The 57671-nt window shown below is 54.9% G+C and carries 47 protein-coding genes (2 of these 47 cut by a window edge); 27 read left to right on the plus strand and 20 right to left on the minus strand.

The genetic code is table 11. The features are described 5' to 3' along the window. The 9 genes from Poly21_RS07630 to Poly21_RS07670 all read left to right on the plus strand — a co-directional run. Positions 1-172: the 3' end of an LptF/LptG family permease gene (locus Poly21_RS07630; RefSeq protein ID WP_146406267.1), read on the plus strand. It extends 1022 nt beyond the left edge of the window; the window shows 172 of its 1194 coding nt (coding positions 1023-1194); its start codon lies off the left edge, out of view; the stop codon is at positions 170-172. Between the two features lie 4 nt (positions 173-176). Next, the gene (locus Poly21_RS07635; RefSeq protein ID WP_302118021.1) at positions 177-1973 is read left to right on the plus strand and encodes an ArnT family glycosyltransferase; all 1797 of its coding nucleotides are present in this window, start codon (positions 177-179) and stop codon (positions 1971-1973) included. Next, on the plus strand, positions 1974-2954 hold the full coding sequence (locus Poly21_RS07640; RefSeq protein WP_146406269.1) for a DUF1207 domain-containing protein: 981 nt from the start codon (positions 1974-1976) through the stop codon (positions 2952-2954). It begins immediately after the preceding gene. 21 nt (positions 2955-2975) lie between these two features. Then, positions 2976-3455, plus strand: coding sequence for a GtrA family protein (locus Poly21_RS07645; protein WP_146406270.1), 480 nt, complete (start codon positions 2976-2978; stop codon positions 3453-3455). A 242-nt stretch (positions 3456-3697) separates the two neighbouring features. Further along, positions 3698-6562 (plus strand): DUF1553 domain-containing protein, encoded by a 2865-nt coding sequence (locus Poly21_RS07650; protein ID WP_146406271.1) that lies wholly within the window; start codon positions 3698-3700, stop codon positions 6560-6562. Positions 6563-6571: 9 nt separating this feature from the next. Beyond that, positions 6572-7996, plus strand: coding sequence for a DUF1501 domain-containing protein (locus Poly21_RS07655; RefSeq protein ID WP_146406272.1), 1425 nt, complete (start codon positions 6572-6574; stop codon positions 7994-7996). Between the two features lie 615 nt (positions 7997-8611). Continuing rightward, positions 8612-10090, plus strand: a complete 1479-nt coding sequence (locus Poly21_RS07660) for a Gfo/Idh/MocA family protein (RefSeq protein ID WP_146406273.1) — start codon at positions 8612-8614, stop codon at positions 10088-10090. A gap of 48 nt (positions 10091-10138) precedes the next feature. Next, positions 10139-10660 carry a cytochrome c nitrite reductase small subunit gene (gene nrfH / locus Poly21_RS07665; protein ID WP_146406274.1) on the plus strand — a complete coding sequence of 174 codons (522 nt, stop codon included), beginning with the start codon at positions 10139-10141 and terminating at the stop codon, positions 10658-10660. Positions 10661-10708: 48 nt separating this feature from the next. After that, on the plus strand, positions 10709-12328 hold the full coding sequence (locus Poly21_RS07670; RefSeq protein ID WP_146406275.1) for an ammonia-forming cytochrome c nitrite reductase subunit c552: 1620 nt from the start codon (positions 10709-10711) through the stop codon (positions 12326-12328). 486 nt (positions 12329-12814) lie between these two features. Here the strand turns inward: Poly21_RS07670 and Poly21_RS07675 are convergent, their stop codons facing one another. Then, complete coding sequence (locus tag Poly21_RS07675) at positions 12815-14323, minus strand: SHD1 domain-containing protein (RefSeq protein ID WP_302118025.1); 1509 nt, start codon at positions 14321-14323, stop codon at positions 12815-12817. Between the two features lie 319 nt (positions 14324-14642). On the opposite strand from Poly21_RS07675, the gene Poly21_RS07680 reads away from it, so the two are divergent. Next, positions 14643-16430, plus strand: a complete 1788-nt coding sequence (locus Poly21_RS07680) for a sensor histidine kinase (protein WP_146406277.1) — start codon at positions 14643-14645, stop codon at positions 16428-16430. A gap of 133 nt (positions 16431-16563) precedes the next feature. Further along, a complete protein-coding gene (locus Poly21_RS07685) occupies positions 16564-17307 on the plus strand; it encodes a hypothetical protein (RefSeq protein WP_146406278.1) in 744 nt (247 codons plus the stop codon). 110 nt (positions 17308-17417) lie between these two features. Here the strand turns inward: Poly21_RS07685 and greA are convergent, their stop codons facing one another. Then, complete coding sequence (gene greA, locus Poly21_RS07690; protein WP_146406950.1) at positions 17418-17897, minus strand: transcription elongation factor GreA; 480 nt, start codon at positions 17895-17897, stop codon at positions 17418-17420. A 153-nt stretch (positions 17898-18050) separates the two neighbouring features. Continuing rightward, positions 18051-18272, minus strand: a complete 222-nt coding sequence (gene yacG, locus Poly21_RS07695) for a DNA gyrase inhibitor YacG (RefSeq protein WP_146406279.1) — start codon at positions 18270-18272, stop codon at positions 18051-18053. Between the two features lie 102 nt (positions 18273-18374). Between yacG and Poly21_RS07700 the strand changes: the two genes are divergently transcribed. The 6 genes from Poly21_RS07700 (at position 18375) to Poly21_RS27235 (ending at position 24161) form a co-directional block, all read left to right on the plus strand. Further along, a complete protein-coding gene (locus Poly21_RS07700; protein ID WP_146406280.1) occupies positions 18375-19559 on the plus strand; it encodes a retropepsin-like aspartic protease family protein in 1185 nt (394 codons plus the stop codon). Next, on the plus strand, positions 19559-20506 hold the full coding sequence (locus tag Poly21_RS07705) for an Fpg/Nei family DNA glycosylase (protein WP_146406281.1): 948 nt from the start codon (positions 19559-19561) through the stop codon (positions 20504-20506). The genes Poly21_RS07700 and Poly21_RS07705 overlap by 1 nt, the downstream gene beginning before the upstream one ends. Before the next feature lie 62 nt (positions 20507-20568). Further along, positions 20569-20931 carry a phosphoribosyl-ATP diphosphatase gene (hisE, locus tag Poly21_RS07710; protein ID WP_302118033.1) on the plus strand — a complete coding sequence of 121 codons (363 nt, stop codon included), beginning with the start codon at positions 20569-20571 and terminating at the stop codon, positions 20929-20931. Beyond that, on the plus strand, positions 20928-21788 hold the full coding sequence (gene hisG / locus Poly21_RS07715; RefSeq protein WP_146406282.1) for an ATP phosphoribosyltransferase: 861 nt from the start codon (positions 20928-20930) through the stop codon (positions 21786-21788). The genes hisE and hisG overlap by 4 nt, the downstream gene beginning before the upstream one ends. A 741-nt stretch (positions 21789-22529) precedes the next feature. After that, positions 22530-23765 carry a DUF1559 domain-containing protein gene (locus Poly21_RS07720; protein WP_302118036.1) on the plus strand — a complete coding sequence of 412 codons (1236 nt, stop codon included), beginning with the start codon at positions 22530-22532 and terminating at the stop codon, positions 23763-23765. Between the two features lie 219 nt (positions 23766-23984). Then, positions 23985-24161, plus strand: a complete 177-nt coding sequence (locus tag Poly21_RS27235) for a hypothetical protein (RefSeq protein ID WP_302118037.1) — start codon at positions 23985-23987, stop codon at positions 24159-24161. Between the two features lie 355 nt (positions 24162-24516). On the opposite strand, the gene Poly21_RS07725 is transcribed toward Poly21_RS27235, so the two are convergent. From Poly21_RS07725 to Poly21_RS07735, 3 genes are all read right to left on the minus strand, one after another. Beyond that, positions 24517-25893 (minus strand): cation:proton antiporter, encoded by a 1377-nt coding sequence (locus Poly21_RS07725; protein ID WP_146406283.1) that lies wholly within the window; start codon positions 25891-25893, stop codon positions 24517-24519. 738 nt (positions 25894-26631) lie between these two features. Continuing rightward, positions 26632-27195, minus strand: a complete 564-nt coding sequence (locus Poly21_RS07730) for a peroxiredoxin (RefSeq protein WP_146406284.1) — start codon at positions 27193-27195, stop codon at positions 26632-26634. A 267-nt stretch (positions 27196-27462) separates the two neighbouring features. Beyond that, a complete protein-coding gene (locus Poly21_RS07735; RefSeq protein ID WP_302118040.1) occupies positions 27463-29676 on the minus strand; it encodes a sigma 54-interacting transcriptional regulator in 2214 nt (737 codons plus the stop codon). A gap of 448 nt (positions 29677-30124) precedes the next feature. Between Poly21_RS07735 and Poly21_RS07740 the strand changes: the two genes are divergently transcribed. The 5 genes from Poly21_RS07740 to Poly21_RS07760 all read left to right on the plus strand — a co-directional run bounded on the left by Poly21_RS07740 (position 30125) and on the right by Poly21_RS07760 (position 35378). After that, the gene (locus Poly21_RS07740) at positions 30125-30415 is read left to right on the plus strand and encodes a 4Fe-4S dicluster domain-containing protein (protein WP_146406285.1); all 291 of its coding nucleotides are present in this window, start codon (positions 30125-30127) and stop codon (positions 30413-30415) included. A 112-nt stretch (positions 30416-30527) separates the two neighbouring features. Then, a complete protein-coding gene (gene sufB, locus Poly21_RS07745) occupies positions 30528-31973 on the plus strand; it encodes a Fe-S cluster assembly protein SufB (RefSeq protein WP_146406286.1) in 1446 nt (481 codons plus the stop codon). A 131-nt stretch (positions 31974-32104) separates the two neighbouring features. After that, positions 32105-32869 (plus strand): Fe-S cluster assembly ATPase SufC, encoded by a 765-nt coding sequence (gene sufC / locus Poly21_RS07750; protein WP_146406287.1) that lies wholly within the window; start codon positions 32105-32107, stop codon positions 32867-32869. A 246-nt stretch (positions 32870-33115) separates the two neighbouring features. Further along, positions 33116-34438: a Fe-S cluster assembly protein SufD gene (gene sufD, locus Poly21_RS07755; protein ID WP_146406288.1), complete on the plus strand. Its 1323-nt coding sequence runs from the start codon at positions 33116-33118 to the stop codon at positions 34436-34438. A 310-nt stretch (positions 34439-34748) separates the two neighbouring features. After that, entirely contained in the window at positions 34749-35378 is a 630-nt protein-coding gene (locus tag Poly21_RS07760) for a 3-keto-disaccharide hydrolase (protein WP_146406289.1), read from the plus strand. 61 nt (positions 35379-35439) lie between these two features. On the opposite strand, the gene Poly21_RS07765 is transcribed toward Poly21_RS07760, so the two are convergent. After that, on the minus strand, positions 35440-35916 hold the full coding sequence (locus Poly21_RS07765; RefSeq protein ID WP_302118043.1) for a hypothetical protein: 477 nt from the start codon (positions 35914-35916) through the stop codon (positions 35440-35442). Between the two features lie 648 nt (positions 35917-36564). Then, complete coding sequence (locus Poly21_RS07770; RefSeq protein WP_146406291.1) at positions 36565-37131, minus strand: hypothetical protein; 567 nt, start codon at positions 37129-37131, stop codon at positions 36565-36567. 1377 nt (positions 37132-38508) lie between these two features. Between Poly21_RS07770 and Poly21_RS07775 the strand changes: the two genes are divergently transcribed. The 4 genes from Poly21_RS07775 to Poly21_RS07790 all read left to right on the plus strand — a co-directional run bounded on the left by Poly21_RS07775 (position 38509) and on the right by Poly21_RS07790 (position 43669). Further along, entirely contained in the window at positions 38509-39096 is a 588-nt protein-coding gene (locus tag Poly21_RS07775; protein ID WP_146406292.1) for a dockerin type I domain-containing protein, read from the plus strand. Between the two features lie 17 nt (positions 39097-39113). Continuing rightward, positions 39114-39845, plus strand: coding sequence for a hypothetical protein (locus Poly21_RS07780; RefSeq protein WP_146406293.1), 732 nt, complete (start codon positions 39114-39116; stop codon positions 39843-39845). A 59-nt stretch (positions 39846-39904) separates the two neighbouring features. Continuing rightward, a complete protein-coding gene (locus tag Poly21_RS07785) occupies positions 39905-41722 on the plus strand; it encodes a dockerin type I domain-containing protein (protein ID WP_146406294.1) in 1818 nt (605 codons plus the stop codon). A 1059-nt stretch (positions 41723-42781) separates the two neighbouring features. Beyond that, the gene (locus Poly21_RS07790; protein ID WP_302118045.1) at positions 42782-43669 is read left to right on the plus strand and encodes a hypothetical protein; all 888 of its coding nucleotides are present in this window, start codon (positions 42782-42784) and stop codon (positions 43667-43669) included. A gap of 102 nt (positions 43670-43771) precedes the next feature. Here the strand turns inward: Poly21_RS07790 and Poly21_RS07795 are convergent, their stop codons facing one another. The 11 genes from Poly21_RS07795 to Poly21_RS27240 form a co-directional block, all read right to left on the minus strand. Continuing rightward, positions 43772-45346 carry a hypothetical protein gene (locus Poly21_RS07795; RefSeq protein WP_146406296.1) on the minus strand — a complete coding sequence of 525 codons (1575 nt, stop codon included), beginning with the start codon at positions 45344-45346 and terminating at the stop codon, positions 43772-43774. Further along, positions 45343-47643, minus strand: coding sequence for a protein kinase domain-containing protein (locus Poly21_RS07800; RefSeq protein ID WP_146406297.1), 2301 nt, complete (start codon positions 47641-47643; stop codon positions 45343-45345). Before Poly21_RS07800 ends, Poly21_RS07795 begins: the two co-directional genes overlap by 4 nt. Beyond that, complete coding sequence (locus Poly21_RS07805) at positions 47640-48314, minus strand: sigma-70 family RNA polymerase sigma factor (RefSeq protein ID WP_146406298.1); 675 nt, start codon at positions 48312-48314, stop codon at positions 47640-47642. The genes Poly21_RS07800 and Poly21_RS07805 overlap by 4 nt, the downstream gene beginning before the upstream one ends. 709 nt (positions 48315-49023) lie before the next feature. After that, entirely contained in the window at positions 49024-49317 is a 294-nt protein-coding gene (locus tag Poly21_RS07810; protein WP_146406299.1) for a hypothetical protein, read from the minus strand. Further along, the gene (locus Poly21_RS07815; RefSeq protein ID WP_146406300.1) at positions 49317-50267 is read right to left on the minus strand and encodes a recombinase family protein; all 951 of its coding nucleotides are present in this window, start codon (positions 50265-50267) and stop codon (positions 49317-49319) included. The genes Poly21_RS07810 and Poly21_RS07815 overlap by 1 nt, the downstream gene beginning before the upstream one ends. Positions 50268-50467: 200 nt before the next feature. Beyond that, positions 50468-50938, minus strand: a complete 471-nt coding sequence (locus Poly21_RS07820; protein ID WP_146406301.1) for a rhodanese-like domain-containing protein — start codon at positions 50936-50938, stop codon at positions 50468-50470. Between the two features lie 360 nt (positions 50939-51298). Next, positions 51299-52387: a thiamine-phosphate kinase gene (locus tag Poly21_RS07825; protein ID WP_302118048.1), complete on the minus strand. Its 1089-nt coding sequence runs from the start codon at positions 52385-52387 to the stop codon at positions 51299-51301. Then, on the minus strand, positions 52362-53666 hold the full coding sequence (locus Poly21_RS07830) for a hypothetical protein (protein WP_146406303.1): 1305 nt from the start codon (positions 53664-53666) through the stop codon (positions 52362-52364). The genes Poly21_RS07825 and Poly21_RS07830 overlap by 26 nt, the downstream gene beginning before the upstream one ends. An 8-nt stretch (positions 53667-53674) precedes the next feature. Continuing rightward, positions 53675-54280 (minus strand): dCTP deaminase, encoded by a 606-nt coding sequence (locus Poly21_RS28475; RefSeq protein ID WP_436967478.1) that lies wholly within the window; start codon positions 54278-54280, stop codon positions 53675-53677. After that, the gene (locus tag Poly21_RS07835; RefSeq protein ID WP_146406304.1) at positions 54270-54935 is read right to left on the minus strand and encodes an HIT family protein; all 666 of its coding nucleotides are present in this window, start codon (positions 54933-54935) and stop codon (positions 54270-54272) included. The genes Poly21_RS28475 and Poly21_RS07835 overlap by 11 nt, the downstream gene beginning before the upstream one ends. Before the next feature lie 133 nt (positions 54936-55068). Beyond that, entirely contained in the window at positions 55069-55236 is a 168-nt protein-coding gene (locus Poly21_RS27240; RefSeq protein ID WP_302118051.1) for a hypothetical protein, read from the minus strand. 28 nt (positions 55237-55264) lie between these two features. Here Poly21_RS27240 and Poly21_RS07840 point away from each other — a divergent pair, with 28 nt between their 5' ends. Continuing rightward, positions 55265-56341 (plus strand): hypothetical protein, encoded by a 1077-nt coding sequence (locus Poly21_RS07840; protein WP_146406954.1) that lies wholly within the window; start codon positions 55265-55267, stop codon positions 56339-56341. Between the two features lie 441 nt (positions 56342-56782). On the opposite strand, the gene Poly21_RS07845 is transcribed toward Poly21_RS07840, so the two are convergent. Then, positions 56783-57671: the final stretch of an Ig-like domain-containing protein gene (locus Poly21_RS07845; RefSeq protein WP_302118053.1), read on the minus strand. 12704 nt of this gene lie beyond the right edge of the window; the window shows 889 of its 13593 coding nt (coding positions 12705-13593); its start codon lies off the right edge, out of view — the gene reads right to left on this strand; the stop codon is at positions 56783-56785.

Consider the following 57671-nt stretch of genomic DNA (forward strand, 5'->3'; position numbering starts at 1 on the left):
GTTCGGAGTCGTGTTTTTGCCGACCGTGCTGGTTTACTATCCGATATTCGCGCTATCGCTCGACATGGCAAAAGATGGGCGCATTCCCTCGGCGGGTGTTTGGATCGCCAATGCAATCTTCATTTTCGCCGCCTTGTTTTTACTTCGTCGACTCATCTATCGGCCGGTGTAAGTATATGATTCTTCTTACTCAGTCCCGACTGCGGAGTTGGTGGAACGATGATCTGTTTCCCGCGGCGATGCAGGTGCCCGCAGGTGACGATCATTGGTCGCGTCGGCGAGTGAGCTATGCGTGGCTCTCCTTGATGGCTGTAGCCCTGTGCGTGCTGTTGCCAAATTTGTCCTACCCGTTGATCGAGCCGGACGAGACTCGCTACGCGGAGATAGCGTTGGGCATGCTTGCCTCTCGAGATTGGGTCAATCCCATGCTCGACGGCCAGCCGTATCTCGATAAGCCACCGATGATGTATTGGTTGACGGCAATGAGTTTTCATCTATTGGGTGTCAATGAGATTGCAGCGCGACTGCCTTCGGTATTCTCGGCCCTCTCGACCATCCTAATCACGTTTGGGCTGGGCCGGCATATTGTGGGCAGTCGTGCTGCCTGGCTGGGCGGTCTGTCATTGGCTCTGTGCGGTGGGTTTATGCTGGCGGGACGTTTTCTTATTCTTGACTCGCTACTCGCCTTCTTGACGACGCTATGTTTTCTGACGGGATACATCGCCGTTCGCAATCAGCAGCATCGCTGGTCATGGTGGATAATTTCTGGAATTGCCTGTGCCTTGGGTGTCTTAACGAAGGGGCCAGTCGCCCTCGTGCTCTGTGCACCGCCACTGCTCGCCAATGGCTGGTTACGCGGAGATCAAACTCGAACACGAATACTGGAATGGACGGCATTCGTGATCCCAATGATTTTGATCTGTGTGCCTTGGTACGTCGCCGTGATGCGATTCAATCCTGCGTTCATGGATCACTTCTTTCTCGAGCACAATCTCAAGCGATTTACAGAAGGATCCAATCACCAGCAGCCGTTCTGGTTTTACGTCCCGGTCATCTTTGGCAGCATGTTCCCAGCGTCACTGTTGCTGCCTTCGGCGATCGTGTTCCTATTCAGCTCCGCAGATCGCAAGCGGAGTCTAAGGACGAAGGACTTAGGGTTGCTGGTTTGCGCTGCCGCGTGGGTACTGCTATTCTTCTCAGTCGCGAGTTGCAAGTTGCCCACGTACATCTTGCCTGCGATCCCATTTTTGGCTTTGATTATCGGCGTGATGCTGGATAAAACGGTTTTGCGCTGTCAGTCGGCAGGAGGCGTAACAACGCACTTAAAGCCGTTTCCCAAGCGAGCATCGCTCATCCTCACGCTGACGGGTGTCGTCGTGATCGGAGCAGACTGGGCAATCGGCGGCATGACATTGGTAACGATCCCTGCCCTTCTTTTACTCGTCATTGTTGCGGCTGTCGTGCTGTTGCTATGGAATTGTCCCGAGGCGTCGTCAGTGAAGGCGTGGGGGGCGACGGGAAGCTTAGCCGTCCTGGTATTGACGATCGCCTCGGCGCAACTGCTGCCAACGATCGCTACGACACGCTCGTTATATGTGAAGACGAAGTTCGCAGCGGGAAAATACCCAGAACGCCGGATCGTATTCTTCGGCGAGAAACCGCACGGAATTCGGTTGCAGATTGATCGCGGTCGAGTGACTTACTTTCCACAGGAACTGCGAGACGAGTTTGTGGCCTTCGTTGCAACTTCGGCGGACCTAATCGTGATAGCGGCAGATGAGGACATCGACAGTACGCGGGCCGCGATCGCCTCGACACACGCCCTCACTGATTCGCACGAGCACGAGCACTTGTATTTCGCCAATCGGATTTGCTTGCACTGTCAGACTACTCTGGAGCTTCCTTGCGCTCAGAAAGATGAACGCCCAATCGCGGTTTCGATCGCCCGAACCATTGACGAGGCGATTCGTTAGATGTTCATTCATCCCCAGTGTCGTACTGTGACGCTATGGATGCGATTGGTTTCGGCCATCGCATTCATGGTACCGAACTGCTGGGAGGCTGCGGGCGACGAGCCGCCCCGTTTATTCGTCGCTCATCAACAAGCTCTCGATCAGATTGAATTGGAGAGTGAGGCTGTATCGCAACGTGTGCGTCCGAATGAGGATCAATACGTGCCCGAGGCTGTCACAGACTTTGCATGGCACTTGCTGCCCGATGGCTTGCTGTGGCGTTCATACCTGGCAGGCCCCCACGAGCCTCGTATTTCTACGGTGATTTTCAAGGACAATAACGGTGGAGTGTTTTGGGACGCGACGCTCGGGGGACGCGTTGGGTTATTGCGATATGGTACCGCTGGTGCGAAACACCCCAGTGGCATCCAGTGGGATCTCGAGGGGGCGACGATCACTCGGCTGGACATCATGCATGCAGAAGACGTGGAGTCCCTCGACTACCGATTCGGCACCGAAATCACCGCCGCCGACGGGCCCTGGGCTATAAAAGTTGGTTACTTCCATATCAGCTCCCACGTGGGCGATGAGTACCTCGTTCGCAATCCGGCATTCCAACGGATCAATTATGTGACGGAATCTTGGATCATTGGTGGAAGCTACGCGCCCAGCCAAACGCTGCGTTTGTACGGTGAGTTTGCCAATGCCTTTCGAGCGTCGGGAGGAGCCAAACGGTATCAGTTTCAAACCGGCGCCGAGTATACGCCGGTCGCCAGATCGCCGCGCGTGGGGGCGCCGTTCGCCGCTGTCAACCTGAATTTTCGGGAGGCGGTTGACGGTAACGTTTCGACGACAGTCCAGGTCGGCTGGTCATTTCAAGGACCGGTGTCGGGGCGGCGGTTGCGATTTGGTGCCCAATACGGTGACGGTCCGACCAGCCAATACTCGTTTTTTCAACGTCGCGAATCGTATCTCGGTTTCGGCACGTGGTTTGACTACTAGGAATTCATAGCAAGGATAATCATGGACGTTGCAGACGATGGGGCACTCACGCCACCACTACCGTTGGTCGCTGCGATCGCTGGGTTGAAACGCCGGCAGTGGATTCGCTATGGCATTGCTGGTGGGATGTCCGCCTTGGTCGACGTCGGCTTGTTTTATCTCCTGGCGAGCTGGGCGCTGCCATGCCTGGACTCCGCCATGGGCGACGAGGTCCGGGCATGGCGATTCGTCGTCGACAAGACGGCTGCGTTTGTATTGGCCAATGGGTTTAGCTACTGGCTCAGTGCACTCTGGGTTTTCACTCCGGGACGACATTCACGCTTCACCGAGGTCGCACTTTTCTTTGCCATCTCGACAATGAGTTATCTGATCGGTGCACAGCTTGGCCGGTGGCTGATCAGTGATTTTGCGCTCGCAACCGAACTAGCCGCGGTTGTCTGCATTTGCGTCGCCACAGTGATCAACTTTACAATGAGAAAACTGATAGTTTTTCGGAATTGACTGGTGATTTGGCGACGGCAATGCGCCGCCGCGAGCGGGGCAGCGTGCGCCGTGGGGCAAGCGGTGGAATGAGGGATATGCGAATTCTTTGCGTTTCGTCGTTCGATGCAGTATGCTGTGTCGATTGCCAATGACTCCAATGCACATTGCATATCCGGTAACATCGGGTCTTGGCAAACATGAGAGCCACTACCGCTTCGTTGTAAGCGGCCCCGCCACCGCTTTCGTCACGTTGCTGAAAAATGCATGCCTGCCCTCCATCCATCATTGCGTCCTCGGTGTTCCTCGCTGGCACGATCCTCTGTAGCGGAAATGGATTCTGTCAGACAAAGGACTTTTCGGCATCCGCTGCAGGTGCCGCGAAGTTGGAATTTTTCGAGACGCGTATCCGTCCGGTCCTGATCGAACATTGCGCGGAGTGCCACGCGGCCGATACCGAGGCAAGTGGCGGACTATTGCTGGACTCACGCGAAGGCTGGCAAACCGGTGGCGATTCGGGAATGGCCATCGACGTGGGCCACCCCGACCGCAGTTTGCTGGTACAGGCAATTAGCTTCGAAGACCCCGACCTGCAAATGCCGCCCGAAGGTAAATTGCCGGCAGAAGTTATTCGCGACTTCTCAACATGGATTCGAGACGGTGCGGAGGATCCTCGAGAAGCCACTGGACCGGTGAGCGCACGTTCCACGGGACTGAAACTTGAAAATGCACAGGATCATTGGGCTTATCAGTCAATTCGGGAAATTGAAATTCCAGTGACCGATGAGGTGTCCGTCATTGATCGCTTGATCAACCGCGAGCTGAGCGCCGCTAGTCTGGCCCCAGTCCCACCGGCGAGCCGGAGTGTGTTGGAACGACGACTATACTTTGACCTAACTGGTTTACCTCCCGACGAAGCCGATCGGGTGCCCGAGGAGGGCTATGATCAACTGGTCGATCGGCTGCTCGAATCACCTCACTTCGGCGAGCATTTCGCGCGTCAATGGATGGATGTCGTTCGTTACGCGGAATCGATCACATTGCGGGGGTTCGTATTGCCTGAAGCCTGGCGATACCGTGACTATCTCGTGACCTCCTTCGCCACCGATCGGCCATTCGACCAGATGATCCGCGAGCAGATTGCGGGCGATTTACTTCAACAGAGCGACTTGAAAGAACGCCAGTTGCAGCTGATCGCGACGGGATTCCTGACGCTGGGCAATACGAACCTGGAACAACAGGACAAAGCTCAGCTGGAGATGGATTATATCGATGAGCAACTCGAAGTCATTGGTCGCGCGTTTCTTGGACAAACGATTGGTTGCGCGAGATGCCACGATCACAAGTTTGATCCCATTCCGACGCGAGACTACTACGCGCTTGCGGGAATCATGAGTTCTGCCGTTGCCCTGGAGCACTCAAATGTATCCCGCTGGGTGGAGCTGCCGCTGCCGCTCTCCGAGACCGACACCGCTCATTTTGATCAGTTGGCCACACGGCTCCAAGCGACAGAACGGAAGCTCGCGGCACTAAAGAAGAGCGTGAAAGCTGACTCCGTCGTGAAGCAGCGAAGTATCCCAGTGGCAGAGCTGCCAGGAGTTGTTGTGGACAACCGCGACGCCACGCTGGTCGGTGAGTGGACGGAATCAATGCACGCGGGGCGTTTCGTCGGCAGCAGCTACCTGCACGACGGCGCGATCGACCGCGGTAAAAAAACGGCAACGTTCGAACCGCCGCCACTACCGCCCGGAGACTATGTGGTGCGGTTGGCTTACACGGCTAGTGGGAACCGCGCCAGCAACGCGTTGATTGGTGTTTCTAGTGCTGATGGGGAAGCAAAGCTGCGAATTGACCAGCGGAAGGCCCCTCCCGAAGACGATGCATGGATCTCACTGGGGACCTATCGATTCGAGCAAGATGGGCAGGCCGTCGTACTCGTCAGCAACGACCGTGCGGATGGCCATGTAATTGCTGACGCAGTCCAATTTCTGCCCGTCGAAACTCTAGCGGCAGTAGCGTCGACGGTCGCGAAAACCAAGGTCCCGACTGAGTCGTCAAAAGAACATATCGCCACAGTTCAGGCCCAGCAAGAGATTCTGGAGCTGACACGTGAGCAGACTCAGTTAAAGGCAGACATCAATAAGCGACCTCGCTACCTGACGCTCAAGCAGACGCAGCCGCCTCGCGACATTGCAGTCCATCTTCGCGGCGATGTTCACAATTTGGGGGAGATTGTGCCACGCGGCGTGCTCAGCGCTGTGGGGAAGAGCCCCTCCATCTCTTCGCAATCAAGCGGCCGAACCGAACTTGCGCACTGGCTCAGTTCATCACAGAACCCCTTGACGGCTCGAGTCTATGCCAATCGCATTTGGAGCTGGCTGATGGGGAGAGGCATTGTCTCGACAGTCAATAATTTTGGCACCACCGGAACGACGCCGAGCCATCCAGAACTTTTAGATTGGTTGGCGTCGGAATTGATTCGCAGCGGTTGGTCGACCAAGCATTTAGTCCGCATCATTGTGCATTCGGATGCATACCAGCGTCGCTCTCGCGCTCCCGATGACATGCAAGAGCAGAGCGACCCTGCCAACAGGCTGTACTGGTGTGGGCAGACACGCCGACTTTCAGCAGAACAACTGCGCGATGCGATGCTGTTGATCAGTGGCGAACTGGACAAGGCGCAAGGCGGTTCATTGGTTCGCCCGGGCACCAATGCGGATTACAACTACCGGCACCAATCGACGCGTCGAAGTCTCTATCAACCGGTGTTTCGAAATTCATTGCCGGAGCTATTCGAAGCGTTTGATTTTGCCGACCCGAGTGTATCCGTTGGACAGCGCTCACGGAGTACTGTGGCGACGCAAGCACTCGTCCTGATGAACCATCCCTGGGTTGTCGAACGCGTCTCCGCCACTGCGGATCAATATCGCAAGCTGGACGAACAGTATGGTCACCGGACGGTAATTGAAACCCTCTATCGCGATTGTTTCAATCGGTCACCAACTTCTGATGAAGTCGCTGCATGTACTAAGTTCTGGCAGGATGGGATGGCATCCCAAGAGAATGATCGTCTGAATTCACTGATCCACGCGATGTTCGCCTCGCTCGATTTTCGATATCTCGAATAGGAATCCACCATGGACGTTCCCATCGTTGGCCGTCGACAGATGCTCCAGCATACGGCTTGCGGCTTCGGCGCACTCGCTGCTCAAGCGTTGTTCGCCGAATCATCACCAATCGGTTCGGCCCCAGCCCTAGGAATCGCCCCGGCAACCCATCAGAAGCCTCGCGCCAAGCGAATCATCTTTCTGTTCATGCAGGGTGGCGTCAGTCAGGTGGACTCGTTTGATTACAAGCCCCTGTTGGCGCAACGCAACGGCGAACGACTCACCTTCGATGATTCTCGCCAACTAGCGAAGACTGGACGCGCGACTGAGCATCGATTGATGCATTCACCGTGGACTTTCCGCCGCTACGGCGAGTCCGGCCGCTGGGCGTCAGACCTGTTCCCCAATATGTCGCGGCACATTGACGAGATGTGCATGTTGCACGCCATGCATACCGAGGGCGTCGCGCACGGTCCCGCGACGCTGTTTTTGCATTGTGGTGCGACCAATTTCATTCGCCCTTCGTTTGGATCGTGGCTGATGTACGGTCTGGGCAGCGAGAACCGGAACTTGCCCGGTTTCGTCTCGATCGCACCCTCGGTGGGCAACGGTGGAGCGAGAAACTACGGCAGTGCATTCCTCCCTCCCCAGTTTCAGGGCACTGCGTTGGGAAATGCAGGCGGAGGAACGTTGTCCATCGACAGCCTGACTCGGGCGGACATGGCGATGGGAAAGCAGCGAGAACAGTTTGAACTGTTGCGAGAACTCAACTCGCTGCAGTTGCAGCGTCGGGGCTCTCAAGACGTAGAATTGGAAGCCGCGATTGAGTCCCACGAACTCGCGTGGAGAATGCAAGGCGTGGCTCCCGAAGTTTTGGATCTCTCGACCGAGTCGAGTCAGACACACGAGATGTACGGTCTGAACGATCCTCACACCAAACGCTACGGCGAACGTTGCCTGTTGGCCCGCCGCCTGAGTGAGGCCGGAGTGCGATTTATTCAAGTCAACTATGGCGATAACTCTGCTAATCCCGCCTGGGACCAACATTCCAATTTGCCCAAACACGCCGACCATGCCCGGGCCGTCGACCAGCCGGTTGCCGCCCTGCTCCAAGATTTAAAACAACGTGGATTGTTGGATGATACCATCGTGTGGTGGGGCAGTGAATTTGGTCGCACGCCTTATGCGCAGGACAACGGCACGGGACGCGACCACAATCCACGCGGTTTCACCGTGTGGCTCGCCGGGGGTGGGTTTCAATCCGGATACTCTCACGGGGCCACCGATGAGTTCGGGTTCCAAGGCGTCGAGGGACGCGTCCACATGCACGATCTGCACGCGACACTCTTGCATCAACTTGGGCTGGATCATAAACGTCTGACATTCGAGCATGCCGGCCGCGATTTTCGATTGACTGATGTCCACGGGCGCATCGTCGATGAAATCATTGGTTAGCCATTTTCGCGATCAGGCTATTCCCTCAAGAACCAAATCTGGCCAACTGACGGTGTAACGTTCGTCAACGCCACGACCTTGCCGCACGAAGACGTCAACCTTCGATTCTAGGTGGTACGAAACAGCAAGACTTCGTTGGTATGGGGCAAATGAACGACCTGCCCACTGGCGAGTCCGATCGTTGCCAGCGAAGTGATAACTCAAAACCTACACTTAGGTTTCATCGGATGAAGTGGTGGAAGGAGTACGATTTGATTTAGCAGTGGAAACTTTTCAAGATCGATGACGCGACGTGACAGCGTTGCCAGCAGGCAATGCGATTGCCGTCAATCGATGGGTTGGAACCAGAGATAGTCGCTCACAAATTCACGGGTGCGCTGGATTCTTTCTGAATGGCCGAGCGGTGTCGAAAGATATTCGAGCGCCACGATCGCTAATTCGCTGTGGTACACTGACCGTCAGCGAACCAACGAAATGCATCAATCAAACGCTAGCGACTTTCGCCTCAGACTCGATTCCACGTCATCGCGAACGTCGCTACGGTTTGGATTCCTTGGTTGCCGCTGCCACAAAGAACCCATCCACCATTCCCACCTGACTATGGAAGATTAGCTCATGGCAATTTCTCCCCCAGCACGCTCCACCCGTCGCCAGTTCCTGAAGACAACCTCTACGGTGGGCGGGTCGCTCATCATCATGGGCACCAAGGCCACCGCAGGAATTCGAGGTGCCAACGATCGTGTGCGGATTGCCGTGGCAGGTTTAAGTGGTCGTGGACAGAGCCACATCGACGGATGGTCGAAAGCTGAGAACGTTGAGATTGCTTATGTGATCGATCCTGCCGCGAACGTCCTGCAGAGTCGGCTGCGAGGCTTGGAAAAGCGGTCCGAAGGCAAACTCGCAACCGCCGGCGTTGCTGACTTTCGCGAGGCCCTCGACGACAAGAATCTTGACGCGATCTCAGTGGCAACCCCCAATCACTGGCACTCTCTGATCACCATTAAAGCAGCGCAAGCTGGCAAGCACGTCTATGTCGAGAAACCTATGAGCCATGACGTGGCCGAGGGTCGGGTCGCCGTCGAAGCGCAGAAAAAGTACGGCGTTGTCGTACAACACGGAACTCAGCGTCGAAGCAGTGCGGGCATCGCGGGACTGCACGAAGCATTGAAATCCGGCGAGTTGCCTCGGTTGAAGATCGCCTACGGCTATTGTTGCAAACCTCGCTCGGGAATTGGTACCAAACCCGCCGGCAGGCCGCCGGCGGACTTGAACTGGGATCTTTGGAAGGGGCCAGCCGTCATTGACCAATACCACGGCAATTACCATCCCTACAATTGGCATTGGTTTTGGGAAACCGGCAATGGCGACCTTAATAATCAGGGCACCCATCAACTCGATGTCGCCCGCTGGGCGATTGACGATGACCAAACGCACCCAGTTCGTGCGATGTCCATCGGTGGCCGTTTTGCGTGGGACGACCAAGGGGAAACCCCCAATACCATGTTCTCGTTCGCCGAGTACCCCAATGGGCAGATGGTGTTCTTCAACGTTCGTAATGTGAATTACAAGGGATACCAAAACCAGGTCTTCAACGAATACTATCTCGAAGATGGCAGTGTGATTACGGGTGAGGGTAACTATCAGATTCGTCGCCCCGGTGCGAAACAAGCTGAGAAGCTGAAGTTATCGCCGGGGCATGTCACGCCCGGCGGAAATTGGAATTCATTTATCAGTGCCGTGCGGGCAGCTGACCCCAGCATGGCAAATGGCAATGTGATGGATGCTCACTACGGATGCGTATTGGGACACTTAATGAACAACTCCTACCGTCTCGGTGAGCCCACGCCCTTCAATGCCGATGCCGGTAAGCTCTTAGGTAATGCCGATGCGGAGGACCACTTCGGTAGACTGCACGCGATCATGCGTGATGGAGTTGGGATCTCCGATGGCAGCACTCAGTACCAGTTGGGCAAGCACCTGACGTTTGATCCGACAACAGAGCGATTTACCGGGGATTTTGCTGACGCGGCCAATTCATTGATAAAGGATGATGATCGTCCTGGATTTGAGATCCCTGGTCTGGAAGCGGTCTGATTCATCCCATAAAGTGCGGCAATCTTATCTCCTGTCCGGAAGCATCCCATGTCGGAAAATGAGCCCGTGGGGCAACCAGCGAAATCGAACGCTTCGCTAGTGGATGTGGCACCGCCACGTCGCGTCAGCAAGGGTGCGATTATCTTTTCCATCTGCATCGGTATCTTGACAGGATTGGGCGTTTTCACATTTGGCTACGGTCGCGGTGCCAGCTACCTGAGTAACGACCCAAAGACCTGCGTGAACTGTCACGTCATGCAGGGACATATGGATTCGTGGCAGCAAAGTTCGCATCATGCGGTCGCGGTGTGCAACGATTGCCACCTGCCGCACTACTTATTAGGTAAGTTGGTGACGAAGGCCGACAATGGATTTTTCCACTCACTCGCCTTCACGATGGGAAATTTTAAAGATCCCATCCAGATCAAACCAAGAAATAAGCGAGTGACTCAAAATGCGTGCATTTCGTGCCATAAGGACTTTGTCCATGCCCTCCTGCCAGCGGTACCCGGCGAAGACATGCAGTCGTGCGTGCACTGCCATTCCAGTGTTGGGCATGCCACTCGGTAGTGAGTCAACTCGTCAGTCTTTTCACACTTTCACCTCAGAGTTTGTTCGATGAGTACAGATCAAAAACGCGGTTTCGGGTGGCTCGCGCTACTGACCGGTCTGGTTGCTTTGGCAACCGTGGGCGTGGTGCTGCTATTGGTCAATATTTTCGAGCGTAAGCAAGAAGCACGCACTCCATTTGTGAAAGTGGTCGAGGTCAACGAAGTCAGCACCGATCCTAAACCATGGGGCCTGAATTTTCCTCAACAGTATGAGGACTATCTGAAAACGGTTGATGACGACTACACGGACTACGGTGGCAATCACGCATTACCGCCGAGTAAGCTTGAGGAGCACCCATGGCTGAAAAGACTGTTCGCCGGCTATGCGTTCAGCATCGAATATCGCGAAGCTCGTGGTCACGCACACATGCTGAGTGATCAAGAGGTCAGTCCACGAGTGACCGAAGTCCAACAGGCGGGCGCCTGTTTGCATTGTCATGCGTCCATCATTCCTACCTATCGCCGTATTGGGATGGAATCTACCGGGCAGGAGGTGACGGAGGCATCTCTCAGCGAGGAGTTCAATCAAGAAGCTGTGATGACCGGATTTGCGGCGGTGAGCCAACGCAACTACGAAGATGTCCTGTCGGAACTCGAAAAGACGCCCGATGGAGTCATTCAGTCCGCGGACGGCGATCCCCATCTCGGAAATGCACACCCGGTCGCATGCATCGATTGCCATGATCCTGACACCATGGCGATCCGAGTTACCCGCCCCGGCTTCATCCTCGGGATCGACAAACTGGCTAAGAGCGACGATCCCGTGCCCCACCTGCCCAGTATTCAGAAATGGCGGGACGATGGTGCCGCAGGGGATTACGATCCCAACGTGCACGCCACGCGGCAGGAACTACGCTCGTTCGTTTGCGGACAATGCCACGTCGAATATTACTGTGCCAACAAAATGACGCTTACCTATCCCTGGAGTAACGGCTTAAAAGTCGAAGATCTCGAGCAGGAATGGGATGAAACGACATTCCCAGAGGGCGCTGACGGTACCGAGGGCGGCAAATTCTACGATTACATCCACAAGGAAACTGGCACGAAGGTCTTCAAGGCCCAGCATCCCGAGTTTGAGCTTTGGAGCCAAGGAATCCACGCTCGATCCGGAGTGAGTTGTAGCGACTGCCACATGCCCTACGAAAAAGTGGGCGCGACCAAAGTCAGCAGTCACTGGGTCCGCAGCCCCATGGATAACATCAATAAAGCGTGTCAAACCTGTCACCATTTCCCCGAGCAAGAACTCAAGAATCGTGTCGATGTGATCCAAGATCGAACCCGTGGGTTGATCGAACGAGCTGCTGCGGCCTCCATGGAGATGTTCGATGCGATCATGGCAGCACAGGATGCAGGGGCTACCGAAGAACAACTCAAGCCAATCCGAGACTTACAGCGCAAAGCGATGTGGCGACTTGATTACATCTCCAGCGAAAACAGTAAAGGGTTCCATGCCAGCCAAGAGGCCGCGCGCGTCCTGGCCGAATCCGTTGACTATGCTCGTCAAGCCATTGGCAAGTGCTACCAGCTGACGGGAGCCCAGGGGGGGCAAGGCAACAGCGAGGCGGAAAATGCTAACGAAGCAGGGAGCGGTTCGGAGCCCGAGATAAGAAACGTGCCCGCCGAATGAGGTGTGGGTGGGCATGCATGTCAACCGCTGGTACTCTCCGACCCGCATTCAATCCTCCCGCTCATGCTCGGGGAAGGTCGAGCCATGAGCCTTCAGGGCTTATCGGTCGGACGCGTCGTCAGAACTGGAGGCTTCCTAAAAGAGGGTCCGGCACAGTGCGGAAATCTGGGTGCCCCAGTTAAACCGCCACTCAACGCCTGCCAATTCAACAGCCCGCAAATTCCCCGCCCCGCAAATCCCCGCCCCGCAAATCCCCGCCCCGCAAATCCCCGCCCCGCAAATTCACTCATCGCTCCCGCTGGGGCGACGAGCAACGTTTGTTTCCGCCACCGCGAGCGAGGTGTCGGCATCAACCCACCCGGCACGCCTGTGCGAGCGACGTGCCGCTGCGGGGTGCCTCTACGACGTGCCGCTGCGGGGTGATCGAAGACGGCTAGCGAGGGGTGGAACCCACGCTGCCGTAGAACAGTTGCCCGTCGGGGGTCATTACCGGCCTGGCGTGGCCATCACGAACAAAGCGACTCGGTGAGCAATCGACTGAACATAATCACTGTCTGCATCGCTCAGTCGGCTTTTGGGAACAGTGCAGGTCTTGCCGTTGTTCTTGAGCAGTTTGACATGATCGTCGCCGATCTTGATCAAACGACCTTCGGTACGGAAACCGCCAGTATTATCAACCCAAGTACGCGATTCGGTGTTGTCCAGTCCGATCAACGTATCGGCCGACTGAGGAACAACCGCGGTTTGTTGCGCTTCTGGTTGAGCTTCGAAAGCCTCGACGAGGTCACTCGCAGCGTTCTGCTCGCCAGCATCCGCATCGGCGTTCCACAGCGAGAACAAATCATCGAGGGCGCCTTCGCTCGAATCATCTGCTGGTGGTTCGCTGAACAAATCATCGACGCCTTCAGCGGGCGTCTCTGGCAAGGCCGGTTCGGTCATGTCAGGCTGCCCAGCGGGATCGCTGAACAAATCGTCGATACCGCCTGATGAATCTTCTGCGGGAAGGGAGTCGAATCCGGAAGGATCACCGAAAAGATCGTCACCCGTTGCTGGTAAATCCTCCGCAGGCATCGCTGGATCCGGTGCAAAGGCATCCGCATCGCCGCCGAACAGATCATCCCCGCTTTCAGCTTCCGCTGGTGCCGCGGGGCTTTCCGCAGGCGGGGCAAGCGCGTCGGCAGGAGCACCGAACAGATCATCGATAGACTCCGACTCGGTCGGTTCGGTCGCCGGTGGAAGCGCGTCGAGAGCCGGTTCGGTCATCTCGGCTTCATTCGTTCCACCAAAGAGATCGTCCACTGCAGGCTCTGCTGGCGGGCTCACCGGTTCCGGAACGGCCGGCTCAGGAATGACCGGCTCAGGATCGGCAGGCAAATTCATTTCCGAATCGCTCGCACCGCTAAACAGGTCATCGGCGGACTCGTCCGCGATTGGTTCAGGCACCACTTCAGGCTCCGGCATAGTCGCCGGTTCAGCTGGCTCGACTTCCGCAGCTGACGAACTGTCCTGATCACGCGTGTCCGCTGTGTCGCTCGCATCATCTTGTTCGATCGCGACAGGATCTGAGACGGATGTGGGATCCGGAGGGGTGTCGTCCGAATGATCCGTGTTTTCCGCGTCGTGCTCGTGCTCGTGGACCTGCTGCGTATCTGCAGCGGGCGGCGCTACAATCTCGGCATCTGATTCTTGGAGGACGGTTTCACCCCACACCGATGAATCAACAGCCGAGGACGCGTCAGTGACAATTTCGTCACCACAGCAGGGCGCGGGCTCGCAGCAGTCCACGACGGGAGGCGAATACACGGGTTCGCCACAGCAAACCGGCTCGGGCTGGGGTTCACAGCAGGTGGGGGCGGGCGCGCACACGGGCTCGGCTGGACAGCCATGCAGGTGACGATGCAGCCAGCCTGCAGCAACGGGGCCGGTACCTAGAAAGGTGGCCAAGGTTACCACGAGGCTCCATCGCAGGGAGTGGCGAATTGAACGCTTCATCATTGTCTCGGAGGGTTTTACAGAGGTCAAAGCGGGGACAGATTCAGTTATGTTGAGCCGCGTGGGCAATTTCTTCACAGTCTTCCGTGACAATACGCAGGTAATGTTAATTGTCAGCCCGCGGCGAAACAAGCATTATTTTTCAGTGCGAATGTGAGAGTGAGGAAGACCGGAGCATGTCGGCAAAAGTTCCCGGTGGTGGGAAAAGCAACTATTGGGTGGATTCGTCTCGTCACGGTGGCGAGTTTCAGTCAAACTAGGACGACTGCACCTGATAACTGCTTCGCACGTTCGGCCCATTCCCCTCGCACCAATTTTGCTGATGCTGCGGTTTTTCCAAAGCCTATTCGCGTCAATGAGCCTGGAACGCAAATGTTTGCTGTTCTTCGGCTCAGCGCTGGTCGTGTTGATGTGCGGTGCTTTTTGCGTCGTCCTGCTGCTCGCCGACCGGTTCGTGCGGATGACGACACAGCAACAGGCACGCGACGTCGCTGCGACGGAGATGATGCTATTGCATGCCGATGCGATCTACCAGAATGGAGTCCCGAGCCCACGGCTCGAGCTGGAACGGCAGCAGGTTTCGGCACTGCGATCTCAACTGCTCAGTGAGGACATTGAATTCGACATCCTCGGCCTGGAAGACCCGCATCCCTTCGACAATCTGGAACCGGCCACGCCCCCTGGTTCTCCGGCGGAGCGGCAGCTGCTCGCAGAGCTCGAGGTGATGTTTCGGACCCGCATGGCGAATCGGCTGCGGGAGGACCAACCCGGGCTCGGTAAACCCGTGAATCTCGCGGAGGATGCAGCGATGAGCCGGATCGGACCGGGGAATCGCCCCCTATTCAAAGCCATCGGGCCGATCCAAGGACGCTACATCTATTATGAGCCGGTCTTTCTCACCCAAGACTGTATCGCCTGCCATACACCCACCGGGGCTGCGATCGCGTTGTCGCCTGAAATCGACCCGGAAACTCGCGCCGCTGAATTGCCCTTTCGAGTCAAACGGGTGAGCATGCCCGACGAGAAAATACTGAATGATACCAACCAGATCCGCGCCGCCGTTGTCGCGATGGCAATGCTCATCGTTGCCGTGACGCTGTTCGTCCTACACGCGATCGTTCGCTATCTCGTGCTCCAACCGCTATTGCACCTACGCGACGTCAGTGACGCCATCACGCATGGTGATACTAACCAACGCGCGGTGATTGATACTGAAGATGAATTTCGCGAACTCGCGGACGCTTTCAATCGCATGCTCCGACACCTGACCGAAACGCAGACTCAGCTCCAAAGTGTCAACCGTGAGCTCGATGCCCGGGTGGACCAGTTTGCGCAGCTGAATCTGCAGCTCTACGAAGCGAACCGATTGAAAACGGACTTTCTCGCCAATATGAGTCACGAACTGCGTACGCCCCTGAATAGCATCATCGGGTTCTCCGAAGTGCTCCAAGGAATTGACTCGCTCGAGGACAAACAGCGGCGGTATGCGACCAATATTCAAAAAAGTGGACGCCTCCTCCTTGAAATGATCAACGATATTCTCGACTTGGCAAAAGTCGAAGCCGGAAAAATGGAAGTACGGCTCAGTGAATTCCAAATTTCGCGATTGATCAGCGCACAATGTGACATGATCCAGTCACTCTCAGAAGATAAGAATATTTCGCTCTCCATCGATGTTCCCGAAGACCTGCCGAGTGCCTATCAAGATCCCAACAAATTAGGTCAAATTATTAATAATTTGCTCAGTAACGCGATCAAATTTACACCTGAGGGCGGCATGATCACGATCCGCGTTGCCGACTTGGGCGACGGCCGCTTTCGCATGTCCGTGATCGATACGGGAGTGGGGATTGCTGAGGAAGACCAGCCGATCATCTTCGAGAAGTTTCGCCAGAGCACGAAAGTGCTCGAGGGCGATGGCTTGACCCGTGAGTTTGCCGGCACCGGACTGGGGCTCTCGATCGTCAAAGAACTCTCCATCCTGCTCGGTGGAGAAATTGATTTCGAGAGCGAACTCGGCCGCGGCAGCACGTTTTGGGTGACGCTGCCCTATCGTCTAGGAGAGCAGGACCTCGACGAATCGCCCGCCACGCTGGCGATCAGCCGCTAGCTTCTAGCCCCGCACTGCCCAAACCGGTTAAGATGATGGCAGCCCATCGCCGGAGCAATCACCCGGCTTTGTTCTTCTTTCCCCCACTGTCCTTCTCCCACTCTCCCCCTCTTCTTCCCCTTGGATCGACGACATGAGTGAGTACGGCATTTTCGGTGACGAGTACTATGTCAACATGAACTTGTCCACCGAAATGGAACTGCCTCAAGGTCGCGAGTCGGTCCTGCACTATTTTGAGCAGGTTCGCAAACGATACCCGAACATGTCCAACTTTTATTGTCGCGAAAAGGACGAGTTCGTGCTTGAGGAGGAGAAAGACAGCGGCGCGTACCGTTGGGTTTCTACGGAACCCAAGCGAATTAGTAGCGGGATGGTGAACCCAGAATCATTTGCCGATGCCTGTGAGCAGCATCACGCCGTGCTGGAGATGGTCCCCTACGAATTGTCGGTCAGTCCGCTGGATTGCGAATCGCTCAGTGTCATGTTGGGATTCGATTTCAACTGCAAGGGCAACCACAATGAAATCTTGCAAGAGGCGATTGGCATCACCCCTGGACTGGAAAAATTCACCAACTTTCCAGGGGGAAAAATACTTTCCAACGAGCCCGCGATCCAGTTCTCTTTGGATGAGGACTGCCGCACCCAGTGCCGGATCAGTTTTGAGACTCGGACGACGGCGTTCCAAGTTCGTTCGGGTGAGTTCTCGGAGGAGCCCCTGAGTGTCTACCTCATGGTTCGTCGCTACGATTCACTCGGCGTTGACGAAAACTTCGCGGCGGAATTCAAACGTCTTGCGGAATTAAGCCGCAACTTAGTCGATGACTACCTGATTGAATCGGTGCTACAGCCTTTGCAGACGGCAATCGCCATCCGCTGACTCTGCCCACAAGAAGACATGCTTTGCCGGAATGAAATCAACACCGAACCCACGTTCGCCTGAATGTGGGCTCGGTCAGTTCGCGACCGCAGTCGCCACGAGGGACTCACCTAGAGATCAAAAGAGATCTTCAAGATTTTGAATTTAATTTTGCCGGCCGGGACATCGATTTCAGCTTCCTCGCCAACCTTTTTGCCCAGCAGACCTTGCCCGAAGGGACTCGTTACCAGAATTTTTCCAGCGTCATAGTCTTCATCTCCCGCACCGACGAGCGTGAATTGCTCTTCGTCCCCATAGGCGACGTCTTCCACAGTCACCGTGCAACCAAAGACGACCTCGTCCTTGGGTAACTTTGACAAGTCGATGATCGAAGCGCGCGCAATTTTATCCTTGAGCTCGTTGATTTTAGCCATCAACATTCCCTGATTCTCACGCTGGGCGTGATACTCCGCGTTCTCCTTGAGATCACCTTCCTCACGAGCTTCCGCTATTTTCTCGGTGACGAGCGGCATTTCCACGTTTTCGAGACGGTGAATCTCCGCCTTGATTTTGTTGTATCCCTCGCGGGTCATGGGGACGGATTCAACCATGCCTGTCATCCTGAAAGTTCGCAGAAACCAAAAAAGAAACCTTTCCCACACCCAAGTGTTGGAAAAGGCTGCCGTGACGAATCAAAGATCATCCATTGTGACCAAGTCCGGACGGTGCGACAAGTGCCATCCGGAGATGCCACCGGGACAGAATCATTCCCGGTAAGGTTCGTCGGATTCTTCTCGATATTCCACCGGGGTGTCCTCGGCGTCGCCTTCGAAAGGCACTCCAATTTCTTCGTTGAACCACCTCCCCAGGTCAATCAGCTGGCATCGGGAAGTGCAAAATGGCGGCGTCGGCGACTCGTCAGAAAGGAATTTTCTTGCACAAGTTGGGCACGTCATGGGAACCGGTTTCATGCTGGAGGCATCCATGAATGAGAACTATACCTAAGAATGGGGGGCAGAGAGGACGTCGCACGTGACTCTTTAGCTTACAATAGAACGCTCTCCTTGAAATACCATGGACTGATGATCATGTCGCCCGCGTTCCCCATTTCAGCTCGTCGACGTGGCCCACGAGTCGCTCGTTGGTCCACTGTCCTGATCGTGATCGTGACGTTTTCATCATCCGCGAACGCGCAGTCGGACGACACCGCTCAACCTGGGGCGGGCTCGCAAGTTACGGAGTCGCCGAACCTCACCTATTCTGATGCTGTTGTAGAAAAAGCTGATCGCGTGCTGTTCGACGCGGGCATGCGACGCAGTGGCAATACCATTCAAAGCACACAGTCGGCAGAGCTGTCACGTCTCATCAGTAGTCTTGCTCGGGACCGTCGCGAACTCCGACTCCAGCAGAAAGCGTTCGCTGAAAACCAGGGCAAGCTCGCGGAGTTGGAACACAAAATTGATCAACTGCGACACAACGATGGTGATTTGAACCTCGAACTCGCTCGTGTCGCCGGACTCGATGTAGGCAAGAACAACCGCCTGGTTGCGTTGATCAATGCCACCCGCACCCAAATCGGACAGCTCCGTAAACAAGGCACCGAATACGAAAAGGCCATGCAGGTGGCGCGAGGGGAACTGAATACGGCCGAGCAAGAGTACGCAGAATCGGTGTTCCAAATTCGTAAACAGCTCGACGATTTGGAGCAATCAATCGAGGTGAAACTGGCAGATCGGCACGTGCAGATTGCGTTAACAGTGATGCAGGCCAATTTCAACGTTCCCGCTGACGTGGATGCCGACCAAATTATGCGCGTGGTCGAGGCTCGATTACGCGAATTTGAAAAGGAAGTGTTCCAAGAAACCATTGCGTTGGATACCACCGGCAGCGGTCCCCTATTCACGATGGTCAGCGTCAATCGGCAATCCATCCGCATGATCGTCGACAGCGGAGCCACACTGGTGACGTTGCCTGCCGAAGCTGCGGAAGAATTGCAGGTGTCGGTTCCTGACGACGCCCCCATTTTACGCATGCAACTCGCCAATGGGCAGCAAATCAGCGGCCGTCGGGTGTCTCTGGCCAGCGTCAGGGTGGGCCAGTTCGAAGCGAAAGATGTCGACGCGGTCGTGCTCGAACCCATCGACCATCGAGCCCAACCGCTTCTCGGCCTGAGCTATCTCAATCGATATAAGTTTGAGTTAGACTCCGCGGGAAAGACGCTCGGGCTGCTACGTGTTGATGAGTCCGACGCTCAAGACGCGAAGAATCGTTGATGCCGGAGTTACCGGAAGTCGAAACGATGTGCCGTGGCATTCGCCCAATCGTTGGGATGAGAGTGGCGACAGTGACGCAGCCCCCGTGCCCTTGCCGCCCGTGCGTAGTGGAACCCGCGATCGGCGAGCTCCACCGTCGTCTCGCTGGCCAAGAAGTCATCGCGATTGAACGCCGAGGGAAACGGGTAGTGATCGTGTTCGAGCATGCAGATCGACTCATCATTGAACCGCGGATGAGCGGGCTGGTGCTCCTGGCCGACCCGCCCAACGCCGACTATCTCAGGCTGCGAATCGATTTTGCCGATGGCTCACTGGCACTCCATGAGCGCGACAGTGTAGCAGAATCATGCGATGACTCTGCTGTCGCCGCACCACGGTCGACTGCGGGACCGTTGCTGGTCTGGGACCGCCGCGGGCTCGGTACGATCCGCTTACTGAGTCCGGAGGAGTATGAAATACAGGTTAATTCTCGTTTGGGCGAAGATGCATTGACGATCTCCGCGGAGGAGCTGCGACGTTGTCTCGGCGGCAGTGGGCGGGCGATCAAGGTCGCTCTCCTCGACCAAACAGCGGTCGCCGGAATTGGGAATCTGTACGCTGCAGAAATCCTGTTCGTTGCTGGCGTCGATCCAAGGGTGCGGTGTAGCAAGCTCAGCCGCCCGCAATGGTCACGTTTACACGTCGCTATCGGCGATGTACTGCGTGAAGCGATCACTCATGAAGGCAGTACGCTGAGCGATGGCACCTATCGCAATGCGCTCAATAGGTCGGGCGGCTACCAAAATATGCATCGTGTTTACGACCGGGCTGGGGAGATCTGCCCGCGTTGTCGCGAGGGGACAATCGAGCGAATCGTTCAAGCCCAGCGATCCACATTCTTTTGCCCGCGGTGTCAACGGCGGACCGGAAAGCATGTGGCGGTTGGCGAAGTCTCCTCGCGCGACTAATATCTGCGGCGTCCGAGCTTCCTTTCCATCCGTGACTCCTCCTTCGATACCACTCATTGCCCGTGCCTGAATCGCTTGCACCGCTCGATCGCCTGATGGCGACGCTCACCCGACGCGCCGCTGAACGCCCGTCGGGCTCATATACGACAAAATTGCTCGATGGTGGCGCAGCGGCAATCGGAGCGAAGATTCGGGAGGAAGCGGAGGAATTGATCGAGGCGGCGGCTGAAAGCGGCCAGGACGGGCGCAACCACACAGTTTATGAAGCCGGCGATCTGATTTACCACACACTTGTCATGCTCGCTTGGCGAGGCATTTCGCTCGACGAGGTTGCTGCGGAACTCGCTCGCCGTGAAGGCACCTCGGGGCTGGCCGAAAAGGCCGCCCGGAACTCCGACCAAGACCAATCGAGGACCCAGCCATGATTTCTGACTCACATCTGCGACTCGGTATTCCTAGCAAAGGACGCTTGAGCGAACTTGCCACAGATTTATTGTCACAGGCTGGATTGCGTTTTCGCCGGCAAAATCGCGGCCTGTTCGCCCGCGTCAGCGGCATGAGTGTCGATCTCGTGTACCTGCGCACCGATGATATCCCGACGCTCTGCGCTGAGGGCGCTATCGACATGGGAATTACCGGCGGTGATCTTGTCGAGGAATCCGGCGCAGCGGTTCAGGAACGTATGAAATTTGGAGTAGGTCGCTGTCGACTCGCGTTCTGCGTGCCTGACGACACCAAGATTGCATCGGCCTCGGAACTGGATGGAAAACGAGTTGCCACCAGCTTCCCCAACGTTACCCGTCGATATCTGGCCGATCATGGTGCGACAGCCCATCTCGTCTCGCTCGCAGGCAGCGTTGAGGCGATGATCCAGCTGGGTGTTGCCGATGCAATCGTCGACCTGGTCGAAACCGGCAGCACGCTGGCCGCCAACCGTCTCCGCATCCTCGAAGAAATTGGGCACTATGAAACCGTCCTGATCCAAAACGAAAGCCGGCGTCTCGGTGACGTTGCTGACAGCCTGGTCCAGCGACTTGAAGGCGTCGTCATCGCCCGCGACTACTCCCTGATCCAGTACAACGTGCCTCGCGCCGGATTGGCGGCTGCGGAAAAGGTTACTCCGGGATTTAATTCCCCCACTATCAACTCGCTTGAAGATCCTGACTGGTGCAGCGTGCAGGTAATGGTTCGTCGTGGCGAAGTCGTTGATGTGATGGACCAGCTCAAAGCGATCGGCGCTACAGCCGTGTTCGAAATGACTCTCAACAACTGTCGGTTGTAACCGCTCTCGCATACATCCCTACCGACGAAGCGAGTTCGTCAGTGGGCCGCGTGCAAATCCATAGAGCGACAACGCTGCGCTCAATCCGCTCCCGCTCGACCGCCGCGGCGTGAACGCCGAGAGTGTCGCTGGAGTTTCTCATTCATCCCGCTCTGCTCGCCGATCATCTGCATTGGTCATGGTGCCAATGCAGGCGGCGCGCCTCAGCGTTGCTCCATGAGCCTCGGCGCTCTCGCCGCTAGCCATCTTTCTGCGATGGCTTCATCTCAACGCATCAATATGATTTTAAAGCGTTGCCATCTCGAAATGCTCCGCCACTGCTGACCGAGAAGGCGAAGGCAGTGACAGCACGGCAACCCAACAACGCGCGGTGCATCGTGCAACCCATTCGCGGATGGCAACGCTAAAACCGCCAGCATCGACGATGCAAAAGCACAACGGTTGCCGCGTCACGCGCCCCCCACTTTTCGAGGGACTTAGGTCCGATTCCGGCTGCCGACTCACCCGGGATGGTTGAGCCCGACCTCTTTTCCCAAACGGTACGAGCAGCGACTCGGTTCACGCCAATTAGCGTGCGGGGCACTACCCGCTGGAATTGATGTTTGCCCCACGAGCATTGATAGGCTACAGTGGCGTAAAGGACGCCATCCCATGCGATCGACACGGGTCATGCGGCATGGTGCCCCACCTCTTCTATGTGAGCTTTTGTTCACTTATCTTTTTCCATTTAGGAGATTCGACGTGTCACATCAACCTCGTAGTGTCAGGGGGTTCACGTTAGTGGAACTTCTGGTCGTCATCGCCATCATCGGCGTGCTGGTTGGGCTGCTATTGCCCGCCGTGCAGGCAGCCCGGGAAGCCGCTCGGCGGATGAGTTGCAGTAACAATTTCAAGCAGATCGGACTGGCCGTCCACAATTATCATTCGGCATACAACAACTTGCCTGTGCATGCATCAGGCACTTACGCGGTAGGCGGTCGCGATCCATGGGACGTCAATCCCGGTCGCGAAATCTCATCGAATAAGCGGCTATCGTTCTTGGTAGGTCTCACTCCATTCTTGGAGCAACAGGCTCTGTGGGCTCAAATATCCAACCCGCTGGCGATCAACTCAAATGGCTCTGCGAAATCACCGCCATGGCAGGCGATGGGCCCGCACCCTGATCGTGTTCAATATCCGCCCTGGGCGACCGAAGTTAAAACGCTCCGCTGCCCCAGCGACCCCGGGACGGGCCTGCCATCCTTGGGGCGGACCAACTATGCGGCATGCATGGGTGATTCTGCGGTCTATTCGCGAGACTCTTATCTCGATGTTGATGAAGTCGCGTCCGGTGCTGTGTTGCCTTACGCTTCCGACACCGCCCACGCCAATGCCTCTGGATCTGCTCAGCGTGGGATGTTTGTGAACGGTCGAGCGATCAAGTTCCGTGATACACTCGATGGACTCTCCAATACAATCATGTGCGGCGAGATCACCACCGACCTCGGCGATAACGACAACCGAACCACAGTGCCTACCAACGTTGGCGGGCATGCGTCGCCCAATGAAAAAAATCAGTGTCGACTCGATCCGTCTTATGCGGAGCCATACATCGACCCAGAACGTCCTAGTTTCTGGATCTCAGCTGGGTTGACCAAGAACGCGACATGGGGTCGAGGGTACCGCTGGCACGATTACATGCCTCCTTACTCGCAGATGACGACTGTCTTGGGGCCCAACAAGCAACTGTGCTCGGAAGGTCGTGACCATCGCGATGTTGTGACTCCGCCCTCGAGCCGACACCAAGGCGGCGTGCACGTCCTGATGGGCGATGGTGCGGTCCGATTTGTCACCGATTCAATTGAAGCGGGCAACAAGAATGCACCACAAGTCGCCAACCGTGCAGGTTCGCCAGCGCCGGGTAGCCAGAGCCCGTTTGGGCTATGGGGATCGCTGGGTTCGCGTGCTGCACGGGAAGTCATTAGCGGTGACTTCTAAGACTTGCCCGCCTCGGTACGGAGTGGCCACGGTCACTCCGCGTTTCCCTGGGGAGATGCCGCCGCCGATCTGAACCGCCCGATGCGGAATTCTGCAGCGCGTGCTGATGCCATCCCGAAACCACAGCCCCGGGGTCATTGTCGACATCTCGCGATACCAAGTCGTTCGCGAGATGCCACCCCCTGTCAATCCAACTCACTCAATTCCAAAACATGTGAAATGAAAAAACTAACTTTTTCTATAGGTCTCCTGTGCGTCTCCATCATTCTCGGTGGCTGCGATTCGCAGGGTACATCCAACATCGTCGATGGTGCCGAAGATGCGAAAATCGCTGAGTACGAGAAAGCCTTGGCAGAAGCCGATGCGATGTCAGAAGGGTACGAGGGCGTGAAATAACCACCTCCACGACCTCGCGATCGCCGCGCCCGGTTCACGCGGGGCGCGGCGATCTGCGGGACCTTTGACGAATCGGTTAAGCATTTCCAATACCATATCGCATGCCAGCGTCACCGCTTAGAAAACGGTCACCCGTCCACCCCGTGCAGCGGTGCGATAGAGATTTTCTGGCTTGTCTCCAGTGCTCCAGTGCTCCAGAAGATGTTCGCGAAATTTGAATGGCAATCGTGAGTGGGAACTGCCAAGAGAAATAGAGCTCCGCGAAACTGAAGAATACATCACCATATTCCGGCGCTGCGTCTCAACTTACATTCATGTGCGTGCTGCTGGTTGGCCGGCGCTTACACGTTCCCCACTAGCCCTCACCCGCCGTTCGCGCGCGTCTGTCTCGAAACCGAATCACTGGTGAGGCAGACACGCCGTGAACGACGACCGACAAGGCGATCGTAAAGGCACACGCGGCCCACAACAGGTTTTCGTCCCGAAACTCTCCTTCATGCACCCCGTACGCCAAGTAGTAAAGGCATCCGATTCCGCGAATGCCAAAAAAGCTTGCGATACATCGGTCCAGACCTGACAGCCGTTTCTCGCCCGCTAGTGCGACCATTCCTGCGCCGGGACGCACCACGAATATCAGTAGCACCCCCAACAGTGCCGCTTCCCATGTTAATGACGCAAATAGGCCGCCTGCGATCGCGCCTCCCAAAGCGATCAGGATCCCCGTCATGAGCAACTGCTCCGCCTGTTCGGCAAAAATGTGCAGCGACTGGTGCGATTGTTGCGTAGGCTCTCGGTGGCGGATGGTTAAACCGCCAATAAACACAGCCAGGAAACCATAACCTCCAACGCATTCGGTCAGGCTATACAATAGCAATGTTGCGGCCAATGCTCCCACCCCGACGTTCATCTTTTCCTGCTCCGATTTAACGGGCAGACGCAACAGAACGTGCGTCAGCACCCAGCCGACGGCAACGCCTGCGGTAACACCCGCGAAAACACGGTAGAAAACGTCAATTAATAACCATTGGGTAAACCAATCGCTCGCTGAAAGTCCTCCGGTCAACATGAACAGTGACAGGTAAGTGAATGGAAAAGCCAAAGAATCGTTCAACCCTGCCTCGGACGTAAGGGTAAAACGAAGTTCGTCCTCCCGTTCCGCAGGCGCTCGGTTCGGCGATCTCCCCTCGTCGCTCGCCACCCTTTCATCATCGGGCACTTCCGGTTCAGGCTCACCAACTTGCACGTCTGAAGCCAAAACAGGGTCGGTTGGAGCGAGCGCTGCGGCCAGCAAGACGGCCGCCGCGGGTGCCAGGCCAACCATCCACCAGCCCAATAGGGCGACGCCGACCATCGTCAGCGGCATGCAGATCCCGAGCATCCTCCAAGTCGAACTCCAGGTGCGTAGGTTCGGCAATCGATCAATCTTCAACCCCACCCCAAACAATGAGATGATCACTCCAATCTCTGTCAGGTGAACGGCAATTGATCCGTGCTGTCGAGGGTCGGGCGGTGTAAGGCCCAGTGGCAGGGCAAACGCGATGTAGCCCAGGGCGAGGGCCAGAATCGGAAATGAGAATGGCAGATTCTCAAACCGATGCAATAATGCCGCTAATCCCAGCACGCCTAATCCAACGACAACCAGCGTGAGGTCGTAGGCTTCCAGCAAAATGAGCGTCTTGGATAATTCGATCAAAGGTTCCAGCTCCGTGTGATTCACACAGTTGGTCGTCATGTGGTTCGAGATTAGACAACAACACCAGCAAAATAGCTTCTCGGCGCGCCGCGTTGCACCAAGAGTTTAGATCTCAATTCAGCGGCCACATAGGACACCGCCCCCCACCTCAACGACATCCCGTCAGGGCCCCGGCCACTACTGTTCGGCACGACGTTGGGGCTGGCGGTTTTAATGCGGGTAGAAACATTTTTGCCGATCTCTCGAATCCGAAAAACACCTCGATGGATCGCCATTGTCGGAGAGGCAATGGGATCGGCTGCGTCACCGGTCCACTTGGCTGCGTCGCTTTTGAAAAAAACAATCTCAGGGCAGCGTCAACCCGATTCGGTACGCGACAAGCACAGAATCCCATGCAAAGCCGTTATCTCCATTTTTTGATATGAGCCTCCAGCTCCTCTTAGTGCGCAGCGCGATACTCGCATCCGCGTTGAAGTAAGACCTGTGCCCGTCACGCTTGAGATTCACCGGCGCGATGAGGGCCGTCGAAGAGGTCGCAGCGACGCCGCGACTCGGACCGGGGCGACGCGTCGAGCAGTGGGACGATCTACCGCAGGTAATCGGAGAAATTGGAGTAGGTGACCGTCCCGGTAGGCAAGAAAAAGAGAACTCAAGCGGCGAAAGAAAAACGACAAGCTGCTGACGCCCCCCGCAAACCGAACCGAAACCGTTGCGCCGCAGCAGCTTCGGCTTACGCCCGTGCCATTTTCCCCCGCCCGCTTCCGTCGGATGATCCGTTTATTTCAGCGTTTGGATCACTTTCTCGACGGTCGCAGGATCTTGCTGGGCCTTGACGGCGGAATCCTTATGCACAATCTTTCCATCCCGATCGATTACGAATGTCCATCGCTTGGCGGTTGCGGTTCGCAACAGCGACGTTTGCTCCCCATCGATCTGTTTGACCACCGTCTTGTCGCCCAACGTCACAGGCACCCCAAATTTCTTGGCGACTTCCCCATCGTTGTCAGCCAACAAGGTGAAGTTTAATTCGTGAGCTTTCTTGAAGATCCGGTGGTTCTCCGCCGAGTCGCCGCTGACTCCCACGACTTCCACACCCGCCTCGGTAAAGTCCTCCATCTTGTCGCGATATCCACAGGCCTGTGCCGTGCAGCCACCGGTCATGTCTGCGGGATAGAAGTACAGGACAATGACCTTCTTGCCGATGTGTTCGGATGATTTCCAAACTTCGCCGGTGTCATCCTTAGCTTCAATACTGGGGGCTTTCTCACCGACGTCTACAGCGAACGCGGAAACCGAAACGAGAGCCAGGACTGCAAAAGTGAGGAAACGGTGGAATCGCATGAGATATCTGTTATTCAATTGAAGGGAACAATTCAAGCGTCCGGAAAAGATGTCCGGGGCCTGGAGATGTCATTGGCTGGCTTCTTGTGACCGTGAGGTCGTATCGTGAATTCTAAGGCATCCATGGTCTCACGCCCATAGCGACATCCTGCTACCGATTCGCAGCTCAAGGTAGCCACTTGCTGAGAGAATCCGATCGTCAACAAATGCTTCTCCAATACAATCGACATGCCGAGCGAAAGGCGACCATACACATGTCCTTGAAACTTACTCATGCTGCCGTGTGGTCTTGATACGCTGTTTCCTCATTTTGCCATACAACGTCGTCGGTTTGAGCCCCAGTGTTTCGGCGGCCCCGCCAGGACCGTAGATTTTCCCATCGCAGCGCTGAAGTGCATCCAGAATCGCACGGCGTTCGATTTCCGCCAGCGTCGGCTGGACAGCGGAGGTCGCTTCCAGAGCCCGCTCCTGCGTGCTGCTGGGCAACGATCCGTCACCCGACAACCATGACGACTCGATCGACAGCGTGTCACCGCGACTGATGATCATCGAGCGTTCGATAATGTTCTCAAACTCACGAACGTTCCCCGGCCAATCGTACTGCATCAGAATCTCCATCGTACGGCGATCAACCCGCGTGATCGGCTTGTTCATCCGATTGGAAAATCGTGCAATGAAATGATTCAGTAGTGCGGGGATGTCTTCGCGGCGCTGACGCAGCGGAGGCACAAGGATGGGAAACACATTGAGCCGATAGTAGAGATCGTCTCGGAATTCACCTGCCTCCGCCGCGGCCTTGAGATCACGGTTGCTCGCCGCGATCACGCGTGTGTCGATCTCGATCGGTTCGCTTCCCCCAACCCGTTCGATCTCGCGTTCCTGCAACACCCGCAGCAACATCACCTGCGTCTCGGCAGGGACTTCCGAAATCTCATCCAGAAAGATGCTGCCGTGATGCGACAACTCAAAACGACCGCGCCGACGCTCGGTCGCACCCGTAAACGCTCCGGACTCGTGACCGAACAACTCACTCGCGATCAAACCAGGCGCCAACGACGCGCAGTTGACCTTCACCAACAAATTCTTGCTGCGGGAACTGCTCTCATGAATCGCCCTTGCGATCAGTTCTTTACCGGTACCGGTCTCGCCGAGGATCAACACCGTCGAGTCGGTTAAGGCAACCTGTTCGACCGCAACGCGAACCTGCCGCATCGCCGGCGAGTCGCCAATGATATTGCCAAAGTCATGGTCCGTCCGAATTTCATCTCGAAGATAGACGTTCTGTTGCTCGAGTTCTCGCTTGAGCCGTTCGATCTCGCTGTAGGCTGACGCATTGTCAAGCGCGATCGAAAGCTGACTGCAAATTTCTCGCAGCAACTCGAGGTCCCAGTGATCCGGTTGTTGTTCGCGGCGCGAGACTATCCCCAACACTCCGACGCTCAGATCACGTGAGAGTAAAGGTAGATAAACTTTCGATCCATAACCCGTCTCAAATAACCGTTGATCTTCGGGAAACGAATGATCTTGCCGCAGCGAACGAACCACCTGTGGCACGCGGTGCTGCATCACCCAGTCAAATGCCGACCCTGGCAGTGCTTGTGTCGGAACATCCGGCCAGTACTCGCGATCGCCTGTAAACTCCACGGCGAACCCATGCCTTGTGGGTGACTTCGACGATGTCAACAACAAACTGACGCGGTCGCACTCCAGTTGCTTGTGGATCTGAACGGCGGCGTGATGAAACACCTCGCGAATGTCGAGACTGGAGTTGACCACCCGGCCCATTTCGACGAGCAATCGATATCGGCTTTCGGAGCGACGGAGCTGTTGGGTCTGCTTGTCGACTTCACACTTCAGCGTGTCGAGAAAGTCATCCTTGGCTGAGTTTGCCAACGCCAACTCTTGATTGCTTTGCCTCAATTGTCCAATCAATCGTGTCTTCTCAACTCCGATGGCAATCGGGCTTGCTAAGCGAGCCAGCAACTCAGCGTGGCCCGCCGTGTAGGTATCCGGCTCACGCGAGGAAAAGAAGATCACACCGATGGGTTTTCCGTCTGCAAGCAACGGGAGCGTCAAACTCGACCGCATGCCCTCACGAACGATCAGTGCCGTCGAACTCGACGTGGGCTTGCGGCGTGAGTACTCCGCAAGATCAGCAATGATCCTTGGTTGACCTGTCTCGAGCAGTGGGGCCAGGGTTGAGCCTTGGACTCGCGAAGCGTACCCCGTTTTCAGATTGACTTCGCCGTCAGACCGACAGGCAACCAACCGGAGCACGTGAGCAGGCTCTTCCAGCAATGCCACTGCGATGCGGTTGTAAGGCACGACACCCGACAGCTGGTCAAACACCGATGCCAGTAACTCGTCGAGACCATGGCCCATGTTCAGCTGGCGAAGCATCCGCTCGACCAGCCGCTCGTAGGCGGGAGCGTGGAAGTCGGGAGGAAGGGACGCAGCCGATGGAAGGGGCGAGGCAGGCACAGGGATCGTCCTCGAAGCGACTTACTGATGACAGAACATGGTTAAATATGATCGAGTAACCATATTTCGTCAACTGCGTTTGCGTTGCGAGTTTCACCCCAGCCAACACACTGCCGTTGTGGCGGTGGATCGCGGTCAAAGTCCTGATTCGCGATAAGCGGTTGTAAAATCCAAAGCCATTCGAATCGTTGCTCACGGCCGCATCGGAGGCAGTTACGGCTCATGAAAACGACCAAATATGGTCACACGTCCTCGGTCGAGTGAGACTCCTTAGATTCCCTAATGTGTTGACATCAAACGGGTTACGGCTGACCAGTGGTTTTACTCCGTGAAACTGGCGCAAGATGTGCACCCAAACAATTCCCGTCACGACAGGACGCACCATCCCGTCCATCAACGCAGCTTAGAACCCTTGCACCCTCTATTCTTTTTAGAACCCTCTCACTCCATGACCCACGTCGTTGCCGAGCCGTGTTACGAATGCAAGCACACGGATTGCGTTGTGGTTTGTCCGGTCGAATGTTTCCATGAGGGCCCGAAGATGCTCTACATCCATCCCGAGCAATGCATCGATTGCGAAGCATGTGTGCCGGAGTGCCCTGAGGAAGCGATCTTTCATGAGGATCACTTGCCTGCAGATTGGGTTCCGTTTCGTGACCTAAATGCCACGATGGCTCGGCAAACTCCGCCCCTGGCGGGCACAACTGACCGCACACCTCACGGTGGTGGTTCACCATAACCGCCCCGCGGGCTAGGCTACGCGTCGGCTCGAACTTTTTCATTATCTATTCTGATAGCCCCCACTCGCCCTGCTCTGAATCGACATCCAAGGCCACCCCGGAGAAACAATCATGTCAACTGAAAACGCGATGCTGGAAGAGTACGCACAACGCGAATACGAGCACGGTTTCGTCACCGACATTGAGGCCGACGCGATTCCGGCTGGTCTCAGTGAAGATGTCGTGCGACTGATCTCGCAGAAGAAGAACGAACCCGAGTGGTTGCTCGATTGGCGACTCAAGGCGTATCGGCATTGGCTGACCCTGGAAGAGCCGACCTGGCACAATGTGCACTATCCCAAAATCGACTATCAAGCGTCGGTGTACTACTCGGCGCCGAAAAAGAAGCCGCAGCTGAGCAGCCTTGACGAGGTTGATCCGGTGCTATTGGAAACCTACGAAAAACTTGGCATCCCGCTCGAAGAGCAAAAAGTGCTCGCCAACGTGGCCGTTGACGCAGTGTTCGACAGTGTTTCGATCGTGACCACGTTTCGCGAAACGCTTGAGAAACACGGAGTCATTTTCTGCCCGTTTTCTGAGGCGGTCCATAGTCACCCCGAGTTGATTAAAAAGTATCTTGGCTCGGTAGTGCCTCACTCGGACAACTTCTTTGCTTCGTTGAACTCAGCCGTGTTTAGCGACGGCTCCTTCTGCTACATCCCTAAGGGTGTCCGCTGCCCGATGGAACTGTCGACGTACTTCCGGATCAACGCCCAAAACACTGGGCAATTCGAGCGGACGTTGATCATCGCCGAAGAGGGCAGTTACGTTAGCTATCTCGAAGGCTGCACCGCACCCAAGCGAGATGAGAATCAATTGCACGCCGCTGTCGTGGAATTGGTCGCCATGGACGATGCTCAGATCAAATACTCGACGGTGCAAAACTGGTATCCCGGCGATAGCGAAGGCAAAGGCGGGATCTATAACTTCGTAACCAAGCGAGGTGCTTGTCGCGGCACGAATTCGAAAATTTCCTGGACACAGGTCGAAACCGGCTCAGCGATCACATGGAAATACCCCAGCGTGATCTTGCAAGGCGATAACTCGGTCGGGGAATTCTACAGCGTTGCGGTCACCGCCAATCATCAGCAAGCCGACACGGGCACAAAGATGATTCATATTGGCAAAAACACTAAGAGCACGATTATCTCGAAAGGTATCTCGGCAGGCGTTGGTCAGAACAGCTACCGCGGCGAAGTCAAGATCCTCAAAGGGGCGACCAATGCCCGCAATTTCTCGCAGTGTGATTCGATGTTGATCGGTGATCGCTGTGGTGCCCACACGTTCCCCTACATCGAGGTGCGGAACACGACCGGCAAGGTCGAGCACGAAGCGTCGACATCCAAAGTGGGTGAAGATCAGATCTATTATCTGCGTCAACGTGGCCTGTCCACCGAAGACGCGGTCAACATGATCGTCAACGGATTCTGCAAGGAAGTCTACGACGTCCTGCCCATGGAATTCGCCGTCGAAGCACGCAAGCTCCTCAACGTCAGCCTCGAAGGCAGTGTCGGCTAAGGAACTCGTTTGCTCACTGGGTCAATTCGCGTCCGCTTCCGGGCATCACGCGACGCTCGGTGCCTGATGGCACACGGTTCACAACTGCAAAACACGAAACAATACTCCTCCATCGAACCTTTTTTCAAACCATGTTAGAAATCAAAAACCTACACGCTCGCAGTGAAGACACGGAGATTTTGCGAGGCATCAATCTTACCGTGGCTGCCGGCGAAGTCCATGCAATCATGGGCCCGAACGGCTCGGGCAAGAGTACCTTGGCACACGTTCTCGCCGGGCGTGAGGACTATGAAATCACCGAGGGCGAAGTGCTCTACAACGGCAAGGATCTGCTTGACATGGAGATTGAAGAGCGGGCCGCCGAAGGCGTCTTCCTCGCCTATCAGTATCCTGTCGAAATCTCCGGTGTCAGCAACAAGTACTTCCTGAAGGCAGCGATTAACTCGATCCACAAGTATCGCGAAGAGCCAATTATTAGCCGCAAGGATTTTGTGGCCATGCTCAAGGAAAAACTCGAGCTGCTCGGCATGGATAAATCGATGATGGACCGCAGTGTTAACGAGGGTTTCTCTGGTGGCGAAAAGAAGCGCAACGAGATTCTACAGATGGCGATGCTGCAGCCCAAGCTTGCTATCCTCGATGAAACGGATTCGGGACTGGACATCGACGCACTGAAAATTGTCTCCGAAGGCGTCAATGCACTCCGAGGCCCGGAGCGTGCGATTGTCGTGGTGACTCACTATCAGCGCCTGCTCGATTACATCGTGCCTGACAAAGTCCACGTACTGGCCGGCGGTAAGATCGTCCGCAGTGGCGATAAGTCGCTCGCGCTCGAACTCGAAGACAAAGGCTACAGTTTCCTGCAATCGGGTGCTGAGCCAGTCGCGGCTAGCTAATCCGCAATGGGAGGGGCAATGCCGTGTCATCGGGCAATTGCTGTCGGTAGATTGTGCAGCCGCCAGCCGAATGCTGGCGCCCACGCTTGGCCGAACGCGATGGAATCCCTCGATGATTTTGCAATCGCGGCGCCGACCGCCTACGGCGTTTTCCATGCGAGTTTGTGAACCCCGCCCTCCGCTGCCTACCATGTTCCAGCGGGCAATACGAAACACCCAACTACCCAACCACTCTCAACGTTCATCATGATTGCTACTCAATCCGACGCCTTTCAAGAATCCTTTGCGGCGTTCCTGTCCGATCAATCTGCGACTTCACCGACGTGGTTGAACAAAGTTCGCGAAGCCGCCTGGGATCGGTTTCTCTCCGAGGGTATTCCGACGCGACGTGACGAGGATTGGCGTTTCACACCTGTCGCATCTCTAGCCGGACGGCCCTACCGCAACGTGCAGTCTCTGTCATTAGCCTCCGAAGCAGTTGACGGGTTGCTCGGTCAAGCAAAGCTCGATGATGATTTTTATCGGCTGGTATTCGTCAACGGCCATTACATCGAGCGTGGCTCTTCCCCTCATGGCCTGCCCGCTGGCGTGATCGTCGAGAATTTGGCCAGCTCGATTCGGGAAGGTCGTGAACACGTTCAGCAGTTCCTAACCGAGCCTGTCGGCAAGGAGCAGTCGGCGTTCACTGATCTGAACACCGCCTTCGCCAGTGACGGAGCCGTGATCGACATCGCAGCTGCAGTGACGTTGGATCGGCCGATCCACCTCGTCTTTCTATCGGTCGAAGACGGTGCTACTGCCTGTCATCCGCGCAATCTGATCCGGCTCGGAAAGGGTAGCAGTGCGACTGTGATTGAGAGCTATGTCGGTCGCGATGGTGATGGCTACTTCACCAATGCGGTGACCCAAGTGGCGCTGGCCGAAGACGCTAGCTTAGACCATCACAAGTTGCAACACGAACAGCGAGACTCGTTGCACATCGCCAGCACTCACATTGATCAAAAAGATCGCAGTGATTTTCGTTCGCACTATTTCTCCTTTGGCGCGGCCTTGGCACGCAACGAACTAAACTGCATGCTCGACGGCGAAAATATCGTCTCGACGCTGAACGGCCTATACATGCCAACCGGCGAGCAGTTGATGGATTGCCGCACGCGAATTGATCATGCCAAGCCCAACTGCAACACCTACGAATTGTACAAAGGCATTCTGGACGACCGCGCCCGAGGTGTTTTCAATGGCAAAATCTTTGTGCACCAGGATGCTCAGAAGACAGATGCCAAGCAGAGTAACCAAGCACTGCTGCTGTCCGATGATGCGATTGTCAATACGAAGCCGCAGCTGGAGATCTATGCCGACGACGTCAAGTGCACGCACGGCGCGACCATTGGTGAATTGGATGAACAGGCGCTCTACTACCTGCGATCCCGCGGCATCCCCGCCGGACTTGCCCGGAAGATGTTGATCTTCGCATTCGCAAATGACGTGGTGCTAGGCGTGCAAGTGCCAGCGGTGGTCCAGCATCTCGAAGCCATCTTGCTATCGAGCCATGGGCTGCCAGACGTCTAGCACCTCGAGCGAGGCAGTTTGTTGTTTGTCGCGGTGAGGTGGCCCCTGAGTATGGCCCCCCAAGCATGGCAATCGAGTCAATGTGGGTGGTGGCATCTGAACGCAGTTGGGAGACAGGCAGTTTCTTCCGGTGGAAATGTTCAGGGGTGAATCGCGCGGGCAGCACGTCGCCTTGGCACGCTGCTATAATGTGGGCCTCTTCACAGGACCAATGTCGTGGTTGCTCGGTCTCAGCCGATCATCCGGGCGGGCTGGCAACGCCCAGTCCTGTGAACTTAAACTCCCCTCCCACACGTCCCACCAATTTATCATGAAGCGACTTTTCGTCACCCTGAGCATTTGCCTGTTTGCAATCACCATGAGGGCCCAAGCCGAGGATGCTACCTCGTCGGCGCCCACGGCAGCTTCGCCTGTCTTGTTCAACGGCGAGACCCTAGCGGGTTGGCATGTCTCGCCCGAAAAACTCTCTGGCCAATGGACCGTCGTCAATGGCATGATTGTCGGTGACAACTCTGACAAGAAGGGCTCGATCTTGTGGACGGACGCCGACTACGGCGATTTTGAATTGACGCTTGAGTACCGAACCGATTCACCTGACTACGATTCAGGCGTGTTCTTGCATGGTGAATCTCACCAAGTGCAAATTGGTATTTCACGATCCTTGAAGGTCGACTTGACCGCGTGCATTTACGCACCGGTTGACAAACAGGGTTCCTACCCTGCGAAATCGGACAAAGTCAAAACGGTTCATAAACTCGGCGAGTGGAATGAACTGCGAATGATCGTGACCGGTAAACGCATCCAAACATTTCTAAACGATGAGCCATTCGTGGATTACACCGCGATTAAGTTCCCTGCCGAAGGTAAGATCGGGCTGCAATTGCACCAGGGTGTCCATCAAAAGATGTTGTTCCGAAACATAGAGCTGACCGCCAAGTAGTCAGCCAGCACGGACGAGATCGATTGAACTGTCCAAGGGGCGAACTTGGTCTAGATGCTTCTCAGACCGCCTTGGGCGATTGAAAAATTCTCGAATCAGGATAGAAATTGTTTCTGTCCTGGTGAAGGGGCCTGCGGGCGGTGGTGGTGCTGGCATCGCGTATTTCGCGAGTTGGCACGGCAGCTAACAGCTCTAGAAGGTCGGCACGAGTCATACTTTCGCCGGAATCGTCCAGCGTCCCTCCAGCGATGATGTCCAAAGTATGGGCAAGTGGCTCTGCAACCTCATCAATAAGTGCACGATTGGATCTAGCAAACTCGAAGGATGTAGCAACCATTTCGTCGGGAGCCGCTTCTGCCGATTTATAGCCTAGCCAATTCGTATAGATAACCTCAACGGTCTCGCAGAATTCGAGAAGTCGCTCTTTCGCCACGGGCTGACGTTGCTGGACGATCGAAAGAAATCTGAATTTATCGTCTTCTGGACTGCCGCGTTGCGGTTCCTTCGGTCTTGGCGGATTATCGTAACCGGGAGGCATGATTGGGCACTCCCGCTCGATTAATCGGTGCAACCAGATTCTAAATCTTCTAATCATTAATTCAAGGAAGTACATTAAGAAGGGAAATGCGAAATGGTACCCCAGCTCGCAACTCATGCTCACATGCAGAGGAGTCTTCGCTGTTGTGGGGTGGCATGAATTTGACCTCGCGTGATGAAATTGAGAGGTCTCAATACGGCAGTTTTGCTTCGTTGGTATTATCGTCTTATGGGACTGCCGCTAATCACACTTCAAACGCGTAGCGGAGTATTGCGACTTATCTACTGCTAAAGCATTTTGTGTTCCAATCGGTCCATGTGCTGTCGAGGCGAAATGATTCAATCTATCAGTGCGACGTTGTTGATAACCATGAAGATGCTGCTACTATCGGTCGTTGCGGGATGCAACGCGAAACAATTCTTCGGCGGATTCACGGACGATATTCCGCAGCCCGGTAGGATCTTGCACATGTTGCTTCTGCAAGACGGTGAATCAAATTGCAGAAGCGACTCGGCATATTAATTGTGTGCAGCAAACCTCAGCATCATGAGCACCGTCCGGCACATTGCTCAATCCTTCTGATGCAAGCTGATGCAGAGTATCTCAAGGATAGCTTGCCAATCGGTGTCCGGCATCAACAGTACGTTCTCAGGTGGAACGTTTGGGCGTGAAGTCGAGATTCATAATGGCTCTCGTCGGCTTCCGAGGCTTCGTTGACGCTTGAGGACGCCGCCCTGGTCGTTGTCGCCCGCTATCTGATTGACGTTCGAGTTTACCTGGCATGCGACCGTCCACCTCGTATCGCCGAGGATCGTCAAAATCCATCACGGGCGCGCGAGATAACAAGAAAATTGCTACGATCGTCGTCGACGTAAAGAATAACGCAACGATCAGTACGGCCATCCATCCGCTGCTCGCCTCGGCGCCCTGAGTTGTCAACAAGGTGGATTCAACACCATTTGAGGCATCATCCGAGCCGACCGCCACGCCGACAGAACCTTCCGCCGGAGCATTCGTCTCCGTCGCCTCTCGCGTCGCGCTCGCGACAAACGTGGAAGCCATCAGCTCTGATCTCACGGGATTTCCCACGTCCGCTGGCGCCAACATGTGTTTACTTGGCGTTTCAGCCAGCCCCTCGCCAATGACATTCCCGTTGGCGACTGCCCCTGAGAGCGCCAGCGCCATGAGAGTGCAGCAGACCCAGTGGTTTAACATGATTGTCTCGAAAATTGATAATGGTAAGTACTGAGGGCTGGGCGTGGCCAACGATTTTGTCACTGCTGCTTTCAATGGATGCAAAATCATTTTGACGACGATATCGAGTCGAGTTGAAGCGCGCGATAGCCGAGCTTGATGTGCTCGTGCTCGAACGCGTCACTCGGCTGACATCGCTGTATCTTGGCCGTGTTTGTGCCCTCTTATCGGATTAAATGGTGTTTACTGGAGGTGGCAAGAGACGGCGCCATCTTGAAACGACGACCGTGTCCTGATTGCTTCCGTCATCGGCTTGACGTTTCATGTTGGCGACCCTTCGCATCAAACCCCAAGGGGGCTGCTGGCTGAAACACCCAAACAATCGCACGTCCAAGCCTTTCTGTGAATACAAGCTTAGCTCACCAGACACGATTTCAACTTGGCACAGCTGCCCGTGCACTTCTCCGTATTTGACGATTCCACTTGTATTCCACGTGTTTTTAAAACGTGCTTCGAGATTGACTCTCTCCTATTGAAAGACAGGCTTGCCATGGAGCTGTCACTCAGAAACAAGACGGTATTGCCTGAAAAGACCGACGTGCAAACGTAGCTGTGCTCGATTACCGTGTGCTAAGCCGACCCGCCCTGCGTCATCTCGAAGGCGTGCATCGCGATTGACTCGAGTACACAGGGGAATTTGCTGTGCAGTACCAAGGGCAGCCTCCGATCGCCAGGCAAGCGACCAGTTCGGTAGAGGGGGCGTACCAAGCAGTGCTGGGGCTGGGTGAGAGTGGTGAGGCGGATGTTACGAAGCGCTGAATAAAGCATCGAGGGGTGTGTGTAGGGGGGCGATTGTGACCACGCTGCATTTTGCAGCCAGTTGGTGAGCTCATTGCGGGCGATTCACACCGCAGGGCGGGTCCATGACCTCCAGTCATTGTGCTTGAAAGCGAAATTTGCATATTCCGCGTGACAGGCTGAGCTTGGTCCAGTCTATAAGACTAAGCCGAGCCGTTGTGGTTTCTCGCGACTCAAAACTCATGAAACGAATTGTTGTAGTGCCGCGAAAATCGCCCGCAACCAATCGCGGACGTTAACTCTGAGATTCGCAAGCACTAGAAACAAGCTCTCCATCGCGTCTTTGATCGATCGGCTGCGCACTAGATCGCTGCCTGTCGCGGCACGGCATCCCAAAAGTTACCCCACTTGAAGAGCTGTTAGGTGCTTTAGGAATCTCCGTAACCGGGTTTGCTTCCATGGAGGCGTTAGAGGCGACGCCACGTGGGCTGGGATTGAAACCTTCGGCAAACAAAATTGTTGGCTGATTAACACGCCTGCACTCATCCATTACATTCACAGTCAGTGCGCTGACGAAACCAAAGCATTAGAAAGAATAAAATGAAACTTCAAGCCGTTCTGACGTTCGCTCTCTTGGTCGCGATGGGCGGCCAAGGTTGGTCGCAGACAATTCTGCCTCTCGGTGCGTATGATACCAACCAAGATGGTAGTATCGGTGATTCCGACGCGATGGCGATCATTGATTACTTGGGCCAAGGCGGCACCTCGCCAGTGCATCCTGGCTCGACCCGCAAAACGTACAACGTGACCGGAACGTTGGCTGATTACTACGGAACGAAGACTGACTCGTACATCACTGCGCTCGATGCGATTCAGGTGATCAACTTCATAAATGGAACGAAGATTCATCGAAACCCCGTCCTGGCGCAGGATGTGAACAATAACGGCTACGCCTCCTCTTTAGATGCATTGCTGATCATCAACTACTTGAATCGCAACGACCCCCTTGAGCCGCGGGTGAGTAACGTTGCATACCAAGTTGCTGTCCCAATATTCTTTTCGTACCCCCTGACGTTGGGTTACCTTGTTGGTCGATCCGGTGCGGTGTACTACGACGTGAACGGCGATTATCAGGTAACATCCAGCGATGCACTGGCTGTAGTTGATTGGATCAATGCTCATCCTTAGTCGTGGGCGAATTCAAGATGAACGATCAACGCAGTTTCCGAGTTCGGCTAGTCGCCGGTGCTATGTTCCTTCTGTTGTCTGTCAGTGCTTTGGCGTCGAGGACGTGCGGGGAAGATACATTCGATGTTGCTTTCAAACAGATCGATGAGGATCCCCGGCCAGGCCCTTTGTACCGAGTCAAGCTGGCGCTTTCGCCCAAGTTCATCAGCATGTTTGGAGACGCGCAAGACCAATCCAAGGTCTTGCGATTTGTTCGCACGCGACTGAGTCTGAGAAACCCTGAGGTCGCCCAGCTTGCGAGCCAGGCGACTCCGTTTACATCAGAAGACGAAGCGAAGGTGATTTTAGCGAAGATCACTGCTAAGTATGGGAAGATTGCAGAGGATACGGAACTTGAGTTGCAGGTGGCTACTTCTGCTCAACAATGGGATTCACTGAAGCGAGCTCAAGTCGGATTGCTGGGACCACTATTTGTTTCGGACAAGCAGTTGGTTGAGTTCTTCGAGCTTACCGAGGATCAGGAAAAGTCATTGCGTGAGATCGCATCCGAGCTTAACGCGGTACAGCAGGGAGTCGAGAGTGCCGATGCTGCACGATCGCGACAGGAAATCGAGTCGCTCGAGCGAATGAAGGCGATTTTCGACGACAAGCAGAACGCTCTGTTGCAACGCTGCTTGGTCGAGTCGCGAGAGTTGGCCGAGTACGAAGAACAGCGGATGAGTGCACCGGATTGGCTGTCAGGACGCTGAACCAAGGGCGATGCTGTGGAGTTTAATTTATATGTCAGTACTTGAATTGGGGTGCAGGGTTGAATAAGCGTTTCTTGCAATGCGAACAGCTTGAGGATCGGAAGTTGCTTGCAGGCGACATCACTTTGCCCCTAGGTCGTGCCGCCATGATTGGGGATAGCGGCCAGTATCAGACTGCATACGATCAGATGCAGATCCAAGTTGAGTTGGCGTCAGCGTTCGCGTGGCGCGATAATGCATCGATTGCGATCTCGGATCGAATTGTTGTTGTTGACCAATCGAGTCTGTACGTAATTGATCCTACGCATGACGTCAGCGATGTCGCTGCAACACTAACGTTCGACAGACCAATCTCTCACGTACTCAAGGTCGGCGAAGACCGGTTCATGGTTGCGACGACATCGGTGCCAGATAATTTGCCTCTGCGCGTCGGCACCAGCCTGTTTCTGCTGTCGATTTCCGGCGACGGAAAGATCGAGATTATTGATGAGATGGAGTCGGTAGCGTCGCTGACCAGTTTGCGGACGGTGGAACGAGGATTGGTACTGGCAAATTGGTCGCTTGCGGATCAATTTGCAGGCGCACGTGAAGAATTTGCTGACGCGGACATCAAGCTCACGGGCAGCGAGCAGCTTTGGCAAAAGGGCGGACTTGAGTTCTTGGATCTTTCAACGGATCGGCTCGATACCGAACTACGAATAGAGACGATGGGTTTTGTGTCTGCCCAGTACGCGGGAAACGGTTTGGTTATTGCTAACTCCGAGAGTGGATTGGAGATTTTCGACGTCGCTCGCGGTGTGAGAGAACAGATTCATTGGACGGAAGGCGATCGAGTGCTATCGATCGTCTCGGCCGACTCTTTGGACTCAGACGAATTGTCAGCCGTGATTAAAACGGAGACGCGAAATGTCTTGGTTCAGATCAGCCGTGATGGCCTGTTACTCGGATCGGAGCCGATTTTGGACAACGATTCTGGAGTGCCGATCGTCGCGGGCGTCCCGCTCACGCATCAGCATCGGCTACTGAAATCACTTTATGGAAATGGTGTTACATCCGCCGTCACGGCGTATCCCATCGACAATAGCGATGACCTAGCAATTGTGACGGAGCAGGCGGATGGGCTGCAAATACAAAGGATGCTGCTGCCGTTTGAACGGACAGGCTTCCGCCCGGCGTTCGCGGTTGATGATGACAGCATCATTGTCGTCCGAGCTGACATAAGCACACTTGAAGAGTCGAGCTTTACAGCCCCCAGCGATACCATTAAGTACCGTGCCTTTCTTTTGCAGCGGCAAAGCAATGGGCAGTTCGCTGTCACGGATCAATTAACGCTGGATGCGATTGACTTTGACGCATCCGCTGTCGTATCGCCTGGGGTGGTTACGTTTCGGTCGATGAACGAAGGTGTGCCTGGTGAGCAAGCGCTCGTAGTTCGAGTCGACGGCGATCACTTACTCTCGAACACCCTCATGAACGGCGACACGGAAATCACTGGGTTTTCAAGTGGTGTGGTTAACGCTAGTCGCGATTCCGTCTCTTATCATCAATGGGCGACACCCCAGGTAACGGACTCCGTTTTGGCTAGCAATGATTTGCGGTTTGATGTCAGTGGTGACGGGGAGGTGTCTGCACTGGATGCTTTGATCGTTCTTAACCAGTTGAATCGCTCGAACTCAGACATGCTCTTAGCAAGTGGTGAGGATTTGTCTGAGCTCTTTGATGTTAATGGGGATGGGCACGTTTCCGCATTAGATGCGTTAGTGATCATCAACCGGCTGAATCAGAGCAATGGGATTGCGAGCCAACGAGATCATCAAGACGAAGATGAGGCAGAAGACAAGTCGCTGATGGAGTCCGCTCCGATACTGCTCTTCTAGGCGTTAGTGGCAACTGATATTCGAGACGCCGGTGGCAGACGATGGAATTTGCATTTGGTGGCTATATCACTATGGCAACTCAATATACTGGCTTCGGTACATACGCTCCCCCCCACGTTAAATCTGCTCGTGTTGGGGCATAGCATCTTGAAGGACGCTTATAAGAATTGGGGAACGTGGTTTCCATCCCGCTCAGGTGTTGCCGCCTGAAGCCAATCATTCCTCAGAACGTGACTTCCAGCAGTGCCTGTTTGACGATTCTCGTAGCACGCTGACGATAATGGTCGGCCTAGCTGCGTGTTGATTGACGAACCGGGCACGCCAGCGAGGCAGTCCAGCTTGCTCCACCCATGCGCCGCTCGCTAGTGCTTTTGATTTCGTACAGCGAAGGCACCTATCTCAACTGGCTGCCATACGTGAGTAGGCTGTCGAACGCATCCAGGTGGCGCAAAGATGCTTCTGCTCGGAATAGCACTGCGTCATTCGAACTGACGCCGCGCGAACAATAATTGTCCGTCAGTGATGGATTTTCCGTCGCCCCTGCGTCTTTGATGACCGTGCATTGCATGATCGCGATGGTGGAAGAGGCTACGCGCCATAAGGCATGTGTTTTACATAGACTCTACTTGCGAACGTCAATCGTTCTCCTTCCAACCAGTCTCGCTAATCGTGCAGAATCTACCGTAGGCACGATGCGAGCGGTCCGCACATGAGTGAGTCAACAAAAAGACACTATGAGATGTTGGGTATCATTTCTATGTGTCAGTCTTCAGCGTTTATGCTTCACAATATAGTCGCCTAAAGATTGATGTTTCACATGGTTGATAATCAATCACTCTGCTAGTAAATCCACCACTTGCGGCCCGCTGTTTTTGCTCCAAGCGGCGTGTGATTCTTCGGGGCATAGTGCTGTTGCATCTAAGAATATGACAATGGGTCTAATTCCACTTTTCCATCTCAATTCGTCTTCCAATGATGCGCAGAGGTCGATAGAAGCTAACGTGATATACCTATTCGTCTCTAGTAGAACATAGTTACATGCTCAAGAACGGAAGCCCCGTGTTTATAAGGACCTGGACATACAGTACATTCGTTGCTCTTGCCTTTGCGGGGCCGGCGTCGGGCGAGATTGTCGAAGGCAGCAGTTCGACCAGACTGCTTGGAGGAATCGCGACTACGGTGACGGGCGAAAGTAGCTTTGTTCACTCACGCCGAAACGACCTTAAGACCGCTGCCGGTGCTGCTCAGGTGCACGACGATGATGCGGATTTGATGATAGCCGACGACGCTAGTTTTGTTTCAAAGACGGAAGTCCATGCAACAGGTAATGAGCGTCGGCCTGCAACCGCTTTCAATGCAGAACCACCGACGCTGCCTATGAATCGATTCGCGGGTGAACCGTTTCCTCAGGACGTAGCTGAAGGCGTAGAGAATGCATTTGACCGCAACGTCTGGAAGCTGAATGCAGCGCTGGATCCCGAACAGATTTCAATTACGGCAGATGCGTTCAATGGAAATGCAAATAGCTCAGTTACCGATGTCTGGCCGAATCTGCTTGAGCCTCGTGGATTTTCGAACCCTAAGTTTTCGTTTTCTGCGTCTGAATTGTTGCCGCCGAGCAGTGAGATAGTAGTGACTCCCGCGACCGTCAGTGAGGGATACCCTGGTGCGCTGAGACGGCCCCGTGTGACCGACTATCGTGTCGATGAATTGGCATTGGCGCCTGAGATAACTCGCTTTGACTTATCTGGTGCGAGGGGCCCGGAATCTCCATCGAAGGACCACACTAACTCAAACCCCGTGGCTGACGTAATCGTCAGCAATGAGCCTATCCCCGAACCATCGTCATTGTTGTTTTTGAGTGTGGTTTCTGCCAGCGTCACCTTTGTGTTGCATCGCTCACGTCGTAAGTCTGCATCGACTCGGTTAGCCGATGGCGTAAGGTGAATGGCGGGCGACAAGCAGAGGGACTGTGTCGTCCACGGCAGCTGTCTCTGTGTTGACTCACTGCCGCTTCAGCGTCGGAGCACGAAGGCTTTCACCGCCTTGCTATTGAACGGTTGGTGTGGGGCCCGTTTCAGGCGTGCTGGTGACCGGTTGATTCATCGCGAGAGGGATACGCTGATCTGGGAGCTTTTGTTTAGCGTCGGCTTGCTTGTTCCGTTGAGGAGCATTTCTATCTTCGAAAGCGGGTTCGATTGATCCCCACACCGTGGTAGGTCCACGGTGTGCCTGTGACGGATAGTGGTGATTGCCAGCAATCGCTTCGTCAACATTATCTTGCCATGGATTGGGATCCTGATGTGGCGTTAATATATCGGCGATGTCGACAAAACGGCCTGGCTGAGGTTTGGCGTCGTTATTGCTAAATGATTCATCGACGTGCTCATGTGATTGTCGCTGCGGGGAGAAGATCTGAAGGTGCAGGCGAAACTTGGATTGGAATGTCTGAACAAGTGCGCCCTCCAAAAACAGCGCTTCATCATAGAACAATCCTGTGTGGTTAGACTGTCGCGTGACTAGATCGCCCTCTTCCTCCTCATCATCAGGATTCATATTGCCGGTGGATTGTAATTCGCTTCGACTCAGTGATCTGGCGTCCAGCGATAAGTCTGCCTCGTCTGGCCATTCGAGTTCCTTCCACTCATTAGCATGGTTCTTCCCGTCGTCGCGCCGATCTGATCGCCACCGGTCGTCCTTGTCTCGCCGTCGTGATGGTGCATCAAAGTCGCTATCTCGAAAGAACGGAATGTAGGAGACCAACGCAATGGAATCGACTTCCGGCCCAGCTTCTGGGGAATGGTCTTCAGAGTTCGGCAACACAACTACGGGAGGCGTCGGTAGCGGAAATTTCGTTGTTGAATCGTCCAACGGATCAATCAGCGGAGCGCGTGAGCTACCAGTCGAATCGATATTCGTCTCACGCTGCAGCTCCAATGCTGGCGACGCGATGTTCGGAGCTGGTACCGCACTGGCAAAGCCAAATAGCAAGACCGGGTCGAGTTGTGACGTGGAAGGCACGACCTGAATACGATTTGGTGTGTCCGTGCTATCCACCACGAATCGAGTTTCCAGCAGGAATTGTTCGGCATCTCCGAACGGAGTGAATTCGCGTTTGACGCCACCCAGGTTACGAAGGAACGATCCGTCCGTTTCTGGGTCGAGCTTTGGACTTGAGAAAGCCTCATTCACTCGAACGCTCCCCGTCGGATGAAGGTTGGGGCTGAATTCCAAGTCCACCCACGCCTGAAAAACTCCGCCGTTTCCATGCTCGTCGGGATTGGTCGAGGTTAAATCACGCATATCCTGTACAAACACTTTGGCGAGATACTCACCTCCTGCGTGCACCGTCGTGACGGGGCGGTCCTGCAAGTCGCAGATATCTATGCGAAACTGAACGATGGGCTTGTCGCCCCATTCACCCAACGAGGGCGGCGTGGTGCGAATTGTCGGCGAATCCTCATTTGATTGGACGAGCTGCGCCAACATCTCTTGAGCCGTTTGCGGATCAAGGCCTTTTGCCGTGATGTTAGCCTGCAGATCTGCAAACATCTCGGATGCGTTGGCTGACAAGGCAATTCGAGGCTCCATGACCTCAAAACGCAGGAGACGAGTTGAATTCATGGTACGAACCTTTCTAGGTTAGTCTGTATGCCAGCCAATGCCTCACGATACCGAGATTCACCGGGACGACGCTGAACCAGCGATTGCATTAAATTGCGGGCTTGGATCATCGCGTGACGAGCTTCGTCGTCGCGCGCCTCCTGCTGCAGCAAGCGGCCAAAGTTATTGTAAATGACAGCAAGCTCTTCGGCGTAGCGAACGGTCATTGGCATGTGTTCAATGAGGTTTCGATAGAGTTCGATTGATTCCTCGTAAGCGGCAATCGCTTTGTCTCGGCGATCCAATCGTGTCAGTAGCGAAGCCTGGTTGCGGAGACTCGTTGCCAAGGCACGATCGATTTCGTGGAGTATCGTGCCAGCTTGCTCGCTGGCGAACCGGACATTCACGCCACGGAGGACATCAATTGCATTCTGATTCAAAACAAGTGACTGTTCAAGATCATCATCTTGTACCAGATGGCTCAGGTTATTCCAGATCATTGCAAAGGTCATCGCCGCAATGGGGGTGGTGTCATCGCCATGAGGGAGGTCCTCGATCGCCGTATAAAACTCCCTTTTTGCGTCCTCATCACGATCCATTGATGAGAGCAGCAAACCGAAGTTGCCACGTACGGTCGCCAGTGTTACCGGATGGTCCAGGCTAGTGAGACGCCCAATGGCCTCCAGATAGATCGACTCAGCCTGATCTATTTCGCCATGTTCAGCGTGCAATATCGCAATATTATTCTGGCAGAAGGCGATTTCGTGTTCATTCAATGGTGACGAAGGTAAATCAAGCAAGATGGCCAAAGCTCGCTGGTAGGCCTTCAATGCTCGGCTGATAGCACCAACCTCCTCGGTAATCTTAGCGGCACGGAGATGCGTTTGAGCTAGCTCGTATTGAAGTTCGTCAGCGGATTCGATCTCGTCGGCAAATCTCTCGTAATACTTCAGTAGGTCTGCGACAAGCTCTTCACGCAGTGTTTCCGCACCGGCGACGCCTCGCAGCCGCTCCGCTGCCATCAAACCAAAGTGATCGAGCACTTCGCGCGTTTGCTGAAAATTGGTTTTGGCTTGCTGAAGATTTCGATCAGCGGCGATCAGATTCTGATCAGACTGCATCAAAGCAGATTGTAAAGCGGCTTTTTGCTGCGCGAACTTTGTCATCGCCAACAGTGACATCATCAGAGCGAACAGCACCATAATCGCGGACACTGCGGCACTGCGACGATGCCGCAGTGTCCATTTCGTCACGCGATCGGCCAACGACGGTCGTCGTGCGAGGATAGGGAGCCCCGCCAGCACGCGGCGCAGGTCTTCGGCAAAGGCGCTCGCGGTGAGGTAGCGCTCGCCCGGTTCCGCTGCCAAAGATTTAAATAGCACGGTCTCCAAGTCCCGCGAAACAAGCGGATTCGCACGCCGCACTTGAATGTGATCGCCATCGCTGAAGCGGTCGCCCACTAACATCTCGCAGAACGTTATTCCGAGGGAATAGATGTCGCTGCGATGGTCGACGAGCGCAGGATTGCCTAACGTTTGCTCTGGGCTCATGTAGCGAAGTGTGCCGACGATCGCGCCACTTCCCGTAATTCCATCCTGATCAACTCCGTTAGTCTGACGGCAACGCGCTAATCCGAAGTCGGTAACCCAGAGCTTGCTATCTTGGTCAACGATTAAATTCGACGGCTTGATGTCTCGGTGAATTACCCCATACCGGTGTGCATGCTCGAGCGCTTCGGCCGCTTGCAGGGTCCACCGGATTGCCCGTGGAACCTCGGGCGGCTCATCGTAAATGAACTCATCGAGCGAGCGCCCGTGAATCAACGGCATGCTGTAGCAATGGACGCCTTCCTCCACACCGGCCCCGTAGATCGGCACGATGTTTGGGTGGTGCAGTCCACCGGCGGCTTGGGCCTCGATCATGAACCGGGCAATCTGTTGCTGATCCAGCGTCACCGAGGTCGGCAGGATTTTTAAGGCGACAATTCGATCGAGCGAAATCTGGTGTGCTTCGTAGACGATTCCCATCCCGCCACGACCAATTTCTCGCCGGATCTCGAAGTCACCTATTTTACGCGCGACCAGACTTTCCCAGTTCGTCTGGGCGGGAGGACGTTCACTTTCAGGTGCAAATCCATGGAGCGCGTCTAGGCTGGCGAGCAATCCCGGTAATCGCTCCCCTACCGACTTGTCTGCAAAACGAAATTGGCAATCAGCCAAAAATTCGCTCTTTGAAGTCGAACCAGCCGAACGAAGCTCGAGATACTCGTCGAGAATGGCTAGCAGTTGTTCGTCCGTCGCGGCGTCTTCCAGAATCATCGTTCGTTCCTCACTTCGAGCTTGTCTCGCAGTGCTTCGACGGCCCGTAGCCACAGCATCCGGGCCGCTCCATGAGATCGCTCCATCCGCTCGGCGACGTCTGGGAAATCCAACCCTTCTATGCTCCGCAACATCAATACCTCGCGATGGTCTGCATTCAATAGTGCCAACGCATTCGCGACTCGAACACTGCGCTCGTGGTTGACCAGTTGCGTACCAGCCGAAGGGTCATTTGCCATGAGTACATTTTCGAGCCGGACGGAGGACTGATCCATCCATTTGCCTATAGCCTCAAGCGAGACCTCCCTCCGAACATCACGAACCTGCGCCTCAACATGCGTCTGGATGAGCGTCTGAATTCTCCGTGTCAAGATCGCCCTCAGCCAGGTTACGAACTCACCCCCCGTCGTGCCGCGAAATTCAGAAAAACCGCGAGCCGCGTTCAGCATGGTTTCCTGGACGATATCGGACTCGCTCGCCCGCACCCGTAGCCGGGCACGAATCTGCGACGCCGCCAACAATCTCATGTAATTTTGATAGAGGCCAAACAGCGTACTCAGTGCCGTGGTATCGCCTGATTGGGCGGCCTTAAGCAAGCTGTCGACTTTGGTGTAATCCGAATTGCTAGGCGCGGTGTCCAGATATGATTCTTGGTGAAGTTGATTTGACATTGAAAGCTGTTCCTTGTCAGCGTAAAAGCCACTTGCTTAACGCGGTCAAGTATCGCGAGACGTCTCACGACGCTTAAAGTTCCAGAAGGCCACTACTGCAGTGTCAGTTGAGGGGCTTAGTAGTCAGTGGAAATATCGCCAGGATCGGTCGCGAAGGTGATTGCGGTATCCTTTCAAGATACACTGTCGCGACACAGGTTTGGGATGCCAAAACTGTAGAAGCGCAATAAATTCCGTTATGGTCGTTTAACGTTGCAACCTATATGGGTGGGATAGTAGCTCATAATAGTTTTAGTAATTAATTACCAACCCCGAACCGTGCCCCCCCATGAGAAGTATGCAGGTGCTATTGAGATGAGCGTTGCGTCGTTATGACGGATACCCAACATCGTATACAAATCGGCAGCACTTAACTCGCCAACCAACCCGAGGAGGACTAATCCAACACCAACCCACAGGGGGGGTGCGATGGGGTGCTGTAGCGGTTTTTTATCCTGGGGCCTGATTACGTTAAACCCTATAGGCTTTGTGAGGTTTAGTGAGAGTTGCCCATCATTCACGAGAGCCGTGCATGACATGACCGCTGACGTCAGTTGACCATCCCAGATCCGCGTATGGCTCTACAGATGTTAAGTCCATTTCCCGACCAATGAACGCGATCATTGTTCGAGACCTCTTGAGGCGACTCGCTTCTGCGTTCATCAAAATGCTATTGCGGATCTGGAGGTGTATAGACTGGTTTGCCTTCACTATCTCTGCCGAGGTAGGTGTCCTTAAAAACGATCGATGGATCGTATTCACTGCCCAGCAAGTTTCGGACGGTGTTGAACTCGACGAGGTGATTACTGAAATCACGTTGCCGCAGAGACTCGATGAAACTACCCCCAGGCGGGCCTGCGTGAACATCAGCACCACGCTCGAGTAGCAGGATAACGATGCCCCACTGAGCGACTGCTTGTTTCTGCCCGAAACAACGAAAGCAGATCGAAGGCAACTCGCCCATCACCCAAGTAAGTCAATTCGCAATTTGCAGTGTTTAATTTGCAATTTGCAATGAACCGTCCGAACCCATTCTTCGACCGGGTTGGGTAAACTCGGCGTTTTGAGTTTGCCGGACGTTCGGTTGTAAACCATCGTTCCGGCATACTTCTCGTTACGAAGCCGGGCGAGTACGCCGCCCGCACCCCAACGCCCGTTGCTCGGCGACGGAATCCCGTCGTCGTTCAATCCTTCGGCGATCTTGTACTCCGAGAATCCGCGATCGACGAACTCTTCAAAGATCCGCCGAATGACCGCGACCTGTTCCGGCGGGCCTTCGGTCAACGTCACCCGCTTGTTTTGGATGCCCTTGTGTTGGCCGGCTTCCAATACATGCAACGGTTCTCGTTTCTCATCGAGCAACAACCGCGATAAACCATACGGAGGTTTTCCGCCGGCGAGATACCCTTGTTCGGCGATCTTCACACATCCCCGCCAAACCTTGTCGCTCAATTCACGACTGTATTGGGCGGCCCGGAACCTCTCGAACTGAACGTAGACCGGATAGAGCGGATCATTCTCTTTCGGCTTGCCGATCGTCGTATAGATGACCTGTTTGCCGTTCTTTTTGCAGATCGCCGAGAACTGGGCCGACAAGTCGATGTCTTGAAACCGGCCCCATCGTGACACGTCCAAACACAGCACGTATTCAAAGTCGCCGCGTTTAGAGATCCATTCATCCATCATCTCCGTGAACGCCGGCCGTCCTTCGGAGTTCAACCCCGATCGTCCCGGGTCACAGAACTCACGGATGATTTCGACGCCGTGTTCCCGCGCCCACGCACGAACCTGATCCTGTTGAAGCGGGATCGAGTTCTCTTGTCGGTCTTGCGCCGAATGCCGGTAATACGCCACCGCTCGAACGAGCGCCGGTGCATCCGGATCGGGCACACCGATCTCCCACCAATTATTCACTTGTAAACCTCTCGCAAAAAGTTATCGTCGTGGCCGCGAACGGAAGCGTCGCGGCATCGACAACACAGTTACGAGAGCACCCCCACATGCCTCAAGCGGCTAAGTCACACCTGTCGCCAAGAATTCCGAGACTTTGTCACACGATGTGATGGATCGCGGGAAGTGATCCAAGAAATCCTTAATCGCGATGCAATGATCCGTCAGGTCTTCACTTCGTACTGATCCGGCACGTTAAAGATGCGCCAGTACGGATGCACCGCGGTGGTGGGTTGCTTGTCTGGGGATTCGAGCGGTAGCCCATCGCGGCACCAGCCCAGAATTCCGTCGCGATAGTTCGTCGCGTCAACGCCGGCGGCAACCAGCTTCCGAGCGTACAGATAACTGCGTCCACCCACGGTGCAATAAACGGCGACTTGCCGGCCAGCGAACGCCCCCGCTTCAGCTTCGTATTCCTGCTGCGTGATTGCACCCGGAATTCGTGATACGGTTTGTTCCGCATCGCTGCGAACGTCGACCAGTACCGGTGGCAAGACATCCGACTTTAATGCCGAGTGAAGCTCCGATGTCGAGATCGTTCCAACTTCTGGCCGCCCAAGAAATCGACGTGTCGCTTCAATGGTTCCGAATCCGCGGTTGCAAAGTCGAATGATCAGATCGCCAAGTGACATCATGATTCACCACGTCGCTAACCGCGACCACCTTCGCAACAGGTCTCGCAAATTCGATGGCACATCGAACACTGCAACTTCCCGCGAATATCGACCAAGCGACCACCGCAAACGGGACGCGCGGGAGCGCAAGATGGTGTTGGGCTTTGTCTTGGCGGAAGTTCGTCAGACTCGTTCGACATCGTTACTGCTTCACTCGTGAGTTGGAGCCTAGATCATTTGATCCTAGCGAGTTTCGGTTTATTTTTTGGTTCCAGCTAGCCGTTCGCAAAACCGCCTCCGCCTTATCAGCCGCTGCACGAAAGAGATTTCCGAGAAGCGACGCTTTGCAGCCTGCGATACAAGTGAATCATGCTTAATTGATCACGAATCAATGTATAGGGGCGTGCGCAGAAGGTAGTCCGTGTGTGACATTGGATTCTCGTTGAAGGAGTGTGAAACGAAGTTCTCATTGCGGAGTAAGCGGATTTCTCGCCGTTGGTTCTCCTCAACACCGAACAGCCCTGGTGGACCTTTGTTCGCCTTGCCGATAACGCTCCACTCGATGCTTTCACGCTCCGCGATTCTCTCAAATTCCTTCATGCGATCCGCTTTTACTGAGGCGATGACTTGCCAGTCACCCCAGAACAAAAACAAGTGTCGTGGGTCTAGGCCGTGGTGCAGCGACTCCTTCGTAACGTAATCCGGCATCTGACCGCTCTCCAAGCATACGTCAACGGAAATCCCCGAACGCTCCGCGATGTTCCACAATGATCCCAAGACACCATCGGAGTTGTCAGTTGCAGCGCTCAGTACACCAGTGGATTGCAAAATTTCCATCTCGCGAATTCGAGGCCGCGGCTTTAAAAGTGCTGCAACCTCTTCCGAATCAAGTGATTCAATGCTGCCAAGTCTTTGCGCCTTGAGATAACAGGCAATGAAGTAGCCGCATTTTCCAATGGCAACAATCGTGTCACCCGCTTTGCATTCGTTTCTTGTGATACGTCGAGAATCACTAATCGAACCGAAAGCCGTTCCATGGCAAGCAAAACGCGGTGCTACACGTATGTTTCCACCCGCATTCTTTAAACCAAATTCTTTGCATGCTGCATCCATGCCTTCAAAGTAGTCCCGAAAGTCTGCGACCGTCATATCGCCTGGTGCTTCGACTGACGTGGTAAACCCGACGGGTGTCGCACCAGCTGCAGCAAGATCACTTGCATTTGCGAGCACGGAGTACCAGCCCCACGTCCAATAGGAGCAGTGACCGATCGACCATACAAGTGGCTTGGGGCCAACGTCCGTTGTTACCACCAAGTGAGAAGCCGTACGATCTGATTCAATAAACGCACAGTCGTCGCCAAGCGAAGCGCCTCCCGATCCAGCTCGCAAAACGGGAAGAATTATTTCGTTGAGAAGGCGAAACTCACCCCAATCAGAGAGAGTTTCAACGGTTGGTTTCGCGTGATTCATATTTAGGCAGTATCCGTTCAGAAATATATTTGGCAAGTTGCAGAACGTGTTGACGTGTTGAAACTTGTGAAGAAAAATCATTGCTGTGCTTAAGCAATCCCATCGCAACCAAAAACAGGGGAATTACATATTCCCAATCCCACTCCGTCTCCGTGGGAAATGCCTTTCGAGCATGTTTGCGGATGAACGATACGAGCTGCACGCGCCCTTGCAACTCAGGCGATTCGAAATGCGGCGAGTCATCCTCAAACGAGATCCATTGCGCCAGCCTGACGACGTCCTGGTAAGAAGTTGCCGCTGGTAGAGTTACAAATCGAACATTGCACTCAAAGAGAACAAAATCTTTCGCAATGTGAGCGTCACCATCTGCCCACCCAAAATCAATGATCCGGGGGATCCCTCGGGAGAGAACTATGTTTTTGGGATGAAGATCACCGTGTATCCCACCGCAATACATTCTCGCTTTGCAATCTTGGATTCGCTTCAGGACATTGAACGGATTTGTCCATTCCTGTCCAAAATCTATCGATAGTTCATCGTTGTCAGCGCCCCAGCAGTCACGCCATCGAGCTGCCCATATTGAAGTGTGGATTTTGCGAAGGTACCGCTCGTACTCAACCGAAAACTGCCTCACTTCGACCTGTGACTTGCCTCCTTTGCGGTGCAGTGGCCAAAGGGACTCGAACGCCAACTGCAGTGCATCGCATACTTGGTCAGTGGCCAATTCCGTTGAGGTAAGCAGCTTCCAAATATCCGCCACACGAAGATTTAGACGACCTCCGTGCAATTCAACATCGCCCCAGATGTCGTCGGCGGAAGCAAAGGGAGACCAGAGAACAGAATAGGGCCGTTCGGAGTCAGACGGGGACCAGCGGAGTGGTGCCGCATATCCAGTCGGCGAATGACCAATGAGAAACTTTAGTGCCTCGGCGTCTTGAAACTCTCTTTCGCAGGAATCCTGATCTGAGCCCGGCTTTGGCTTTGCAAGTTTGACGATAAATGGATGTGAAGGCCAAAGACTTGCCTCGGCAACGAAGTATGCGACAAAAACGGAGGCGCTACTTTTTCCTTCCGCAGCACCAAGACGATTGAGTGGTACGACGCGAAGCGAGCACTCCTTCACTTCCACACTGTTCCCATGAAGTGACGGCCAAATCTTGCAGCGGAGGTCTTCGCCCTGAGCGTCGTTCGATACAAGTGTGCTAAGTAGTTCAAATGCAGAATCTAGGAGGCTCTTTTCGCTGCCAGGATCAAACAAGTCAATTTCTAGTCCTCGCATTACGTCGGTCACTTTGATTTGGGAGCGTACGGAAACTTAACTTTGCTGATGTGCTGCATTTCTTCAAACATCGAAGGGCCCGATGGAACTGGTTGATGCTCATAAATACTTCGCATCAACGCAATCTCTCGATTTTGTGGACTAACTGGTGCAAGCATCAGATGGCAAACAGGCATTCCATGGTGTAAAATGACAGGCGAGGGGTTGTGCGAAACTATCTCAAACGTCAATTCACTCGGAACACCTTGTCCATACCCAGGTGAAATGAGTTGAGAGTCGCATGTCACGGAAATGCCGGCCCGCGACATATGCGAAGTAGTCGACAGGAATCCCGCCAGGCCGTTCGGCAGCCACAAGCTTTCATACGAGCTAACCAATAGTAAGTCGCCTTGCTTCACACAGATTTCGGAGACCGTCTCGACTGAACCCAGCGAGTTTGCCGCGCAATCCTCGGTCATCAAGTCAATTGGCGTGTCCTGCCGTCGCCACCTCCGAACTCTATTTCCCAATCGCAATACATAGCTAGCCGATTTTAAAAGTGCGGGCTCAAAAGGCTCTATCCCGAATAGCTCTTGTGATCTTTGATCAGAAATCTGGTCAGCACTAAAGAACATTGCTTGGCCTCCTGGCTGCAACTGTTTGCAACAAGTCTTGCTCAGGTGCTTTGTACTCGCGCCAATCCCAAGGCCTATTTAGGGAAAAGTGACGGACAAGAAGTTTTCGCATGTGCTGTGAACCAAACCCGTGTTCACGAATTGCATTCTGGTCAATTGACGCGACAGTGCCGAGCGTATCGCGAGCGACAATGTATTCTTCGCTTACACGATTGATGTTCCAGGCGTCTAGCAATGACGGGTGCCGCAGCCGCTCACTGGGGAGCATGTCTTCCATTTTGAAGTGCGTGGGAACGGGTACGATGTGTAGGTGGGCATGATAAATTCCGCAACCTCCGCCGGAAACACATCGTGCGCCATGTTCAAAGAGCACGTATCTCGACTGGACGCTAGCAAATGCCGCCTGGAGGAACGCGCTGAGCTGCTCAACTTCGTCCGCATTCAGATCTGCGAGACGCTCGGCATGTCGCCTTGGCAAAATCAGAAGACTACCTGCAAACAGCTGACCGATTGTTGGCAATGCGACAAACGCGTCGTTCTCCAGCACGACTCTAGTTTGCAAGTCGTTTCTGTACAGATTAGCAAAGCGTGAGCTGAGAACACCTGCGAGCTCATCGCAAAACTCGCAATAGGTTAGGTCGTTCAGATGAACCATGTCGCTGTTGCCTTGAAGCGGCTATTGGATTGGATTGAAAGAAACAGATTTTATCAACGCAACTCTTTTTCAACTAGCTGAGAGCCATCCATGGAGAGATGAGTCCAATGCGATGGTCGAGCGAGAGACTCACTCAATAGATTTGCTGCATCCCCACTGCATTCGCATTGATTTGACGCACCGCGCCAATGAAGGTTTCGGCATTCTCGCCCATGACGCCGGAAGGTTGAATAGGGACAGGCAAGAAATAGTTGCCTTCGATCGCGGATTGCATATCATTGCCGATGGTTTCGCAGCTCAAGACCGTGACGCTGACGGAGGTGATGAAGATGCCCAGGCAAGCTCGTGGGGAAGTGATCGATCCCAGTGAGGTTCAGATCCTCCACTGTATCGAGAGGTGCGTCCGCAAGGCGTGGCTCTGCGGAACCGATCCCGCTACTGGAGAGTGTTTCGAGCACCGCAGGGGCTGGATTCGCGACCGAATGGAGTTCCTCGCCTCCGTGTTCGCGATCGATTGCTTGACTTTTTCGATCATGAGCAATCACCTGCACCTGGTTCTAAGAAGTCGCCCGGACGTTGTCGCGGCGTGGTCGGACGATGAGGTCGCCCAGCGTTGGCTGCGGCTGTTCCCCGCGCGTCGTAACCCTGACGGCAGCCCTGCCGTGCCGACGAGACCGGAGCTGAACATGATCCTGAATCAGCCGGAGGTTCTGGCCTCACGGCGTCAGCGATTGTCTGACGTGAGTTGGTACATGCGCTGTCTCGCTGAGAATATTGCCCGCCGCAGTAACGCCGAGGACGAGGCTCGCGGCCACTTTTGGGAAGGGCGTTTTCGGGCACAGGTGCTCCTCGATGAAGCGAGTTTGTTGGCGTGTGCGGCCTACGTGGATCTCAACCCGATTCGTGCCGCCTTGGCGGAAACGCCTGAATCGAGCAAGTACACTGGAGCCAAGGATCGGATTGACGACTTGACTCATAGCTCCGATCGGACCCGCCTAAGCACCCATGACTGGGAGCGAAGCCGCGGTCGCCAGCACAGTGGCTGGATGAGTCCAATTGAAATTGACGAGCAGCACGATCCCGTCGGACCGCACCTGGATCATTCGGGCAGACGAGGCAGCCTGAAAGGTTTCCTAAGTGTCTCGTTGGCGAGCTATCTGGAATTGCTCGACTGGACGGGCCGTCAACTCCGCAGTGACAAGGTCAGTGCGATCCCCTCGCACTTGCAGCCGATCCTCACACGTATGGGCTTAGATACCCATGCCTGGTGTGACGTCGTGAGCCGATTTGGGCGGGTGTTCAAGCGAGCAGCGGGTAGCCCAGAACACCTCGCCGAGGAAGCCAGCCGTCGCGGTCAAGGTTGGCTCTGCGCCCGTGACAACCCACTCGGGATATCTTCGGCCTGACCGTCTTCGGAAAACCTTCCACTTTGATTCCATCCGGGGGCGCTGCTGCGCCGATATTGGAGAATCGGATCAGAATCAGCCCGATGCTCGGTGGTGGCACTCTGCGGGGACCTGATCGTAGCTAAATCGGCCAAAAAACAAGCCGCAGCCCGGACTGAAAAGTGGGTGGCCCTCTTTTCACTCGAACCCAGCGGGTGCTGATTCCAATTCAAACCGGATCGAGTCGCCGTCGGGGTCTGTGGCATCGACGTTGTAGATATACGGTGTTGAGAGCGACGTGCGTGTCGACGGCTTGCTGGTGATCTCTGGGGGCCGGTTGTTTGCTGCCGCATCCGTCGTGACGGAGTACGCGAAAGTCTCCGTATCTTCACCACCGCGTCCGTCAACGACACGAACTGTGTAGGAACCAGTAGTTCCGATTAAGGAATCGCTTGGGGTGAATCAGAGACGCCCCGCAGATGTCATCGTCATTCCATCGGGTCCGGAGACAAGTTCAAAGGTCAGCGGGTCGTTGTCGACGTCGATCGCACGAGCCTGGTAGTCAAGTGGGACGCCGACGCGAGATTGACCGGCAGGTGGGCTGAGCAGGTACCGCGGTGCAATTTCAGTCAGCAGGTTGGGTGACGAGTTCTCGCCGTTGCTATTGATGATGCTGACGACGTACGATTGCGAACCGATCGCGCCGTGAGGATCTGTTGAGATGAGTGTGACGAAGTAGTCGCCCGCGTCGCTAGGGACCCAATCGAGTTCACCGGTCTGGCGATCCACTTGAAAGTCGGTGGACGGCCAGAGTCGACGGTCGCTGCCGAAGCTACTCACCAAAGGTATGATACTGCCCCGATAGTCCAATGCCTCGGTTTCACCCTCATTAGGATCATTGGCGTGACTGTCGTAGGCGTAATCGATGCCGACGGCTCCACCACGAACAGGTGTGGATACGAACCGCGGTGGCGCATTGGCAAGTACTGTGTAGGTCACCTCCTTGGTGAGCACACCACCGGACATATCATCTGCGCTGACCGCGATAGTCACGTTACCTGGGGCCCTGGGTGTCCAAGTGATCACGCCGGTGTTCGGGTTGATCTGTGGCCCATCTGCTGGATCACCGCTAACCTCGAGCGACCATTCAATGGAATCCCGCTCGGGATCTTCCACGCTCGCAGTAACTTGCATAGGGTGGTCGCGGTAGAGAATTGGTGCCGGTACAACCATTCTCGCGGGAGGTCGATTATCAGACGCCAGGGCAGGATCATACGCCATCACTGATACCGTAGCAGTGACTGCTTGTCCTGCTGGGTCGTAGGCCGTAATGGGAAGAATTGATTCACCA

It is taken from the genome of Allorhodopirellula heiligendammensis (genome assembly GCF_007860105.1).
GTDB lineage: Bacteria > Planctomycetota > Planctomycetia > Pirellulales > Pirellulaceae > Rhodopirellula > Rhodopirellula heiligendammensis.

What these genes read in the sequence shown, in the direction of transcription:
- Poly21_RS07825 (WP_302118048.1), bottom strand. Translation starts at nt 52,387, where the DNA reads ATGAATCACGCGAAACCAACCGTTGAAACTCTCTCTGATTGGGGTGAG.
- Poly21_RS07820 (WP_146406301.1), bottom strand. Translation starts at nt 50,938, where the DNA reads ATGATGTCACTTGGCGATCTGATCATTCGACTTTGCAACCGCGGATTC.
- Poly21_RS07775 (WP_146406292.1), top strand. Translation starts at nt 38,509, where the DNA reads ATGAAACTTCAAGCCGTTCTGACGTTCGCTCTCTTGGTCGCGATGGGC.
- Poly21_RS07655 (WP_146406272.1), top strand. Translation starts at nt 6,572, where the DNA reads ATGGACGTTCCCATCGTTGGCCGTCGACAGATGCTCCAGCATACGGCT.
- Poly21_RS07635 (WP_302118021.1), top strand. Translation starts at nt 177, where the DNA reads ATGATTCTTCTTACTCAGTCCCGACTGCGGAGTTGGTGGAACGATGAT.
- Poly21_RS07835 (WP_146406304.1), bottom strand. Translation starts at nt 54,935, where the DNA reads ATGGTTCATCTGAACGACCTAACCTATTGCGAGTTTTGCGATGAGCTC.
- Poly21_RS07660 (WP_146406273.1), top strand. Translation starts at nt 8,612, where the DNA reads ATGGCAATTTCTCCCCCAGCACGCTCCACCCGTCGCCAGTTCCTGAAG.
- Poly21_RS07725 (WP_146406283.1), bottom strand. Translation starts at nt 25,893, where the DNA reads ATGACGACCAACTGTGTGAATCACACGGAGCTGGAACCTTTGATCGAA.
- nrfH (WP_146406274.1), top strand. Translation starts at nt 10,139, where the DNA reads ATGTCGGAAAATGAGCCCGTGGGGCAACCAGCGAAATCGAACGCTTCG.
- Poly21_RS07680 (WP_146406277.1), top strand. Translation starts at nt 14,643, where the DNA reads ATGCTGCGGTTTTTCCAAAGCCTATTCGCGTCAATGAGCCTGGAACGC.
- Poly21_RS07760 (WP_146406289.1), top strand. Translation starts at nt 34,749, where the DNA reads ATGAAGCGACTTTTCGTCACCCTGAGCATTTGCCTGTTTGCAATCACC.
- Poly21_RS07805 (WP_146406298.1), bottom strand. Translation starts at nt 48,314, where the DNA reads ATGTCAAATCAACTTCACCAAGAATCATATCTGGACACCGCGCCTAGC.
- sufD (WP_146406288.1), top strand. Translation starts at nt 33,116, where the DNA reads ATGATTGCTACTCAATCCGACGCCTTTCAAGAATCCTTTGCGGCGTTC.
- sufC (WP_146406287.1), top strand. Translation starts at nt 32,105, where the DNA reads ATGTTAGAAATCAAAAACCTACACGCTCGCAGTGAAGACACGGAGATT.
- Poly21_RS07810 (WP_146406299.1), bottom strand. Translation starts at nt 49,317, where the DNA reads ATGGGCGAGTTGCCTTCGATCTGCTTTCGTTGTTTCGGGCAGAAACAA.
- Poly21_RS27235 (WP_302118037.1), top strand. Translation starts at nt 23,985, where the DNA reads ATGAAAAAACTAACTTTTTCTATAGGTCTCCTGTGCGTCTCCATCATT.
- Poly21_RS07640 (WP_146406269.1), top strand. Translation starts at nt 1,974, where the DNA reads ATGTTCATTCATCCCCAGTGTCGTACTGTGACGCTATGGATGCGATTG.
- Poly21_RS07830 (WP_146406303.1), bottom strand. Translation starts at nt 53,666, where the DNA reads ATGCGAGGACTAGAAATTGACTTGTTTGATCCTGGCAGCGAAAAGAGC.
- Poly21_RS07650 (WP_146406271.1), top strand. Translation starts at nt 3,698, where the DNA reads ATGCATGCCTGCCCTCCATCCATCATTGCGTCCTCGGTGTTCCTCGCT.
- Poly21_RS07730 (WP_146406284.1), bottom strand. Translation starts at nt 27,195, where the DNA reads ATGCGATTCCACCGTTTCCTCACTTTTGCAGTCCTGGCTCTCGTTTCG.
- Poly21_RS07705 (WP_146406281.1), top strand. Translation starts at nt 19,559, where the DNA reads ATGCCGGAGTTACCGGAAGTCGAAACGATGTGCCGTGGCATTCGCCCA.
- Poly21_RS07800 (WP_146406297.1), bottom strand. Translation starts at nt 47,643, where the DNA reads ATGATTCTGGAAGACGCCGCGACGGACGAACAACTGCTAGCCATTCTC.
- Poly21_RS07780 (WP_146406293.1), top strand. Translation starts at nt 39,114, where the DNA reads ATGAACGATCAACGCAGTTTCCGAGTTCGGCTAGTCGCCGGTGCTATG.
- sufB (WP_146406286.1), top strand. Translation starts at nt 30,528, where the DNA reads ATGTCAACTGAAAACGCGATGCTGGAAGAGTACGCACAACGCGAATAC.
- Poly21_RS07700 (WP_146406280.1), top strand. Translation starts at nt 18,375, where the DNA reads ATGTCGCCCGCGTTCCCCATTTCAGCTCGTCGACGTGGCCCACGAGTC.
- Poly21_RS07685 (WP_146406278.1), top strand. Translation starts at nt 16,564, where the DNA reads ATGAGTGAGTACGGCATTTTCGGTGACGAGTACTATGTCAACATGAAC.
- greA (WP_146406950.1), bottom strand. Translation starts at nt 17,897, where the DNA reads ATGGTTGAATCCGTCCCCATGACCCGCGAGGGATACAACAAAATCAAG.
- Poly21_RS07765 (WP_302118043.1), bottom strand. Translation starts at nt 35,916, where the DNA reads ATGCCTCCCGGTTACGATAATCCGCCAAGACCGAAGGAACCGCAACGC.
- Poly21_RS07645 (WP_146406270.1), top strand. Translation starts at nt 2,976, where the DNA reads ATGGACGTTGCAGACGATGGGGCACTCACGCCACCACTACCGTTGGTC.
- Poly21_RS07770 (WP_146406291.1), bottom strand. Translation starts at nt 37,131, where the DNA reads ATGTTAAACCACTGGGTCTGCTGCACTCTCATGGCGCTGGCGCTCTCA.
- hisG (WP_146406282.1), top strand. Translation starts at nt 20,928, where the DNA reads ATGATTTCTGACTCACATCTGCGACTCGGTATTCCTAGCAAAGGACGC.
- Poly21_RS07840 (WP_146406954.1), top strand. Translation starts at nt 55,265, where the DNA reads ATGCCCAGGCAAGCTCGTGGGGAAGTGATCGATCCCAGTGAGGTTCAG.
- Poly21_RS07675 (WP_302118025.1), bottom strand. Translation starts at nt 14,323, where the DNA reads ATGATGAAGCGTTCAATTCGCCACTCCCTGCGATGGAGCCTCGTGGTA.
- Poly21_RS28475 (WP_436967478.1), bottom strand. Translation starts at nt 54,280, where the DNA reads ATGTTCTTTAGTGCTGACCAGATTTCTGATCAAAGATCACAAGAGCTA.
- yacG (WP_146406279.1), bottom strand. Translation starts at nt 18,272, where the DNA reads ATGGATGCCTCCAGCATGAAACCGGTTCCCATGACGTGCCCAACTTGT.
- Poly21_RS07795 (WP_146406296.1), bottom strand. Translation starts at nt 45,346, where the DNA reads ATGAATTCAACTCGTCTCCTGCGTTTTGAGGTCATGGAGCCTCGAATT.
- Poly21_RS07670 (WP_146406275.1), top strand. Translation starts at nt 10,709, where the DNA reads ATGAGTACAGATCAAAAACGCGGTTTCGGGTGGCTCGCGCTACTGACC.
- Poly21_RS07740 (WP_146406285.1), top strand. Translation starts at nt 30,125, where the DNA reads ATGACCCACGTCGTTGCCGAGCCGTGTTACGAATGCAAGCACACGGAT.